The following is a 57,671-nucleotide window of genomic DNA, read 5'->3' as shown; positions in this document are numbered from 1 at the left end:
CGAAAGCGACGGTCGACGACAGCGCCAGCGCGAACGCCGTCAATCCAGCGCAAACAGTCTTTGCAGAGATCGATTTCAGGTCGAATGCCATTGCAGTTCTCCTCTCTTGGTTTGTTTTGGTTGTGACGGATCCGCGGGCTTTGGCGCCGTGGCGGACAAGCCGCGATGGCGCAGGATTTCAGCCGCTGCAGCGATGATGAAGGACACGGCCAGGATCGACGTGCCCAGCGCCATCACCGTCGGCAGCGACTTTGGAAAACGCAGCTGGCTCCAGATGTAGAGCGGCAGCGTCGGCTCGGTGCCGGCCAGGAAGAAGACGACGATGAATTCGTCGAAGGAGATCAGGAAGGCCAGCATCAAGGCCGAAACGATGGCCGGCAGGCTGAGCGGCAGCATGACCCGCCGGAACGTCGTCCAGTCGGAGGCGCCGAGATCGAGCGCCGCCTCGCGAATGGTTTTCGGGATGGCGGCGAAGCGGCTGCGCATGATCACCACGGTCGTCGGCAGCGCCACCAATATGTGACCGAGAACGATGGCGATGCGCGATGGCCCCAGACCAATGAGATTGATGAGGATCAGCAGCGATATGCCGACGATGACGCCGGGGATCAGGATTGGCAGCTGGGCGATGGCGCTGATGGTGGCGGCCAGCGGCGAGCGGCCGTAGAGGTCCATGTAGGATACGGTGATGCCGCACAGCGTCGCACCCGTGGCGGCAATGGCGCCGATGACGAGGCTGTTCAGGAGTGCACCGGTCAGCGCCGAATTGCCGAACAAAGTCGCGTACCATTGCAAGGTGAAGCCTTGCAGCGGAAACGCTGCCTGGATCGAGTTGTTGAAGGAAAACAGCGGGATCAGCAGCACCGGCAGATAGAGAAAGACCAAATAGGCGACGACGTAGACGCCGAGCCAGCGGCCGCCTCCCTGCGTGCGTGCAGCGCTCATGTGCGGCTGCCAAATCTGCGGTCGGCGAAACGCGCGACCAGCACCACGCACAGGATGACCAGCATGACGGCGACGGAGAGTGCGGCGCCAAACGGCCAGTCATTGGCCTTGCCGAATTGCGCCTGGATCAGCGTGCCGATCATGGTGCTGGCCGGGCCGCCGACGAGCGCCGGCGTGACATAGTCACCGACCGTCGGCACGAAGACGACAAGGGCTGCCGCCAGCACGCCCGGCATCGAATTGGGCAGCACGACCCGGCGGAAAGAGGTGAAGGGCCGCGCGCCGAGATCGGAAGCGGCCTCGATCAGCGATTTCGGGATGGTGTCCAGCGCCACGTAGATCGGCAGGATGGCGAAAGGCGCGTAGGCGTGCGCCAGCGTGACGACGACGGCGGCCGGCGTGTTGAGAAAGGCCAATGTCGGCTCAGACCAGATTCCGCTTTCGATCAGCGCCGAGTTCAAAACGCCATTGTAGGCGAGCACGATCTTCCAGGCGAAGACGCGCAGGAGATAGCTGGTCCAGAATGGCAGCGTCACCAGAAACAGCAGAAGGCCGCGCCGCCGGCCGGCGTGGAAGGCAAGATAGTAGGCGACGGGATAGGCAGTGACGACGGTCGCCAGCGTGACCAGAGCGGCAATGATCAGCGAACGCAGCGTCACCGTCCAGTACAGCGGATCGGACACCACAGTTGCGAAGTTCGCCAAGCTGAAACCGGCACCGAGCAGCGAACCGTCATTGTTGCGGAAGGCGAGGAAAAGCACGAGGCCGAGGGCAAACAGGATCAGCAGGAAAGTGACCAGAGCGCCCGGGAGCAGCATGGCGACCCGGAAGCCCTGAGAAGACCGGGCCTCTGGCGCTGATGTTGCAACTAGGGTCGACATCGACCTGCCTATCGGAATTTGAAATTGGCTTAGAGTTTTTCATATCCATGAAACTGTCAAGCGGAATCCCAAACGGAAACCCATTGACAGGAATTGCTTTGGTCAGCGCTCCAACGCATCGAGCAGCCGGTACCAGGCGATGGTCGCGGCGACGCCGACTTGGCGGAAGGCGTGAAACGGGATCGGTCGGATCGGCGAGACCGGGAAGGGCAAATGCCTGGCGTCGCCACTTTGGAGATAGCCGGCGATGCGCTCGCCAAGAGCGGTCATCAGGCCGACACCACGACCCTGGCAGCCGACCACGGCGAGCAGGCCCTGCTCCGGCTCGTGGATGTGCGGCAGATGGTCCGGCGTCATCGCCACGCGGCCGAACCAGCGCTTCTCGATGGCGATGCCGGACAGCATGGGATAGAGCCGCCGCAGCGCCCGCTCGAGATGCGCCCAGTCGCTGGCGCTCGTCGGCAGCGCCATGCGACCCCGCCCGCCAAGCACCAGCCGGCCGTCGGCGCTCTTGCGGTAGTAGACGAGGATGCGCCTGGAGTCCGACACCGCCTGCCCTTCCGGCAGGATCGGGGCCGCCTGACCGGACGACAGCGGTGCTGTGGCGATCTGAAAAGAATGCAGCGGCACGATCGTCTGCGCAAGGCCGGGGATCAGACCGTCCGTATGGGCGTTGGTCGCCAGAACGACCGCCTTTGCCTGCAATTCCAGGCCATTTTCGGTCGAAATACGCCAAACGCCGGCGGTCTTGGTGAGCCGCACGACCTTTTCGCGCTCGGCTACCCTCACGCCAGCCGCGGTCGCGACACGGGCGAGTTCAGATGTGTAAGCGAGCGGATCGATAACACCGGCGCGGCGATCGAGCCAGCCGCCGAGATAGCCCTGCGCACCGGTCTTGGCCGCGATCTCCGCTGCGTTCAGCAACTGGACATCCGCGCCCCGTGCGCGCCATTGCCGGTCACGGTTTCCCGCCGCCTTCAGCGCGGCCTCGGTGTGCGCCGCCTGGATCCAGCCATTGCGAACGAACGGCACCGCCAGCTTCTCGTCGCGGATCAGCTCGAACACCGCATCGGCGGTCGACGCCGCAAAATTGACAAGCGCCTCGCCGCGCTCAAGGCCAAAATGCTCCAGCAGCCATTCCGGATCGTATTTCAGGCCGGGAATGACCTGACCGCCATTCAAGCCTGATGCGCCCTGGCCGATCTCGCCCGCGTCCAGCACCTGCACCGACAGGCCAAGCCGGGCGGCATGCAAGGCGGTCGATAAGCCCATAATGCCACCGCCAACAATGGCGAGATCGACACGTTCGCCATTGGGAAGCGATTGAAACGTGGAAGCTGCCTGTGGCTTGAGCCAGATCGGATCGGAGAATGCTGTCGCCAAGGGTCACCTGAATGCGCTGCGATTGGTGAAAATCCTAGTCAGAATTTCACATTTTTGAAAGAGCACTCCGGCTTTCGTCTGTGGACTGCCGCCGAGGCGATCGGAGACCCAGAGTTCCGATCGCCTGCGACGGGATAGACCTTTGACGGGAATCCGGTGAAAGTGCCGCGCCGATCCGGCCGCCCACATTGACGATCACTTCGCCACATTGTCGATCACTCAGAGGACAGAGCGCTATGACGAACCCGACCCACCTGCCCACCGAGGGCCTTTTTGTCGGACGCGCCAGAGGTAGCGATGCCGCATACCCGCTGGTCGTCACGGTGCGCGATGGCACGGTCTTCGACATCACCTCGCGTGCGGCACCAACCATGCGAGACCTTTGCGAGATGGCTGACCCCGCTGGGCATGTCCGCTCGGCCGAGGGCAGACCGATCGGATCGCTCGATGACATCGCCGCCAACAGTTTTGAGACCGGGCGCGATCCAGCAAAACCCTACCTGCTCTCCCCGGTCGACCTGCAGGCGGTCAAGGCATCGGGCGTCACCTTCGTCGTCAGCCTGCTGGAACGGGTGATCGAGGAACAGGCGCGCGGTTCGGCTGAAAAAGCCGACGCCATCCGCGCCGACATCGCAGGACTGATCGGCCACGATCTGTCGAAGCTGAAACCCGGTTCGCCCGAAGCGATGGAGATCAAGGCCAAGCTGATTTCGCGCGGCGCCTGGTCGCAATATCTGGAAGTGGGCATCGGCCCCGACGCCGAGATCTTCACCAAGTGCCAGCCGATGGCCTCGGTGGGCTTCGGCGCCGATGTCGGGCTGCACCCGGTGTCGACCTGGAACAATCCGGAACCCGAGATCGCCATGATCGCCGCCTCCAGCGGCAGGATCGTCGGCGCCACCATCGGCAACGACGTCAATCTGCGCGACGTCGAAGGGCGTTCGGCGCTGCTGCTCGGCAAGGCCAAGGACAACAATGCCTCGGCCTCGCTCGGTCCCTTCATCCGCCTGTTCGACGACAAATTCTCCATCGATGACGTCAAGCGCGCCGTCGTGCGCCTGAAAGTCGAGGGCGAGGACGGGTTCTCGTTGGAGGGCGCAAGCTCGATGGCCGAGATCAGCCGCTCGCCGGAGGAACTGGTCGCCGCGGCCATGGGGCCGCACCACCAGTATCCGGACGGGCTGGCGCTTTATCTCGGCACCATGTTCGTTCCGTCCAAGGATCGAGGCGAGAAGGGCAAGGGGTTTACTCACAAGGTCGGCGACATCGTCACCATCTCGTCGGAGAAATTCGGTGCGCTGGTCAACCGGGTGCGGCTCTCGCCCGACTGCCCGCACTGGACCTATGGCGCCAGCCATCTGATGCGGGAGCTAGCCAGAGCCGATCTGATCTAGCAACTGGTATCGTCGACGCCCTGCCAGGGCGCTACGGACCTGGTCCCGTGGGCGTAGGATGATCGCCGGCGTGACCCTTGTCGACGCAGGCCGCGTTCGCGCGACCCGAAACAATCCCACCAATTATCCGACAGTCGGAAAATCACCTCAACTGATGCAATCTGATGGGGCAGCTGATGACGACCCGTCAGGCGCCCACTACACCTGCAAATGGAGGCTTGCCATCCGTCGAAAAAGGGGATGCTCTGACGCATTCAACCGGCGCTGGCAAAAGATGCTGAACAAGGGACGGATTTTGAACTGACCATCTACAACGGGAGGAAATCAAATGCTGACACGGCTAAGACTTGTTCTATACGGCCTGTTGGTGGCGCTGATGGTGATACCAGCAGCGGCACAGGCCAAGACGTTCTACTGGATTTCGCATGGCGGCCCGGCCGATCCGGTCTGGACCTACTTCCTGGCCGGCGCCAAGCAATGGGCCAAGGATACCGGCAACACGGTCAACACCTCGTTCCACAATGGCGATGTCGCCTCGCAGCAGGAAGCGGTTCGCGCCGCCCTCTCCGCCAAGGCCGACGGCATCGTCACCACGAGCCCTGATCCGGGCAGCCTGATCGAGATCGTCAAGGAAGCGCGGGCGGCGAAAGTGCCGATCATCAATTTCAACACGCCCGACCCCAAAGCCGACTTCAACGCCTATGTCGGCGGCGACAATGTCACCTTCGGCAAGCATTGGGCACAGTATCTGGTCGACAAAGGCCTGGTGAAGAAAGGCGACTTCGTCTGGATGCCGGTCGAGATCCCCGGCGCCACCTACGGCGTGCAGGAAGAGGAAGGCATCAAGAGCGTCTTCGAGCCGCTCGGCATCACCTATGAAATCACCGAAGCGACGCTCGACCAGGCTGAAGTGATCAACCGCATGGTCGACTACCTCACTGCCAACAAGGCCAAGGTCAAGGCGATCATCGGCCTGGGCGATCTCGTCACCGGCTCGATCAAGCGGGTGTTCGACCAGGTCGGCATCAAGCCGGGCGAAATCCCGGTTGTCGGCTGGGGCAACTCGCTCGACACCACCCAGGAAGTGCTGAACGGCTATGTCAATGCCGGCCAGTGGCAGGACCCGCAGGCGACCAGCTATGTCGCGCTCTCGCTGGCCAATATGGCCGCCGGCGGCATTCCTCCGGGCTTCAACGTCATCACCGGCGCGCTCTACGAAAAAGACACCGCGCCAATCTACGACGACATCCTGTCCGGCAAGTAACATCCAATCTCGACAGTCGCGGCCGCCCAACGGTCGCGACTGGCTCTCCATTTCGCCGAGCCCTTCGCACGCGATGTGCAACGCTCAGCCTTCCACTCATGTCGCGGATTGCCTGTGGAAAATCATTCGCTCGTCCAACGCCTGATCGCACGGCCGGAATTCGGCCCTTTCGTGCTGCTCGTCGTCGAGATCGCCGTTTTCTGGAGTTTCAACCACGACTTCCTGTCGCCGCAGAACATCTCCAACACGCTGGCCTTCACGGTCGAGCTCGGCCTGATCGCGCTGGCGATGACGCTGTTGATGACGTCGGGCGAGTTCGACCTCTCGGTCGGTTCCCTGTTCGGCTTCTCGCCGGTCTTGATGTGGACCCTGTTCAACAGCGGCCTGACCTCCCTTGAGGTCGGCTTTGTCGCCGCGCTGCTGGTCGCCGCCATCATCGGGCTGGTCAATGGCTGGTTCGTGACGCAGCTCAAGATCCCATCCTTCCTGGTGACGCTCGGCATGCTGCTTGTGGTGCGCGGCACCGCCCTTTTCGTCACCGACGGTTTTCCGCAGCGCACCTGGAGTGCGGAGGGCAGCTGGCTGGCCGAAGCGCTGGTCGGCGATTTCTTCATCGGACCGTTCCGCATCTACATGTCGCTGTTCTGGTTCATCGCCGCGGCGATCGCGCTCGGCTATGTGCTGACGCAAAGCCGCACCGGCAACTGGATCCAGGCGGCCGGCGGCAACCCGAGTGCTGCAAGGGCGCGCGGCGTCAATGTCAGCGGCGTCAAGATCGGCCTGTTCGTGCTGTCGTCGGTCATGGCTTCGCTTGCCGGCGTCATCTCGTCGCTGCGCACCTCGGCGGCCAACCCCAACAGCGGCACCGGCTATGAACTGGAAGTCATCGCCATGGTGGTGATCGGCGGTACCGCGCTGACCGGCGGGCGCGGCACGATCATCGGCACCGTGCTCGGCATCCTGATCCTGCGCGTGATGCGCAACGGCATCGTGCTGATCGGCGTGCCCGGTCTTGCCTACAACATCTTCATCGGCGCCATCATCCTTGGCATGATGGCGCTGCATTCATGGCTGGAACGCCGGCATCAGGCAGGGACTTGAACCATGGCCGAGCCACTGATCCGCATGACGAACATCCGCAAGTCCTACGGCCGCGTGCAGGCGCTGGAGGATGCCAATTTCCACGTCAATGAACGGGAGATCGTCGGCTTGCTCGGCGACAATGGCGCCGGCAAGTCGACGCTGATCAAGGTGCTCTCGGGTGCCGTTCCGCTGACCAGCGGCGACATCTTCATCCGCGGCAACAAGGTGAGCCTGCGCAGCACCAGCGACGCCATCGCCCACGGCATCGAGACCATCTACCAGGACTCGGCGCTGGTCACGCAACTGTCGATCGCCCGCAATCTGTTCCTCGGACGCGAGCCGATCAAGTCGCCGCGCTTTCTCAACCGGATGGACCAGGACGCGATGAACACGGTTGCCCGCGACTTGCTCAAGCAGGTCGGCATCTCGAAGAACATCCCGCCGACGACGCCGATCGGCTCGCTCTCCGGCGGCGAGCGCCAGGCGGTGGCGATCGCGCGCGCCATGCATTTCGACAGCGACCTGATCATTCTCGACGAGCCGACCAACAATCTCGGCGTCGCCGAAACACAGGGTGTGCTGAGCTTCGTGCGCAGCGCCCGCGATTCCGGCCATTCCTGCATTTTCATCGCCCACAACATCCACCATGTCTTCCAGGTGGTCGACCGCATCGTCGTCATGCGCCGGGGCAAGGTGGTTGCTGACGACATAGACCCCAAGAAGACCAGCGTGGCGGAGGTCGAACGGATCATTACCGGCATGTCGGACAAGGAGATCCGCGATGCCATCGCCGATGGCAAGCCATCGCACTGAGAATGGTGATGGGCGGCAATCACCCGTCACCTCAGATCGCATCGCTTGTCTGACGCGCCATCGCATGGCGAACAGGATTGCAGCATGAAAGCCACAGTCTCGGATACCGCACGCAACTGCGGGCTGTGGGTTACGGCATGAAAGCCACTGTCTCCGATATCGCTCGTAGCTGCGCGCTGTGGGTTACGGCATGAAAGCCACTGTCTCCGATATCGCTCGTAGCTGCGGGCTATCGACCGCAACGGTCGACCGGGTGCTCAACAACCGGCCGGGTGCGAGTGCGGCCAACCGCCAGCGCGTCATGGAGGCGGCCAAGCAAGTCGGCTATCTGCCGGTCGCCGATCAGGTGACGCTACCCTCGCGGCCCGCCCACCTTGAATTCCTGCTGCCGATCGGCAGCAATGCCTTCATGCGCGATCTCGCCGGGCACATCGAGGACTACGCCGCGCGCCTGCCGCTTGTTGCCTCGTGCCGGATCCATAACCTCGCCGGTATCTCGCCGAACGCGCTGCAGAGCGCTGTCGAAAACCTTTCGCTCAGGGCCAATGGCGTCGGTGTCATCGCCGTCGATCATCCGCGTACGCGCAACATCCTGCACGACATCGTCGATGCCGGCATGCGCCTGGTGACGCTGGTGTCCGATGTTCCGGCGGCACCGCGCGCGGCCTATGTCGGCATCGACAACCGGGTGGCGGGACGAACGGCGGCGCTGCTGATGGGACGCTTCCTTGGCGGCCGAATCGGTCATCTGGCGATGGTCGTCGGCTCACGTTCCTATCGCGGCCACGAGGAACGCGAAATGGGTTTCCGCTCGGTGCTCAGTGAGGAGTTTCCCAATCTGACCGTCAGCAGCGCCGTCGAGGTCAACGACGAGCCCGATGCCAGCTACACCGAGACCATGAAGGCGCTGCACGACGAGCCGGAGCTGCTCGGCATCTATTGCGTCGGAGCTGGGCATTCGGGCGTTGCAAAGGCGATCCGCGAGGCCAGGCCGAACCGCAAGCCGGTGTTCATCTGCCACGACTTGACCAAGGACACGCGTGGTCATCTCGTCGACGACCTGCTCGATGTCGTCATCGACCAGAATGCCAGGCTGATCGCGGAACAGTCGGTCATTCGCCTGCTCGGCTCGATTGCCTCCTCGGCACCCTATCTGACGCGCAAGTTCATCGAACCGCGCTTGATCTTCAGGGAAAACGTCCCCGTGCAATAATGCGAAATGGCTTGGCTAAACCGGGTTTCCGGATTTGTACGATAATTGGCACGGCAAATCTGCACAGCAGCTATGCAAGTTTCTTTGTTGCCGAATCGTTGGGCAACTCGTAGGTTCTGGTTGTCGGCCATCTACTCCTCCCAGATGCGATGCCGACGCTGAATGGGGTGCACCTCCTCCCGCGCCACATTCGAAAATCGAGCCCGCTGCCACCTCCTCCCGGCAGCGGGCTTTTTTCGTTTGGCCGGCAGGAATGGCGGTACAGCGACACCAAAGCACGCCCAGTCATCGCAGATGGAATGACGCACGTTGACAGGCCACGGGTCCCGTCAACCGGCGGCGGCGCCCCGGAAAGAAGCGATCAATCCTTCAGCCATGCGCACGAACTGCGTGCTCGGACCTTCCGAACCCACGGTCTGTACACTAACCCGCGCACCCTCGAGCAGAAGCGACAGCGTATCGGCGAGCAGTTCAGCCTGGCCGATGCCCGCGTCCCGACATAGCGTCACAAGGCGCTCGCGCTGGGCTTCTTTGAGTTCCTTGATCACCAGCCTGGCCGGATGGTCCGGCTCGGTCAGTTCAGCGGCGGCGTTGGCCATGTCGCAGCCGCGCCCGTCCGCATTGAGCATGGCAGCCGCCTTGCGAACCCAGGCATGCAGCTGGGCAAGCTTGTCACCAGGAAATTCGGCATCGAACGCATCCCACATAGCGCCGGCCTTGGCCGCATTGGCGCGCAGGCATTCGACGATCAGTTCGTCCTTGGATTCGAAGTGACGATAGAGCGTCATCTTGTTCGTGCCGGCAGCTTCGGTGATGGCGTCGACGCCGACGCCCTTGATGCCATGCTTGTGGAACATGTCGCGTGCCGTCTCCAGGATCCGATCCCGGGGACGAGAGCGCTCCACGATGCCGTCTGTCATCATGATCTCCTTTCGTTTCCAAAAAACCCTCGGCCACCTCTTGACTAGGGTGTTACCGGTCTGTAACTTCCAGAATGTTACTTACTGGTAACACCTATATCGTCCACCGTCAATAACAAGGCCGTGAACGGCCCTGCCAGACGAGAGGGGCGAGAAACTGCCAATCATGCGGCCTCGGCCGGTGAAGAGATTAAAAACGGTTCGCGAGCATGGGCTGCGAATCGACAGACAAGGAGCCGGCCAATGCCACAGCGCCGCGATCTTACCATAGATGAGGCCGTCCGGGATCCGATGATCCGGCTGGTCATGAAAGCCGATGGCGTCGACCCGCGCGCCTTCGAGACGATGCTGCGCTCGCTCGCCGATGCGCAGCGCCACGAGGTGCCGTTGCTGCGTTCGCGGGACGGCCTCGGTGACAAGCCCGGCCAAAGGCTGTCCAGGGTTGCCAGCGCCTTCGGGCGGGCAAGAGCAGCCGGGGAGGCTTGCGTCTCATGGTAAATTTCTTCATCCACCGTCCGATCTTCGCCTCTGCGATCGCCATCATCATGGTGCTCGCCGGGTCGATTTGTTATTTCCTGCTGCCCGTCTCGCAGTTTCCCGACATCACACCGCCGCAGGTCGTGGTCAGCGCCCATTATCCGGGCGCCAGCGCGCAAGTGGTGGCCGACACGGTGACGACGCCGCTGGAACAGCAGATCAACGGCGTGCAAGGCATGACCTACATGTCGTCGACGAGCTCCAATGACGGCTCCTCGACCATCACCATCACCTTCGATGTCGGCTATTCGCTGAGCACCGCCGCCGTCGACGTCCAGAACCGCGTCTCGCAGGCGGCTTCGTCGCTGCCGGCGATCGTCAACCAGGGCGGCGTGACGATCAAGAAACAGAATCCGAACTTCGTCCTCATCGTCAACCTGACCTCGCCCGACAGTTCGGTCGATCCGGTGGCGCTGAGCAACCTTGCCTATCTGCAGGTCGTCGATCCGCTGAAGCGGCTGCCAGGCGTCGGCGACGTGCAGATCTTCGGCGAACGGCGCTATTCGATGCGCGTCTGGCTCGATCCCGACAAGCTCGCCAATCTCGGCATCACCGCCGTCGATGTGCAAAATGCCATCGCCGAACAGAACGTCCAGGTGGCGGCCGGCAAGATCGGCCAGTCGCCGGCACCCGCCGGCACCGCCTTCGAAATGCAGGTCAACGCCGTCGGCCGGTTGAGCGATCCCAAGGAATTCGGCGACATCGTCGTGCGCGCCAACACCGATACCGGCTCGCTGGTCAGGCTGCGCGACGTCGCCCGCATCGAGCTTGGAGCGCTGCAATATTCGTCGTCTGCCTTCTTCGGCAAGGACCCGACCGTGGTGCTTGCCGTCTACCAGATGCCTGGATCCAACGCGCTCGATCTGCAGCAGCGCGTCAAGGACAAGATGCAGGAGCTGTCGGGCCGCTTCCCGAAGGGCGTGTCCTATGCGATGCACTACGACACCACCCGCTTCGTCTCGGCGTCGATGCATGACGTGCTGATCACGCTCGGCGAAGCGCTGGTGCTGGTCGTCGCCGTGGTGTTCCTCTTCCTGCAAAGCTGGCGCACGACGATCATCCCGACCATCGCCATTCCGGTGTCGCTGGTGGCGACGCTGGTCGTCATGGAGATGCTCGGCTTCTCGCTCAACATGCTCTCCCTGCTCGGCATGGTGCTGGCGATCGGCCTGGTCGTCGACGATGCCATCGTCGTGGTTGAAAATGTCGAACGACAGCTGGAGGCCGGGCTCAAGCCGCTTGCAGCGACCAAGGCCGCGATGCGCGAGGTCACCGGACCGATCATCGCCACCACCGCCGTGCTGATGGCGGTGTTCGTGCCGGTAGCCTTCATTCCCGGCGTCTCCGGCAAGCTCTACAACCAGTTCGCGCTGACGGTGGCGATCTCCGTCGGCATCTCGGCCTTCAACTCGCTGACGCTCAGTCCCGCGCTCAGCGCGGCCTTCCTGCGGCATCGCGGCGAGACGCAGTTCGCCCCGTTCCGCTGGTTCAACACCGGCTTCGACAGGCTCTCGCATGCCTATGCCAATGGCGTGCGCATCCTCATCCGCTTGCGCTGGATCATGCTTGGCCTGTTCGCGGCCGGACTGGTCGCCACCTACTTCGTCTGGCAGCGCCTGCCCTCGACCTTCCTTCCGGTCGAGGACCAGGGCTATTTCTTCGTCGTCATCCAGTTGCCCGACGGCGCGTCGCTGGAACGCACCGACGCGGTGGCGCAAAAGGCGCGCGACATCCTGCAGGCGACGCCCGGCGTCGAGATCGTCGGGTCGATCAGCGGCCTGAACTTCCTGACCAGTGCCGCGCAGTCGAACTCGGCGGTCGAATTCGCCATCCTCAAACCCTGGGAAGAACGCGGTCCCGACCAGAGCGCGTCGAAGCTCGTCGCCGACGTGCGCGGCAAGCTGATGCAAATCCCGGAAGCCTTTGCGCTGAGCTTCGATCCGCCGTCGATACCGGGTATCGGCACCACGGGCGGCTTCGAGTTCGTCGTCGAGGATCTCACCGGCCGCGGCAGTTCAGCCCTCAACGATGCCACGCAAGCCGTGATCGCCGAGGCGCGCAAGCAGCCGGAGATCAACCCGCAGCAGCTGTTCTCGCCGTTCTCGACCTCGACGCCGCAGTTCAACTACGACCTCGACCGCAGCAAGGCCAAACTGCTCGGCCTCAATCTGCCGGACGTGTTCAACACGCTGCAGATCTATCTCGGCTCGCTGTACGTGAACGACTTCAACCTGTTCGGCCGTACCTTCCGGGTGACCATCCAGGCCGACAAGGATGCACGTGCGGGTGCAGCCGACATTTCGCGGCTCTATGTGCGCAATGCCTCCGGCGGCATGGTGCCGCTCAGCACACTGGGCAAACTCGTGCCCTTCGTTGGCCCGGAGACCGTGCCGCACTACAACAACAATGCCTCGGCCTCGATCAATGGCGGTGCCGCACCGGGCTTTTCCTCGGGCCAGGCGGTTGCCGCGATGGAACGGGCCGCCGCCACCGCACTGCCAAGAGATTTCGGTTTCGAATGGACCGGCATCACCTTCCAGGAGCTCAAGGCAGGATCGATCGCGTCCGTCGTCTTCGGCCTCGCCATCGTCTTCGTCTTCCTGATCCTGGCGATGCAATATGAGAGCTGGGCGATGCCGTTCATGGTGCTGCTGGCGGTGCCACTGGCCCTGTTCGGCGCCTTCGTGGCCTTGTTGCTGCGTGGCATGCAGATCGACGTCTACTCGCAGATCGGCTTCGTCATGCTGATCGGCCTGGCGGCCAAGAACGCGATCCTGATCGTCGAGTTTGCAAGGCGACGGCGCGAGGAAGGCCTCAGCATCGTCGACGCGGCGATGGAGGCGGCACGGCTGAGGCTGCGGCCGATCCTGATGACGGCCTTCGCCTTCATCCTCGGCGTACTGCCGCTGATGTTTGCGACGGGTGCGGGTGCGGCAAGCCGGCAGTCGATCGGCACCACCGTATTCGGCGGCATGGTCGCGGCGACCATCCTGTCGCTGGTGTTCGTGCCGGTGTTCTACGCGGTCATCGAACAGCTGCGCGAACGCCGCGGCAATGACGAGCCCGCCTCTCAAGACAATGAACCAACGACTGAGCCCGCATTCCGTCCCCTGGCGGAAGCGGCCGAATAAGATTGGAGACTGATCATGCGTAAATGGAAAATCGCGTTGGGAACGGCTGTCGCGCTGGGAGCGATCTCGGTGGCCAGCGTCCATCTGCTCGACATGGGCAATCTCAGCCTCAATGCCGGCACGGCCGCGGCGACGCCTGCTCCGGCGGCATTCGTCATGCCGGTGCCGGTGGTCAGTGTCGTCAAGAAGACGATCCCGATCTACCTGGACTATGCCGCGCGGACGGAACCGATCCGCAGCATCACCTTGCAGGCCAGGATTCCTGGCTACCTGCAAGAGCAGACCGCTTCTGACGGCGTCGACGTCCGGCAAGGCGATCTTCTCTACAAGATCTCGCCTGACGACTTCCAGGCGGCGCTTGACCAGGTCAAGGCGCAGGTGCAGCGCGATACGGCAACGCTCGACTATGCCCGCTCCAATCTCGGCCGCGGCACCGAGCTTGCCAAGAGCGGCTACCTCGCCAAGGACGGCTTCGACCAGCGCACCAGCACCTTGCGCGAAGCACAGGCGTCGCTGGCGGTCAACCAGGCGGCGGTCCGCACGGCAGAGCTCAATCTGAGCTACGCTGAAATCCGGGCCCCGTTTGGAGGGCGCCTCGGCCGCAACCAGGCTTCGGTCGGAACGCTGGTCAGCGTTGCCGGCACGGTGCTCAACACGCTGGTGCAGCTCGACCCGATCTACGTCACCTTCAACCCGAGCGAGACGGATCTGGCCGAGATCGAGCAAGCCCGTGCCAACGGCCCGATCGAAGTGGAGGTCCTGCTCCCCGGCCAGACCGAGGCAAGCCAGAAGGGCGAGCTTACCTTCATCGACAATTCGGTCGACCGCTCGACCGGCACGATCACGGCTCGCGCGACGATCGGCAATGGCAAGTTCACGCTGCTGCCGGGCCAATATGTTCGTGTCCGGCTGCATGTGAGAGAGCAGGCCGACGCGCTGATGGTGCCGCAGACGGCACTGGGCTCGAGCCAGCTCGGCAAATATCTCTATGTCGTCGGCAAGGGCAACACGGTCGACCAGCGGCTGGTTTCGCTCGGACCGACGAGCGGCGATCAGGTCGCCATCCTCAGCGGCGTCGCCGAGGGCGACCAGGTGATCACGGGCAACCTGCAGAAGATCGGACCCGGAGCGCCTGTATCGCCGATACCGGAAAAGCCGGCCACCTGAACACCCCCGTCAGGATCCGGCTTCAGCGCGGCGCCCCGGCCTTCCCACAGGTCGCGGGCGCCGCTTTCATGAGCAGGTCCACCAGACTGGCGACATCGCTGCGGTTGGCCTTGGCCGGCGGCATGAATGCGCAATAGGGATGCCCGAGGCGCACCGAGACGGAGGAGAGCGCGATCAGTCGGCCGGCCTCCAGATCGGCGCGCGCCATGACCCGCTGGCCAAGTGCGATACCCAGACCCAGCCTTGCCGAGGCGATCGCCAGGCTGGACAGGCCGACGCGCCGCCCGTGCGACGGGTCGGGTGAGCGGCTGCCGCCGGAGGCCGCGAACCAGTCCGCCCAGGTTGGGTGCGAGGCATAGTTCGGTCCCCAATTGGTGTGGATGAACAGGCTCTCATGCAGATCCCCCAGACTGGGATCGCCATTGCCGTGCTTGCGCCAGAACTCCGGCGCGCAGACCGGCAGGACATCGTCATGGACGAGACGAACAAGTTTCAGCCCGGGATAGTGATAGTCGCCATAGCTGATGCGCAGATCGATGTTCTGGCGCATGAGGTCGACCGGATCGTCCTCGACACGGACATCGATGGCCATCTGCGGGAAGGCATCAAGGAGCGTGGCCAGCCTCGGCGCCAGCCACAGTTCGGCCAGCGAGAACGGCACGCTGACGACCAGACGCGTCCGCATCCCGCCCTCCAGCATGCGCTGGCCTATGGCGGCGATGTCTCCCAAAGCCTTCGCCGTCTGCGGATAGATGGCGTGGCCGGCGTCGGTGAGCGCGATGCGGTTGCCGCTGCGCACGAACAGCTGTTTGCCGAACCAGGTTTCGAGATTGCGTATCTGCTGGCTGACCGCCGCTGAGGACACGCCGAGTTCAGAGGCGGCCAGAGTGAAGCTGCCAGCACGCGCCGCAACCTCGAAAGCCTTGATCGCATTCAGCGGAGGCAACCGTTCCACACAAGGCTCCATAAGTTTCTCTTGCCCAATCCTAATTATTTTCTGCGTTGAGAGAAAGATTTTTTTGCCGTCTCATAGGCTCGAACCTTCGGAGCCATGACGATGAAAGACATCCTCGATCTCGACCGCTATCCGCTCGACCGCGAAGGCAGCGCCGCATGGCAGCGCCTTGTCGAACAATCCGTCGCCGCGCTCGAAGCCGACGGCATGTTCAATCTCGAAGGGTTCTTGCGCCCTGGCATGGCTGAAAAAGCCGTGCGCGAGATTCAGCCGGTGATGGCCGCGCGATCGCATGTGCACAAGCGCATGCACAACATCTACTTCAAGCCCGACATTCCCGAGCTTGCACCCGACCATCCGGCGCTATGCAAGGTGGAGACCATCAGCCACACCGTCTGTGCCGACCAGATTCCGGGCAGCGTCGTGCTCGCCATCTACGAATACGAACCGCTGCTGCGCTTCCTGGCAGCGACGATGGGCAAAACCAGGCTGCATGTCATGCAGGATCCGTTGGCGCGAACCAATGTCATGGCCTACCGCGCCGGCGAGGCGCTGAACTGGCATTTCGACCGTTCCGAATTCACGACGACGCTGCTGCTGCAGGCGGCGGAGCGTGGCGGCGACCTCGAATACCGCACCGATCTGAGGTCGGACGACAATCCCAATTATGACGGCGTCGCCAGATTGCTCGAAGGGCGCGACCCCGACGCAAGGATCCTGCGCATGAAGCCCGGCACGCTGAATGTCTTCCGCGGCAAGAACACCGCGCATCGCGTCACCACCGTCGAAGGCGAGCGCGAGCGCATGATCGCGGTGTTTTCATACTACGAGAAGCCCGGCGTGATGTTCAGCCCCGAGGAGCGCGTCGGCTTCTACGGACGCGCCACCTGAGACCGAAGAGGGCAATATGCCAGCGGCTCCAAGAATCCGAAGATGACCTCTTGTTAGATTGTCGACAATCTGCTTGTCTTGCTTTCGGTTTCCTTGGGAGTGACCGAATGGCGAAAGCGGATTTCAGTCCGATCGCGGACACGACGCGCCGCGCCGAGATCGTCGCGCTGTTGCGGCGCGCGATCCTGACCGGCCAGCTCGCACCCGGCCAGAAGCTCAACGAGCTCCGTATCTCCGAACAGATGCGCGTCAGCCGCGCGCCGCTGCGCGAGGCGATGCGCGAACTGGTGCAGGAAGGCATCCTGACCAGCATCCCCTATGCCGGCACCTTCGTCATCGAAGTCACGGCAAAGGACATCGACGATGCCTATTCGTTCAACAAGGTGATGGACGAGCTGGCCATCGAGCGGGCGTGGCCGCTGCGCGACCAGCGCTTCTTCGACGAGCTCGACCGGCGCCACGAAGCCGTGAAGCAGGCGACCCGCGCGTTGGACACGACACGCCAAATTGAAACCGCACTGCAACTGCATGGCCTGATCTACGAATGGGCCGACAATTCGGTGCTGCTGGAAACCTGGCAGCGGCTGACCAGCCGGCTGCAGATGTATTTTGCGCTCCACCAGCATGCCCGCAATGAGCCGGTGCCGGCCGAAGACGTTCACGAAACCTATGTGCGGTTGCTGAAGGGCAAGGACATGCGTGCAGCCCAGCGCCATGCCAGGGAGCACATCGATCTCGATTTCGAGGAGTTGCTTGCCTACGCGCGCGGCCTCGAACAACGCCCGTCGAGGGGCGCCTGACCCGTTCCCAACACCACAGACAGCGGACAAGACACGTGCAGATCGAAACCATCAAGGCCTACCATGTCGTGCAGCCCTTCGTGGACGGGCCATACCGCATGTCGAAGGGGCGCGAGGCCGACGCTTTCGACGCGGTGATCGTGTCCATTACATCAGACAGCGGCATCACCGGCTGGGGCGAGATGGCGCCGCTCGGCAATTTTTACTCGGCAGCCTTCCCCGCCGGCGTTCGCGCCGGCGTGGTCGAGATCGCGCCGCATCTGATCGGCCGCGATCCGCGCGGGCTGGCCAGCATCGGGCGGCTGATGGACACGGTGTTCAAGGGCCATCCCTACATCAAGTCGGCGCTCGACATGGCCTGCTGGGATCTGGCGGCGCGCGCCGCCGACGCGCCGCTGGTCACGCTGCTCGGCGGCAAGGAAAGCGACACCGCAGAACTCTATAAGGTCGTCACGCACGGCAGCGTCGACGCCATGGCCGCGCTGGCCAAGCGCATCGTCAAGGACGGCTTCCACCGGCTGCAGGTCAAGGTCGGCGGCAATGTCAACGACGACATCGAGCGTGTCACCGCGGTCGCCGCCTCGGTGCCGAAAGGCACGGTCATCTTCTGCGACGCCAATGCCGGCTGGACGCCCTATCAGGCGCGCCAGTTCGCCGATGCCACGCGCGCCATCGACTACACGTTCGAGCAGCCCTGCACGACGATCGACGAGAACATGTCGGTTCGCCGCATGCTCGACAAACCGATGGTGCTCGACGAATCCGTCACCTCGCTCGAGGCGATGCTGGAAATTCATCGCCTGGGTGCGGCCGACGGGCTGACCCTGAAGATCTCGCGCCTTGGCGGGGTGACGAAGACGCGCCAGATCCGCGACGTTGCCGTCGACCTCGGCTTCATGATCACGGTCGAGGACACGGGCGGCGCCGAGATCGACACGGCGGCGATGGCGCATCTGTCGCTGTCGACGCCGGAAGAGCGGCGGCTGCATGCGATTGCCTTCCATGAGTGGGTGACGGTGCGCACGGCGTCGAACATGCCCCCGGTCACCGGCAGCCGCATGGGCGTTCCAGATGGCCCCGGCCTTGGCATCGATGTCGTTCCCGATCTGCTGGGCAAGCCTTTCTTCGAAGTCGGCCGCTGAGATGAAAATCCGCAGCATCAAAGCCACGCCGATCAATCTGCGCCTCGAAGCACCCTATGCCTGGGTGTTCGGCGAACTCGACGGATTTTCGCCGACCATCGTCGAAGTTGAGACCGAGGATGGCTTGGTCGGCCTCGGCGAAGCGCCGACGCCGGCGGCGGCCACAATCATCAACGATGTCCTGGCGCCAAGGCTGGTCGGGCGCGATGCCTTCGACATCGCCGGCGCCGAGCATGTCTGCCTGCCCTTCTGGACCGGCGTGCAGTCGATCAACGACCGCACCCGCATCATGGCCTTCGGCGCCATCGAGATGGCGTTGTGGGACCTGCGCGGCAAGGCGTGGAACCAGCCGCTCTACCAGTTGCTTGGCGGCGCCGTGCGCAAGGACATCCCGTTCACCGACTATTTTTCGCTGCGCGGTGACGGGCCGAAGGTGAAGGGCGAGACGACGCCCGAGGAAGTCGCCGACTATTGCGTCGAATTGCACGAGACGCATGGAACGACCTTCTTCGAAGGCAAGTTCTCGACCGAAGACCCAAAAATCTCGCTCAGGATGGTCGAACTGATCCGTCGGAAACTTGGCGACGATGCGATGATCCGTATCGATTCCAACCAGGCTTATTCGCTCAGCACCGCGCGGCGGCTGGCACGCCCGCTGGAGGATCTCGGCGTGCGCAACTGGGAGGATCCGGTGGCGACCATCGAGGAGATGCGCGAATTACGGCGCCATTGCTCGATCCCGTTCTCGACCCACAACATCGACATTGCGCGTGCCATGGAAACCAAGGTTCCGGACGCCTTCGTCGGCAACCCGACGACGCATGGCGGCATCGGCCGCCTGCTGCGCTTCGTCGGCGCCTGCGAGCACGCCGGCATCGACTTCTGGTGCTACAGCGGCGACAGCGGCATCGGCAGTGCCGCCTATCTGCATCTGTGCGCGGCACTCGGCTGGATCAGGGAGCCGAACCAGTCGCTGTTTCGCATGCTGCCGATGGATGTCACCGAGGAAGGACCGTTTTCGCCGAAGAACAATGTCGTGCGCGTTCCGGAAGGTCCCGGCCTTGGCGTCACCTTGTCGCGCGAAAACCTCGCTGCCTGTCACAGAGACTTTACCGAGAAAGGACCGTGCAACAAGTATCATGACCCGGCAAAACCCGGAACCTATCGCCGTTTGCCGCTGAACTAGATGCGGCAAGCGGCCAAGACCGACGGCCAGACACGAGAAGCCAACCACCGCGACTTCGACCGGGAAGGTTGGACAAAAACGATGGAAGCAGTGCAGCCAGCAATCCGGCGCGTCCACGCCACGACTGGATACCGGGCAAAACCGCATGCTAAGTTCCGGTCGACAAGCCTTCTGGCGGCCGGGAAATGGAGCAATCCACGAGATTTCGTCAACCATAAGAAATAGGGGAAAGGGTAAAAACCCATGAGCAAGAACTACACCATTCTCGACCTGATCCGGCGCAATCGCACGCCGCTTGAAAATCACCTGATCGACGGCCTCGTCGACGGTCGTGTCAGCCGCCGCGACTTCGTCCGTCACGGCAGCCTGCTCGGTCTGTCGCTGCCGCTGCTGGGCCGTATCGGCATGGCAGCCGGCCTTGGCGGCATGCCGACGCTGGCACGCGCCCAGGGCGCACCCGGCGCCACCATCCGTGTCGCCAGCAGCGTGCCGGCAGCAACGATCGACCCAGTCACCATTGCGGACGCCGGCGGCCTGCTGGTCATGCAGCAGGTTGCGGAATTCCTGTGCGTCGACGGCCCCGACCTCGTGCTGCAGCCGGCGCTGGCCGAAAGCTGGAAGCCGAACGACAATGGCACTGTTTGGACCTTCAAGCTGCGCAAGGGCGTAAAATTCCACAGCGGCGGCGAGATGAAGGCCGACGACGTCGTGGCCAGCATCGACCGCCTTGCCGACCCGGCCAACTCGTCCAATGCGCTGTCGGTGTTCACCGGCATCCTGCAGAAGGGGGCCTCCAAGAAGGTCGACGACTACACGGTGGAATTCCACCTCGATGCGCCGAACGGCAACTTCCCCTACATGCTGTCGTCCGACAACTATAACGCCGTCATCATCCCGGCGAGCTACAAGGGCGACTATGAAAAGAGCTTCGACGGCACCGGGCCGTTCAGAATAGAGAAATACACGGCAAAGGTCGGTGCGTCCTTCGTCCGCAACGAGGACTATTGGGGGCCGAAGGCGCTGCCGGAACGCACCGAGTTCACCTTCTTCACCGACATGCAGCCGCAGATCCTGGCGCTGCAGGGCGGCCAGGTCGACATCATCAACCAGATGCCGGTGCTGGCCGGCGTCGCTCTGCTCAACGATCCGAACGTCGACATCATCAGCTTGAAGTCGTCAGCCCATCAGCAACTGCACATGCGCTGCGACGAGGGCCCGTTGAAGGATGCGCGCGTGCGCCGTGCCATTGCGCTCTGCCTCGATCGCGACAAGCTGGCCGCCGGCCTCATGAAGGGACGCTCCGCTCTGGGCAATGACAGCCCATTCGCCGCCGTCTATCCTTCGACCGATACGAGCGTGCCGCAACGCAAGCAGGATATCGCCCAGGCCAAGCAGCTCATGGAAGCAGCCGGCTTTGGCCAGGGCTTCAAGATAACCCTGACCACCGAACGCTACCTAGAAATCCCTGAATACGCCCAGCTCATCCAGAACTGGGTCAAGGAGATCGGTGTTCAACTCGACCTCAATATCCTCGACCAGAGCGGCTATTACGGAGACGCGGTGTTCGGCAAGTCGAACTGGCTGGATTCGGTGATGGGCATCACCGACTATGGTCACCGCGGCGTGCCGAATGTCTATCTCGCGGCACCGCTGAAGAGTGAAGGCACCTGGAACGCGGCACACTTCAAGAACAAGGACTATGATGCGCTGGCGACCAGCTACATCGCGGCCCTTGACCTCGAGGCGCAGAAGGCCGACGCCGGCAAGATCCAGAAGCTGCTGCTCGAGGAAACGCCTGTCATCTTCGGCTATTTCTACGACTATCTGACGGCGACGGCGAAGGGCGTGGCCGGCGTACAGCCGACCGCCATGTCGCAGCTGTTCCTCGATAAGGCATCGAAGGCCTGAGCGGAAAGGAAAAGCCAATCCTCTAACAGCCAGCTCCCGCATGGGGGCTGGCTCCACAAGGAGTCCTAGCCATTCTCTCCTTCCTTGTCCGGCGTGTCTCGCTGTCGCTCGTCACGCTGTTCCTGCTCAGCATCATGGTGTTCCTGGGCGGCCAGGTGCTGCCCGGCAATGTCGGGCGCGCAATATTGGGTCCGTTCGCAGACCAGCGCGCGGTCGACACGCTCAATCACACGCTCGGTGTCGATCGTCCGCTGCTGGCGCAGTATTGGAGCTGGATCTCCAATTTCGTCCAGGGCGACATGGGCACGTCCTACATCTTCCGCTCGCCGGTCGCGCCTTTCGTCATCGATGCGCTCGGCAATTCGATGAAGCTGGCGGCGGTCGCCTTCGTTCTGGTGGTGCCGATCGGCATCCTCGGCGGCGTCGTTGCCGCGCTCAACCTCAACCGGCCGCTCGATCGCATCATCAGCCTTGGCGGCCTGTCGGTGACGGTGCTGCCGGAATTCGTCACCGGCATCATCCTGATCCTGATCTTCGGCGTGTGGCTGCGCTGGCTGCCGATCTCGGCCGCATGGCCGCGCGATGCCGGCTTCTTCACGCAGCTCTATTACCTGATCCTGCCCTCGCTGCCGCTGTTCCTGGTGCTGTTCGGCTACATCGCCCGCATGGCACGCTCCGGCATGATCGAGGCGCTCGATTCCGACTACACGCGAACGGCCGTGCTGAAGGGCCTGCCCTGGCGCACGGTGATCTGGCGGCATGTGCTGCGCAACGCGCTGCTGCCGACCATCACCGTCATCGCGACGCAGACCGGCTATCTGATCGGCGGTCTGGTGGTGATCGAAACGCTGTTTCGCTACCAGGGCATCGGCTCGCTGATCTTCACCGCCGCCCGCGGCAAAGATTTCCCGATGCTCGAATCGGGCATTCTCACCATCGGCATCGTTTATGCAGTGGCCACCCTTGTCGCCGACTTCCTCTATTCCGTGCTCAATCCGCGCATCCGGTTGGGGTCAGATCAATGAGCGCTGTCCAAAACATCTCCCCCACCCCCGACGACACACAACGGCGCGGCCCGCTGGCGGAGGTCTTTTTCTCGCTGTTGCGCTCGCGAACATTCCTTGTCGGTTTCGCCATCGTGCTGTTCTGGGTTGCCTGTGCGCTGTTCGGCGAGCATTTCGCGCCCTACGATCCGCTCGCCGACGACATCATCAATGCGCTGGCGCCGCCCTCTTCCGAACACTGGTTCGGCACCGACCAGATCGGCCGCGACGTCTTCTCGCGCGTCATCGTCGGTTCGCGCGACATCCTGACCGTGGCACCGCTGGCAACCTTGCTGGCGACCGTGGCCGGCACGGCGCTCGGCCTCCTTACCGGCTATTTTCGCGGTCTCGTCGACGATGTCGTCAGCCGCATCCTGGAAGCCTTCATGGCGATCCCGGTGGTCATCGTCGCGCTGCTGGCCATCGTTGCGCTCGGCACCTCGAAGACGACCGTCATCGTCGTCATCGGCCTGAGCTTCGCGCCGATCATCGCGCGCACCGTGCGCTCGGCGGTGCTGGCCGAGCGCGAGCTCGACTATGTCGCCGCCGCACAGCTTCGGCATGAAAGTGCGCTGCATACGATGTTCGTCGAGATCCTGCCCAACGTCATCCCGCCGATCCTGGTCGAAACCACCGTGCGGCTCGGCTATGCCATTTTCGCCGTCGCCACGCTCTCCTTCATGGGCTTTGGCATCCAGCCGCCCTCGCCCGACTGGGGGCTGTCGATCTCCAACAATTACGGCATGATCGGCGGCGGCTTCTGGTGGACGGTGCTGTTCGATGCGCTTGCCATCGCTTCGCTGGTGATCGGCGTCAATCTGGCGGCCGACGGCGTTCACGGAGCGCTCAATGACTAACTCCGCCAAGGCCGAAAACGCACTCGAACTCACCGATCTTTCGGTTGCCTACCGCGTCGCCGGCCGCAATCGCGCCGTTCTGCGCAACCTCAGCCTCACCATCGGCCAGGGCGAAGCCTATGGGTTGGTCGGCGAATCCGGTTGCGGCAAGTCGACAGTGGCGCTCACTGTCGTGCGTTATCTTCCTAGAAACGGTTCCATCACCGGCGGCGCCATCTCCCTCGATGGCCAGAATGTGATGAAGCTGGACGCCGAGGCGCTCAGGCGGGCGCGCGCGGAAAGCGTCTCCATGGTCTATCAGGACCCGGGCAAGGCGCTGAATCCGTCGATCCGCGTCGGCCGTCAGCTGACCGAGATTTTTGAACTCGGCGGCATTTCGGGACAAGCGGCCACCGACCGGGCGATTGCGATGCTGAACCGCGTGCGCATCTCCGACCCCGTCAGCGTCATGCAGCGCTACCCGCACCAGCTTTCCGGCGGCATGCAGCAACGCGTGGCGATTGCCATGGCGCTGGCCAACGATCCGTCGATGCTGATCCTCGACGAGCCGACCACCGGCCTCGATGCGACGGTGGAGGCCGAAGTGCTCGACCTGATCGCACAGCTCAGGCAGGAACTGTCGGCCTCTATCCTGTTCATCAGCCACAACCTCGCGGTCGTTTCCAACATGTGCGACCGGGTTGGCGTGCTCTATGCCGGCATGCTGGTCGAGGAAGGGCCGACGGAGGTCGTGTTCAACGATCCGCGCCATCCCTACACGGTGGCGCTGCTGCGCTGCCTGCCGCGCGGTGGCCAGCGCAAGGATCAGGGCCGCCTCGACACCATTCCGGGGGTTCTGCCCGGCATCGGGGCCGACATCAAGGGCTGCGCCTTCGCCGACCGCTGCGCGCTCGCCGACGACCGTTGCCGCACCGAATTGCCGCCGCTCTATGATCTGAGTGACGAACGCGGGAGGCGCTTGTCACGCTGCCACTATCACGACAAGGCGCAAGCGTTGCCGCGTGCGACACCGAGCGATGTGGCGCCGGCGCCAAAGGTGGCAGCAGCACCGGTGCTGCGCGTCGCCGGGCTGAACAAGACCTATGCCAGCCACGGCCATGCACTGCGCGCCGTCAAGGACGTCTCGCTTGATCTCAGACCCGGCGAGACGCTCGGGCTGGTCGGCGAGTCCGGCAGCGGCAAGACGACCTTTGCCAGGCTGCTGCTCGGCCTGGTGCCGCCAGACGCAGGCGGCACCATCGAGCTTGAGGGCAAGGCCCTGGCGCCCAGGCTGGAGAACCGCAGCGACGACCAGATCAAGGCGATGCAGATCGTCTTCCAGAATCCGGATTCGGCGCTCAATCGTTCGCATTCGATCCGCCACCTGATCGGCCGCGCGCTGAAGCGGCTGGCGGGTTTGAGCGGCAAGGCACTAGAGGTCCGCCTCAACGACCTCGTCCGCTCGGTGCGGCTCACCGACCGGCATCTTGCCGTCAAGCCGCGCCAGCTCTCCGGCGGCCTGAAGCAGCGCGTCGCCATCGCGCGCGCCTTCGCCGGCGATCCGCGCATCGTCGTCTGCGACGAGCCGACCTCGGCGCTCGACGTGTCGGTGCAGGCGGCCATCCTCAATCTGCTCGCCGACCTGCAGTCGAAGGAAGACGTCAGCTACATCTTCATCTCGCACGACCTTGCCGTGGTTCGTTACCTCTCCGACAAGATCGCCGTGCTCTATCTCGGCCGCATCATGGAACTCGGACCGTCGGAAGACGTCTTTTCCGGGCCGCATCACCCCTATACCGAAGCGCTGCTGTCGGCCGTGCCCAAACTCGACCAGACCGAGACGGCACGCATTCGTCTCGACGGCGAAATCCCCAGCGCCACCAACCCGCCCTCGGGCTGCGTGTTCCACACGCGTTGCCCGCGCAAGATCGGCCCGATCTGCGAACAGCAGGAGCCGCCACTCAGCGAAGCCCAGCCCGGCCATTCGATCCGCTGCCACATTCCTTACGCCGAACTGGCTAGGCTGCAGAGGGCGGTCGCAACCGAGCCGGCATAGCGCTGTCGCTCGCGTGGCTTGGCCGGTCAGATCTGCCCGGCCATGCCGAGGGAACGGTCACCTTCCGAAAAGCCCTGAACTTCAGCCCAGTCCCTGGCCAGCGTGCGCAGCCCGGTGAGCGCGACATCCAGGACATCCGAAGACACGGGATTCGAGGGATAGGCGAGGTAGATTGGCCGCTGGAATACCGGTGTGTTGTCGATGCGCCGCATCTCACCGCGCTCGATATGGCCGCTGACGGCGCTGAGCGGCAGATAGGCGGCGGCTTGCTGCGACAGGACATGCTGGAGGCCGATGAAGACCAGCCCGGCCGATATGGCCGGCTTGACCATGCCGGCAAAGGCGCGGTCGTGCTCGATGCGGAATTCCAGTCCCCAGTCCATCAGGATATAGTTTTCGGTCCATGGCTTGGTCTGTGCGGCGTGCTGGACGAGCACGACCTGATCGACGGCCAGCGTCTCGTAGACAATGCCGGGATGCGGTCGCGGAAGATAGAGGATGCAGATGTCGAGCAGGCCTTCTGCCAGCTGGTCGATCGCCAGATCCGGGAAACTGCCTTCAAGCCGCAGCGCCACGTTCGGCCGCCTGGCGCGCATCCACTCGACCCAGGGCGAGGTGATGCGGTCCCAGAGATAGGCCGGCGCGGTCAGCCGCAGCAAGGTTTCGTAGCCCTCGGGAACGGCGATATCCTGCCGTGATTGCTCCCAGGTGCGGGTGATGGACGATGCGTGCGGCAGGAATTGCCGGCCGGCCGGCGTCAGCGTGACGCCATCGCGGTCGCGCACGAACAGCCGGCGTCCCAACTGATCCTCCAGTCCCCTGATCCGCGCACTGACCGTGGACTGGGCGAGGTTGAGCCGGCTGGCCGCGACGGTAAAGCTGCCATGGGTGGCGACTTCGAGAAAGCTGCGCAGATTCTCAGTGTCCATACCCACCTCTTGCATCGAAAATTTCGATGACCCCTATCAAAAAATATCGCTTTCCGGCGGCAGTCAACAATGAACTAGATGACTGAATCCCAAGACAAGCGAGGAATCCAGCCATGCCCAAGCATTTCCGGATGATCGACAACGCTCGCAGAACGCTCACTGCAATCGAAAATTCCGCTGTCGACGAATTGCTGGCCGGAAGGATGGGCCGGCGCGACTTCCTGCGCCATGGCAGCGTGCTTGGCCTCTCCCTGCCGTTCCTGGGCAGCCTTGTCGCAGCAGTTGGCTTCGGTACACAGCAGGCACGCGCCGAGGGCAAGCCGGGCGGCACGGTGCGCGCCGGCGTGGCGACGCCGGGCGGCGCCATCGATCCCGTCACCTACTATGACAGCGGCAGCTATCAGCTGGTTTTCCAGACCGCCGAGTTTCTCTGCATCACGCAGCCGGACCTCACCTTGAAGCCGGTGCTGGCGGAAAGCTGGGCGCCGAACGAGGACGGCAGCATCTGGACCTTCAAGCTGCGCAAGGGCGTGAAATTCCACAATGGCGAGGACTTCAAGGCCGACGACGTCGTCGCAACCTTCGATCGGCTGGCCGACCCCAACGGTGCCTCCAACGCGCTGTCGGTGTTCAAGGGGCTGCTGTCGAAGGGCGGCACCCGGAAGGTCGACGACCACACCGTCGCCTTCCATCTCGATGCGCCGAATGGCAGCTTTCCCTATTCGGTGTCGATCGACAACTATAACGCCGTCATCCTGCCGGCGAGCTACAAGGGCGACTACGAAAAGACGTTTGAAGGCACCGGGCCGTTCCGGCTGGAGACCTACACGCCGAAGGTCGGCGCGACCTTCATCCGCAACCCCGACTATTGGGGTGAGAAGGCGCTGCCCGACCGGCTTGAGTTCAAGTTCTACGGCGATGTGCAGCCACGCATCCTGGCGCTGCAGGCGGGCGAGGTCGACATTCTCGATGCTGTTCCGCTCGATGTCAGCCAGGTCGTGCTGAACAGTCCTGATATCACCGTGTTGCGTGTCGCTTCGACCGCGCACCGCCAGCTTCACATGCGCTGCGACACCGGCCCGTTCACCGACAAGCGCGTACGCCAGGCGCTGGCGCTGTGCATCGACCGCTCCAAGCTGGTCGACGGCTTGTGCCGCGGCATGGCGGCGACCGGGAATGACAGCCCGTTCGCGCCGGCCTTCCCTGCGACCGACAAGTCGGTGCCGCAACGCGTCCAGGAGATCGCCAAGGCCAAGCAGTTGCTCGAGGCGGCGGGTCTCGCCGAAGGCTTCGACATCACGCTGACCACGCTGCGCTATTCCGACATTCCGGGCTATGCGCAATTGTTCCAGAATTTCGCCAAGGAAATCGGTGCCCGCATCTCGCTCAACATCGAGGACCAGGACAAATATTACGGCAAGGCGGTGTTCGGCCAGTCGGACTGGCTGGACAGCCCGCTCGGCATTACCGATTACGCGCATCGCAGCGTGCCGAACGTGTTTCTCAAGAGCCCGCTGGTCAGCGACGGCCCGTGGAACGCGGCGCATTTCAAGAGCCCGGCCTATGACGGCATGGTCACCAGCTATCTCAAGGCGCTCGATGTCGGCGCGCAGCGCGCCGCCGCCTCCGACATCCAGAAACTGCTGCTCGACGAGACGCCTGTCATCTTCAGCTATTTCCCCGATCTGCTGGTGCCGGTGCGCAAGAATGTCAGCGGCCTGCCGCCGATCGCGGCCGGCCTGCTGCTCGACCGCGTGTCGTTGAGCTGATCGTGCCCCAACGCCCGATGACAAAAGAAACAAAACGGGAGACTACCATTCGCAAGCCTCATTTGCGCGGCCGTGGGCCGCATTTTCCCTTGCTGGACACCCTCGTGCAGTATGAATTCGAGCCGGGCTACATAGCCTTCACCATGCCGACGCAGAAGCGACTGCGTGTGCAGGTGGGGTCGATGACCGTGGCCGATACGACCAATGCCTTGGTGTTCTACGAATCCGATCACCTGCCGGTCTACTATTTCCCGATCGGCGACGTTCGCGAGGAATTCCTGCTGCCGAGCAAGACCACGACAGAGGATCCGTTCAAGGGCACAGCCACCCACTACTCGCTCAACACCGGCATCACGCTGGTCGAGGACGCGGCCTGGCGCTATCTCGATCCGGTCAAGGGCTGTCCGCCTATATCGGACTACATGTCGTTCACCTGGAGCAAGATGGGCCACTGGTTCGAGGAGGACGAGGAGATCTTCGTCCACGCCCGCGATCCGTTCCGCCGGATCGACTGCCTGCCGTCGTCGCGGCGCGTGCAGGTCATCCTCGACGGCGAACAGGTCGCCGATTCACGCCGCGGCGTGTTCCTGTTCGAGACCGGCCATCCGGTGCGCCACTATCTGCCGATCGCCGACACGCGGCTCGATATGTTCGCGCCCAGCCGCTACATCTCGCGTTGTCCTTACAAGGGCATCTCCAGCTATTATCACGTGACGACGAAGGCCAAACGTCACGAGAACCTCGTCTGGTATTATCCGGAACCGGTGCACGAGGCAGAGCGCATCAAGGGGCTGGTCTGCTTCCACCACGAACTGGTCGACAAGATCCTGGTCGACGGCGTCGAAATCCCGAAGGAAGCCACGGCCGCGTCGAGCGGTTATTTCTGAGCATCGACGCCGCCTGCGCGCGGGCGCTTGATCGAAACACGGCTCAGCCATACCCTCTCCGACGCAGGGGAGGGCACTCGATGGATCTTTTCAAGCTGGATGGCGATGTCGCGCTGGTCACCGGCGCCGGTAGCGGCATCGGCCAGGCAATCGCGATCGGGCTCGCCGAGGCAGGTGCCGACGTCGCCTGTTTCGGCCATACATCGAAGGGTGGGCTGGACGAGACCGCGCACCGAATCGCGGCACTCGGCCGCAAAGCGCTGGTGCTGACCGGTACAGTGACATCGCAGAGCGATCTCGCGGCTGCGATCGATCGCGTTGAGAGCGAACTCGGTGCGCTCACCGTCGCCGTCAACAATGCCGGCATTGCCGGCTCCGAACCCGCCGAGACGATGCCGCTGGAGACATGGCAGAAGGTTCACGACGTCAATGTCGCCGGCGTGTTCCTGTCCTGTCAGGCCGAAGCGCGCAAGATGTTGGTGCGAGGCAAGGGCTCGATCATCAACATCGCCTCGATGTCGGGCACCATCGTCAACCGCGGCCTGACGCAGGCGCACTACAACTCTTCGAAGGCCGCCGTCATCCACATGTCGAAGAGCTTCGCCATGGAGTGGGCCGATCGCGGCCTGCGCGTCAATGTCGTCAGTCCGGGCTACACGCTGACGCCGATGAACAAGCGGCCGGAGGTGGCGGAAGAAGTGAAGATCTTCAAGCGCGACACGCCGATGGGGCGCATGGCGGCGCCGGAGGAAATGGTCGGGCCGACGGTGTTCCTCGCCAGCCGCGCAGCGAGCTTCGTCACCGGCCTCGACCTGATTGTCGATGGCGGCTACGTCTGCTGGTAAGAGCTCAGCTTCGCCTGCAGTCTGAATTTGTACGTCTCGCGAAGCGTTAGTCGTTGCGCGACATGAACCTTGGTATATATAATTTCATCCTATGAAACGGCCTTGGCGAGATGGGGCTTACCAGGCGGGTAGCCGAGATCATAGGACCTTGATGGCTCGCACCTTGCAGGGGCGCCGCAGGACTGGCAATCGATCCGCAGATGACCGCTCCCGCAGCGATCCGTCGGCAGCCATGACGCCGACACTCCAATCCTGTCCCAACATCACCAGAATTGAGCACCATCTTGCCTGCGCTGGCCAAAGCCGGGGCAACAATTTGGCGCCGACGGCCTTGCGCAAAGACCAGCCTTTCCAACACAATCAAGAAAAGCCGCAAGAAGGGAACGAACGATAATTTTCACAGCTTGAAGGAGAACAAGCATGTCACTTCGCAGTGTGATTTCGAACTTAACAATGGGAGCCTTCGCGCTTGCCGCCGCAAGTGCGCTTACATCACCGGCTTACGCAGCCGCGCCGGAATCGAACGACCCGATCAAGATCGCGCTGTTCGACTGGACCAGCGTCAACCTGAACGCCAAGATCCTCGGCGGCATCCTGGAAAAGCTCGGCTACACCGTCGAGTATCCGACCGCCGACTACCTCTCCAGCCTGACCACAGGCCTCACCAATGGCGATCTCGATGTCGGCATGGAATTCTGGGACACGACCGCCGGCGAGGCCATGAAGGCCTCCGATGCGACAGGCCAGACCGAACGGCTGGGCAAGCTCGGCCCGAAGGCCAAGGAAGAATGGTGGTTTCCCGAATACATGAAGGAGAAGTGCCCCGGCCTACCCAATTGGGAAGCGCTGAAGGACCCGAAATGCGCCGAAGCCTTCTCGACGGCCGAGACCGCACCGAAGGGGCGCTATCTCGGCGGCCCGGTGACCTGGGAAGGCTTTGACGACGAGCGCGTCGAGGCACTGAAGCTGCCCTTTACCGTCATCCATGCCGGCACCGACGCGGCGATGTTCGCCGAACTGGACTCGGCCTATCAGCGCAAGGCGCCCATCATGCTATGGATCTATTCGCCGCACTGGGCGCCGGCCAAGTACAAGGGCGAGTGGGTGGAATTCCCCGAATACACGCCCGAGTGCTACAACGACCCGAAATGGGGCACCAATCCCGACGCCAAATATGATTGCGGCAAGCCGCATGGCGAGATCTGGAAGTACTCCTGGTCCGGCATGAAGGACAAATGGCCGGTCGCCTACAAGGTGGCCAAGGCCTACACGGTCGACACCGACGAACTCAACAAGATGAGCGGCGAGATCGATCTCGGCGGCAAGACGCCGGAAGATGTCGCCGCAGCCTGGATCGCCGCCCACGAGGCCGACTGGAAAGCCTGGGCGCAGTGATCGTTCCAACTGGAAAAATGAGACCCGGCTGCTTGATCAGCCGGGTCTCAATTCTTGATGTTCCAGAAGGACGTTTGAATGACGGGCAAGACTGAACGGGAGCCAAACGTGGTGGGCACGCCAAAGGATGCCCGTCCGATAAAGCTCGCCTGCCGCAACGTCTGGAAGCTGTTCGGATCGAACGCGGCCAACTTCATCCGCGAACGCGACGGCAAGGCCAGCATGGCAGACGTCACTGCTGCCGGCCTGGTCGGCGCGGTGCGCGCCGTCGACCTCGAAATCCGCCAGGGCGAGATTTTCATCATCATGGGCCTGTCGGGCTCCGGCAAGTCGACGCTGGTCCGCTGCATGTCGCGGCTGGTCGAGCCGACCCATGGCAAGGTCGAATTCGAAGGCAATGACCTCCTGAAAATCTCCGATGCAGCACTCATCGAATTGCGGCGGCACCGCATGGGCATGGTGTTCCAGAACTTTGCCCTGCTGCCGCATCTCAACGTGCTGGAGAACATCGCCTTCCCGCTCGGCATCCAGGGTCAGGACCGGGCGACACGCGAAGCGCGGGCGCGCGAGGTCATCGAACTTGTCGGCCTGCGTGGCCGCGAGCATTTCTATCCGCGCGAGCTGTCCGGCGGCCAGCAGCAGCGTGTCGGCATCGCCCGGAGCCTGGCGACAAAACCGGAAATCTGGTTCCTCGACGAGCCGTTCTCGGCGCTCGATCCGCTGATCCGCCGCGAAATGCAGGACGAGCTGATGCGGCTGCAGACCATGCTGCGCAAGACCATCGTCTTCATCACCCATGATTTCGACGAGGCCATCCGGCTGGCCGACCGCATCGCCATCATGAAGGATGGCGAGGTCATCCAGATCGGCACGCCGGAGGAGCTGGTGGTCAATCCGGCGACCGACTATGTCGCCGAGTTCACCCGGGACGTCGACCGCGCCAAGGTTATTTCAGCACGCAGCCTGATGCGCGCCTGCGACGGCTCGGAACATGGCGGCACCGTTGCCCCGGATGCCAAGATCGCCAGCTTCTCGGCCGGCATCGTTGCCGCCAACAAGCCGTTCGCGGTGGTCAACGGCACCGGCAAGCCGATCGGCGAGGTGACGCCGCAAGCGGTGATCGATCTGCTGGCCGGCATCGATCGCTCAAGGGTCGGCGCATGACGGTGACAGCAAGCGCCAGCGAGGCAAGGCCACGGCCGATTCAGGTATGGCTGCTGATCTGGGCGGCAGCGCTTACCGTTGTGCTTGTCGTGCTCCTGCTGCAGGATCGCCTGCCCTGGGCCGTCAATTATCCGGCCAGCGCCGTCGTGCCGGTCGCCGATTGGGTCAGCGCGCTGATGCGCTGGATCAAGTCGAACCTGTCCTGGTTGACCCGCTCGATCACCGCTGTGCTCGGCGTTCCCCTCGATTTCGCGCTCAATCTGTTGGCCAAGAATTTCAAGATCGGCCACGGCGCTGACGCCTATATCCTGCCGCGCCTGTCCTGGGTCGGCGTCTGCGCCGCCGCCTTCCTCGCCGGTCATGCCGTTGGCGGCAGAAAACTCAGCCTGCTGGTAGGCGGCTGCTTCCTCTACATCGCCCTGTTCGGCCAATGGACCAGTGCCATGCTGACGCTGGCGCTGATTTCCATCGCGGTGCCGTTCTGCATCGTCACCGGCCTGTTCGCCGGCATCTGGGCGTGGCGCAAGCCATGGGCGGAAAGGCTTGTCGTCTCCCCTGCCCTTGACCTGATGCAGACGATCCCGACTTTCGCCTATCTTATCCCGATGCTGCTGCTGTTCGGCAACAGCCCGGTGTCGGCGATGATCGCGACCGCCATCTTCGCCACGCCGCCGATGGTGCGGGCAACGATGCTCGGCCTGTCGCGGGTGCCGTCGGAGATCGACGATTTCAGCGAGATGGCAGGCTGCACGGCGCGGCAGAAACTGTGGCGAGTGCTGCTGCCCTCGGCACGGCCGACACTGATGGTCGGCGTCAACCAGGTGATCATGCTGGCGCTGAACATGGTGATCATCGCCTCGATGATCGGCGCCGGTGGACTCGGTTATGACGTGCTTCTGGCACTGCGCGCCCTGAAGGTCGGCGAGGCGATGGAAGCCGGCCTTGCCATCGTGGCACTGGCCATTGCGCTCGACCGGCTGAGCCAGGCCATCGCGCACAAGCAGGCCAAAGGCCATGCCCATCAGGAGATGAGCCCGAGCCTCTGGCAGCGCTCTCCCAATCTGACGCTGGCCATCGCCATCCTTGTGGTGACGACACTTCTCGGCCTGTTCGTGCCGGCCTTCGCGGCGGTGCCGAAGGCGATCACCTTCACCACCGCGCCCCTGTGGAAAGCGGCCGTAAACTGGGTGACGATCAATTTCTTCGACATGATCGAGGCGTTTCGCGTGACGCTCATCCTCAATCTGCTGAACCCGCTGCGCGCCTTTTGCGAGGGCTTTCCCTGGCTGGGCGCCGTCTTCCTGCTCGGCCTCGCAGGCTATCAGCTCTCCGGCCTGCGGCTGGCCGTGCTGGTGGCAGCGCTGACCGCTTTCTGCGCCATCACCGGCCTGTGGGAAAAGACCATGGCGACCGTCTATCTCTGCGGCATCTCTGCCTTCATTGCCTGCCTGATCGGCATCCCCATCGGGCTGATGGCTTCACGCAGCAACCGTTTCGAGAAGATCGTCACACCGGTCATCGATACGCTGCAGGTGCTGCCGTCCTTCTGCTTCATCATCCCGGTGGTGATGCTGTTCAGGGTCGGCGACGTCACCGCGATGATCGCAACGATAGCCTTCGCCGTGGTACCGGCGATCCGCTACACCAATCACGGCATCAGGCAGGTGCCGCCGGCGCTGATCGAGGCAGCCAAGGTTTCCGGGTGCACGCCACGCCAGACCTTCTTTCGCGTGCAACTGCCGCTGGCGCTGCCGGAGATCATGCTTGGCGTCAACCAGACGATCCTGATGGCGCTGGCGATGATCATCATTTGCGCCATGGTCGGCACGCGCGATCTCGGCCAGGAAGTGTTCATCGCGCTGTCCAAGGCCGATTCCGGTCGTGGTATCGTTGCGGGCTTGGCCATCGCCTTCATCGGCATCGTCGCCGACCGGCTGTTCGGCGCCTGGACGGCGAAGGCCAGGGCGAGGCTGGGATAGCAGGCGCCGCCCTACTCCGCCGCGACGCCCTTCATCTCGAGATAGCTCTCCATTGAATCGTCCAGCGCCTGCAGCCACGGCGTATGATGCAGCGGCGCCATGGTCCCGGTCATCAGCGAGCGGTAGGCGTGGTCGCGGAAGCCCATGATGTTCTCCGCCTTGTGATGTTCCCATTCCATGAAGGTCTGGTTGACCGCCTCGACGTCGAAGCCCGGATAGTCGGTCTGGTCCATCAATTCCTTGGTGTAGTCGCCCTGGAACCAGATCATCTGCTCGGCGTCTTCGAGCGTTTCCTCACGCGTCCTCCATTTCGCGCCGTGCTCGGCCATTGCCTTGGCCGACGGCAGCTTGATGCGGCCCATGATGACGTCGCGGGCGAACCAGGCCTGCGCGTCGAACATGTTGAAGGTGTAGAACTGGTCCTGCATGCCGATGAAGGACAATTTCGGGTTCTTCTCCCAGACGACGCCCTCATAGAGCCCGTCCGGCCACATGCGGTTGGCGGTCTTCAGCTTCAGGTCCTCGGTGAGGAACGGGAAAGAGTGCAGGTAGCCGGTGCACAGGATGATGGCGTCGACATCCCTAGTGGTGCCATCCTTGAAATGCGCGGTCTTGCCGACGACCTTCTGCAGCAGCGGCACCTCTTTCCAATTGTCGGGCCATTTGAAGCCCATCGGCTTCGAGCGGTAGCTGGAGGTGATCGATTTGGCGCCGTATTTGTAGCATTGCGAACCGATGTCCTCGGCCGAATAGGAGCGGCCGATGATCAATATATCCTTGCCCTTGAACTCCATCGCGTCGCGGAAATCGTGGCTATGCAGGATGCGGCCGTTGAAGGTGGAGAAGCCCTCGAAATAGGGCACGTTGGGCACCGAGAAATGCCCGGAAGCGACGACGACATTGTCGAACTCTTCCGAATAGGTGACGTCGTTGGTGCGGTCATGCGCGGTGACGGTGAATTTCTTCGTCTCGTCGGAAAACGTCACCATGCGCACCGGGCTGTTGAAGCGCACCCATTTGCGAAGGCCTGATTTCTCGACGCGTCCCTTGATGTAGTCCCACAGCACGGCGCGCGGCGGATAGGAGCCGATCGGCCGGCCGAAGTGCTCCTCGAAAGTATAGTCGGCGAATTCCAGGCACTCCTTCGGTCCGTTCGACCAGAGGTAGCGGTACATCGAGCCGTGCACCGGATCGCCATGCTCGTCGAGGCCGGTGCGCCAAGTGTAGTTCCACAGGCCGCCCCAGTCCGACTGCTTTTCGAAGCAGACGATCTCGGGAATGTCGGCGCCCTTGTCGGCCGCCGACTTGAAGGCCCTGAGCTGTGCCAGGCCGGACGGGCCGGCTCCGATGACGGCAACGCGACTTTTCATGGCAGGCCTCCCGATCTGGTTTCGACTTTGTCTTGACGCAATTCCCAAGGGGAAAGCGCTATGCGCCTTTCCCGGAATTGCTCTTACGAAACAAATTTCACTCACAGGACAGTAATTGGCCCTTTCGTGCTGTCAACAGCCCGATGCTGAAACAAGGTTTCGCCGATGTGGATTTCCCGCGAAAAGCCGGACGCGGCCAACATCATTATCATGCGCATGCCCGTTCACGCGACTTGCCGTCGCAGTTGCGCTCCTGTATCGGCACCTGACATGTTCACCTAGAGTGAAATAAATCCCAGGAGTGCCGGGGGCGACATGGCGAAGAAGGTTTCCGATCCCAAGGCTGGTCTAGCCGGTGCGACGGCCAAGCCGCTGCCAAAGGTTTCGGCCGACGGCAAGACCATCCGCGCGCCGCTGACGCAGAACCCGCATGCCATTCGCGACACGCGCGAAAAAGTGCTGGAGGTGGCGATCGGCCGCGAGGTGCGGGCGTTCCGCAAGAAGCTCGGCATCACCGTCGCCGATCTGGCGGTCGCCACCGACATTTCGCTCGGCATGCTGTCGAAGATCGAGAATGGTATCACCTCGCCGTCGCTGACCACCTTGCAGGCACTGTCGCGGGCGCTCGGCGTTCCGGTCACCGCCTTCTTCCGCCGCTTCGAGGAGGAGCGCAGCGCCGTCTTCGTCAAGGCCGGCCAAGGTCTCGATGTCGAACGCCGCGGCACCCGTGCCGGTCATCAGTACAATCTGCTCGGCCATATCGGCTCCAACACCAGCGGCGTCGTCGTCGAGCCCTATCTGATCACGCTGACCGAGGATTCCGATGTGTTCCCGACCTTCCAGCATGAGGGCATGGAGTTCCTCTACATGCTCGAAGGCGAGGTGGTTTACCGGCACGGCAGCAACCTTTACCCGATGAAGCCCGGCGACAGCCTGTTCTTCGATGCCGACGCACCGCACGGGCCGGAACAGTTGACGAAGCTGCCGATGCGCTATTTGTCGATCATTTGCTATCCGCAGAGCGCGGGGTGAGGTTAGCTGTCCCGCAAAACTCTCTTCCTCTCCCTCCGGAGGGGGGAGAGGTGGCGCTGCGAAGCAGCGACGGAGTGGGGGAAGGCGGTCCTCAAACGCGAACCCGCCGACAAGTGGCACGACCGAGCGGGCCTGAAATCTCGGCAGGCAGCTGAACAATCGGAAGCATCGCCTGGGCGCGAACTCACAACCGCCGAATCAGGTCGACCCCCACTCCGTCGAGCTTCGCTCGACACCTCTCCCCCAATCGACGGGGTAGAGGAAGGGAGCGAAACCGTCCCGCCGGGCTCCTTTCTTTCTCTCCCAGCAGGCTCTAATCCGGCCCAAAGCCCGAACTTGTCGCACTCCCATCATCCAGCTTCGACAGCCACTCGACCAACGCCGGACGATAGCGCGTCAGGCCCTTGTAGTTGGCGAGTTCGTCGGGCAGGTCGCGGATGACGCGGTGCAGGCGCCGTGCCCATTTGGGCTGCGTCACCAATTCGTCCATCTTGATCAGATAGCAGCGGATCGGGAAGACGATGCCGTTGGAGCGCGGCAGGCGCCAGAAACTCTGCAGTTCGACACGCAGATGCACCTTGTCGCCGACATTCTCCGGCGTCACCGTCGCCCGGTCCGGACCCCATTTGTGGTAGTTTTCCGGACTGGTGTCGAGGCGCGGATTGATGGTCATCGTCCAATTCAGGCGCCGCGCCGGCTTGCCCTGCTGGATGTTGGTGAGGAATTTCAGCGCCCTGACGAAAATCCCCTTCTCATGCGCCAGCGGCACCGGCGCATGCCATTCGAAGAAGTTCATGCCGATGTCGAAATCGAGCGACCAGTCGGCCTGGGTGGTGACCATGCCGGCATCCATCCACAGATTGCCGTCGCGCTGGTCGAGGATGCAGAAATCGCCCTGGCTCTGCCGCGTGATGTACTCCATCGGCCCGTAAGGCAGCGTCGAGGTGTCGCCGAAGGTAAAGGTGTCGTCGATGCCGAGCGGCCGGTTGATCCAGCGCCAGCGGTCGCCGTCGCGGGTCAGCGTGAAATGCTCGGGATAACCCAGCGCCTGCTGTTCCATCAAAAGCTCGAGCAGGTCCCAGCCGGCCAGCGTCATATGCGGCAGCGACTGGCAGCGCAGCGGGTCCTCGGCCAGCACCAGCGCGCGGTCCTGCATCTCGGCGACATAGTGCTCATCGACGTCGATCAGGTTTTCCAGCACGCTGCCCCTGGGTCCGACGACATGCGGCTCGATGTTGACCGCATACATGTAGGCGTCTTCGTGGAACGGGAACGGGAAGCGCCTTATGTGCTCGGGGCTGTTCTTGAAGGTGAAGTCGTCGCGGAACGTTTCCTTGCGAAAGGTAATGCCCATGATTTTCTCCTACCGTTCCAGGACCAGCGACCGGCCTTCGAAGCGCGACACGCACGGCATGATCTTCTTGCCCGAACGGTGCTCTTCCTCGCTCAGCCAGTGGTCGTTGTGGATGAACTTGCCGTCGCAAGAGATGACGTTGGTCTCGCACTGGCCGCAGACGCCGCCGCGGCAGAGGTAAGGCGGATCGACGCCGGCCGCCTCGATCGCTTCCAAAAGGCTCTGCTGTTCGTCGACGCGGATCGCCTTGCCGCTGACGGCAAGCGTCACGTCGAACGGCAGCCCGGGCTGGGGTGCCGCGAAATGCTCGAAATGCACAGTCTCCGGCGGCCAGCCCAAGGCAGCAGCCCGATCGCGCACCCAGTTGATCATGCCGGCCGGGCCGCAGACATAGAGATGCGTGCCGAGCGGCTGCGTCGACAGCAACCGGTCGAGTTCGATGCGCTCGTCGAGGTCATCATGATAGAGCCTGACCCGCCTGTTGTAGCGCTCGCGCAGCACGTCGGCATAGGTGCCGAGTGCAGCGGTGCGGCAGGTGTAGTGCAGTTCGAAATTGCCGCCTTCCGCCGCCAGTTGCGCGGTTTGCGCCATGAACGGGGTGATGCCGATGCCGCCGGCCAGCATCAAGTGCTTTTTGGCGCGCAGGTCGAGCGAGAACAGGTTGACCGGATAGCTGACCACCATCTCCAGCCCCGGCCTGACATTCCGATGCATGAACAGCGATCCGCCGCGGCCGACATCGTCGCGGCGTACCGAGATCGTGTATTCGCGCGTATCGAGCGGCGAGCCCATCAGCGAATAGGGATTGAGCCTGGCGCGTTCGCCGTCGCGCATCTCGACCACGACATGGGCGCCACCGGAAAAAGTCGGCAAAAGCTGCCCGTCGCGCCGGCGAAAATGGAAGCGGGTGACGAGGTCGTTGACCGGGACGACGTCGCTGACGACGACATCGAGTTTTGTTGTTCCGGTGCTCATCGAAAAATCTCCTCCATCGGAGGAATCTCCGAGCGATCTTCCGCATTGATGCAGACGCCCTGGAAGGCTGCGATGCGCCTGGAATAATGGTCGCGCACCAGCAGCAGCAGGCCGCAATGCGCGCAGGTCGCGGGCTGCGTCGTGACATTTTCGGTGATGCCCTTGCAGTGGACGCATTGCATGCGCCGCGCCAGCGAGCCGCGGTGCTCGGTCTGGATCGAGGTGTGGTCGATGCCGGCTTCAAGCGCCACCTGCATCGCCTGGCCGATCAGGCCCTCGGTGCCCGAGAGATAGAGGCGCAGGCCCATATGCGCGTTGGCCAGTGTCTGCCGGAGCCGTGGCAGCAGGCTGGCAAAGGACGGCGCCTGGTGGAACTGTGCCGGCTTCAACGCTTCGAGGGCAGCGACATGTTTGCCGTCGGGCCCGGGAATGAAGACGATTTCGGCGTCGTCGAAAAACCCGGGCGGCGCGCTCCCGGCCATCTCCGCTATTGCCAGCGCCCCTTCCGCATCCGCGATGAAAAGATGATGCTTGCCGGGCTGCGGAGACAAGGTTCCGTAAACCGGCCGGCTGATGATGCTTTTGGCTGCCATTTAAGTCTTCGTGCCTCGAACCCCTCGCCGTTGACTATGCCTCAACCTTTCGCCGTGCGCTTGGTCTTCTTGGGATCGTCGAATGGCAGTGGCTGCGCCGTGGCCTTGATGGCACCGTTCTTGTTGCGGATTTCGAGCTTGGTGTCCTTGACCGCGCAGTCGACATCGAGCCGGGCGATGCCCATCGATTTCTCGACCAGCGGCGAATACATGGCGCAGGTTACCACGCCGACCTTTTTGCCGTCGCGATAGACCGGCGCACCCTCATCGGCCGGCTCCTTGCCGTCGAGCAGGACGCCATAGATCTTGAAGCGTTCCTTGCCTTTCAGGCGGTAGTGCTCCTCGGCGCCGCGAAAGCCGGTCTTGCCGGGACTGACGGTGAAGTCGAGGCCGAGTTCCCACAGCGTGTCGCCTGGGCCTTCGTTCTCAAACGGATACTTTTGGGAGTTGTCGTAGGGATAAAAGAGCAGATAACTTTCGACGCGCAGCATGTCGAGCGTGGTGAAGCGGCACGGAATGATGCCGGCGCTCTTGCCCTCGCCGAGGATCCTGTCCCAGATCGTGCCGGCATCCTGGCCGCGGCAGAAGATCTCGTAGCCGCGCTCGCCGGTATAGCCGGTGCGCGAGATCATCACCGGAAGACCGAACAGCTGCGTCTGCATGTGATGGAAATAGTTGAGGTCGCGAATACCCGGCACGTGCTTGGCCAGATAGTCGACCGCTGTCGGACCCTGCAGCGACAGATCGTGCAGATTGTCGTCGAAGCGCAGCGAGACGTCGCGTCCTACCGAAGCACGCTGCAACTCCTCATGGCCGGTGCCCGAACCATGCACGACCATCCATGCATTGGGGCCGGTGCGGTAGAGGATGCAATCGTCGGTGAATTTCCCCGCCTCGTTCAGCATGCAGGCATAGGCCGACTTGCCGGGATAGATCTTTTCGACATCGCGCGTCGTCGCCAGGTCGATCAGGTGTGAGGCATGCGGCCCGGTGATATGGACTTTCTTGAGGCCGGAGACATCCATCAGACCAGCCTTGGTGCGGATGGCGATGTACTCCTCGTCGGCATCCTTGTCGTAGGTCCAGGCGGTTCCCATGCCGCTCCAGTCTTCGAGCTTCGAACCGAGCGCGCGATGGCGATCCGCCAGCGTCGAAAATCTCCAGGATGCCGTCATCCGCACGTCCTCCGTTTCAAAAAGTCTTTGCTGTTCCCTGCTCCCTGCGCAGCGGCGGGAGCTTTGGCCGAATATTGATCGCAAACCTCCGGGCGCCGCAATACCCATAAGCAATTAATTTCATTGTCAGGCAAAATCCGTTGCGCCAAGCAAACGGTTAACCCCGCGTAAATCGCGCTTGACAATTGCAGGATTCAGACAGAACTTATGAAAAAAATTTCACTCTGTTGAAAGAGGACGGCGGACGGGAGATTCGGAACCGGACGGCGGAAAAGGGGAGAAACCGATGTCAGACATGCAGCAGCGCATCGAAGCGCTGTACCGTTCCGACCTGCGCGGAGCCGCGCTCCTGATCGTCTGCCTGTGGGCGACGATCCTCTTCGTCCTCCTCATGACATGGCCCTACATCCCGCACAGCGGCATCAAGGCCGTCGTCGCGATCGCCGCCGCCGCCGTGCTGATCTTCAACACCGCGGCCATCCTGGCGATGGTCAAGCACTACAAGGAAGACAAGGAATTCATTTACGGGCTCGACATCAAGAACGCCGACGCATTCCGCAACCACAAGTCCTGAGGGGTAGAAGAGATGTCCCGCTACACGCCGCCGGAGCAAAGCAAGGCCGGGCAGGTTTTCGACATCGCCGTCGTCGTCGTCGCCATTTTCGTGGCACTGTGGCTACCGCTCAAGCTGGGCCTCGCCGGCGCGGCGAAATCCATCGACGCGCTCGACGCCAAGACCTGGGAAGCGCTAGGCCAGAACCCGACCATGGCGTCTATCTGGGAAAAGCTCGGCTATACGCCCGAGACCGCGCACGACATCATCCAGAACCGCTTCCACTATGTCATCGACTGGCCGACGCTGATCATCATGGCGGCGGTGCTGATCGGTTATTTCGTCTTCCTGTTTCGTGCATCAGACCGCGAATATCGCGACGTCATCAACGAAAAATTCGACGACAAGTAAGAGTTCTGAGGACGATCTAATCGGGGGACACGATCATGTGGGTAGCACTCTCTTACGCATGCTGGGGCATCTCGATCGTGTTCGCTTTGTGGATGCTCTACGACTGGTTCAAGGTCGACACGACCTTCTCCGAAGAGGTGCTGACCTCCTCGCGCGAAGGCGAACTGGAAGCCACTTCCGAAAAACACCGGATCTGAGTGAGGATTGAACAATGACGATCGCACTTGAACCGGCTGCCCCGGCTGCCCAAGGGGACAGAGTTTCACTCCTGCGCGTGCTCGGACCGGCCCATGTCTGGGCGCTCGGCGTCGGCATCGTCCTGGTCGGCGAATTCACCGGCTGGAATTTCTCGGCCGACAAGGGTGGCGCACTGGCCGCGCTGATCGTCTGCTGGGTCGTGGGATTGCTCTACACCTCGGTCGCCATGATCGATTCCGAGGTGACATCGACCGTGGCCGCCGCCGGCGGCCAGTATGCGCAGGCAAAGCACATCGTCGGACCGCTGATGGCGTTCAACGTCGCGCTGTTCCTGGTCTTTGCCTACACCATGCTCGAAGTGTCCGACGCCATCCTGCTCGGCGACACCATCGTCGCCAAGGCCGGCGTCGAAGGGCTCACCCACAATTCCTTCATCGCCGCGACCATCGTCGTGCTGGCGTGGCTGAACTATCGCGGCGTGCTGATGACGCTCAACGTCAACTTCGTCATCACAGCAGTCGCCTATATCTCGATCGTCATCCTGTTCTTTTCGGTCAGCCCGTGGACGCAAGGCGCCGTGCTGAAGCTGAACGAGTTGGTCACTCCCGGCAATGCGCTCCCCTATGGCTGGATCGGCGTCATCGCCGCCTTCCAGTTCGGCATCTGGTACTATCTCGGCATCGAGGGCACCACACAGGCCGCCGAGGAAGTGCGCTCGCCGGCCCGCTCGCTGCCTTACGGCACCATGGCCGGCATGATCACGCTTTTGATCGCAGCCGCCATGACCTGGTATGTCTGCGCCTCGATGATGCCATGGGAATATCTCGGCATCACCTATTATCCGCTGTGGGACGCCGGCAAACTGACTGGCAGCCCGCTGCTCGAGAACCTGTTGTTCGTCGCCACGCTGCTTGCTGCAATGGCCTCCGCCAATGGCTGCATCAACGATGCGGCGCGCGCCTGGTTCTCGCTCGGCCGCGACCGCTATCTGCCGACATGGTTCTCGGCTGTGCATCCGAGATATCGCACGCCCTATCGTTCGATCCTGTTCCTGCTGCCGATCGCGCTGGCCTTCGCCTTCATCGCCGACCTCAACCAGGCGATCACCTTCTCGATCCTGTCGGGCGTGCTGCAATATACCTTCATGAGCATCAACATCATCATGTTCCGCAAGAAGTGGCCGCTGGGCTCGATCCGGCGCGGCTACACGCACCCCTTCCACCCGATCCCGGCCATCGTGCTGTTTTGCCTGTGCGTGGTGACCTTCTTCGCCATCTTCCTCGGCTTCGGCTCGCAGCTGATCGCCATGGTCGCCTTCTACTTCCTGATCTCACTGTGGTTCCATTTCTATCGCTACAAATTCGTGCGGCGCGGCGATCAGTTCACCATGCCGTGGCCGAAGCCGCAGGGTTATTGATGGGAGAAGGCCCGTCCATAGCCTGGGCGGGCCTGGCATGAGAAAATGTCCGAGGTGACATCAGCACTGCTGGCCGGGGCCATTGTCCTGGCTGTCGTTCTCCACCTTGCCCGGCAGGCGCGTGCCAGCCGCAGCAGGGCATCGATGGCGCTCGCGGTTGAGCAAGGCCGCATCCGCACAGTCATCGCCGACGCTGCCAATGTTTCGGATGGCACCGCCGGCGTCATCACCTGGGAAGGATCCTGGAACAGCAAACGTGTCCAGGTGCGCACCATCGTCGATACGCTGGCGACGCGAAAACTGCCGGCGCGCTGGCTCAGTGTTTCGGTCACCGAAGAGGTCGCGGTGCCGGCGACGTTCGACATGATGATGCGGCCGGGATCGCCGACGACCTTCTCCAATTTCGATCATCTCGAGCACACGCTGCCGAAGAGCTCAGCATTTCCGGCTGAGGCCGTGTTGCGGACGGATCGCAGGGGCGTCCACTTCCCACTGGAGACCATCGCCGGCCACCTCGGGATTTTTTCCGAAGGACGCGCCAAGGAACTGCTGATCACCCCGAAAGGGGTACGCATCGTGTGGCTGCTGGCCGAAGCCGAACGGGCGCGCTACGGTGTGTTCCGGCAAGCCGAATTCGGCGACGCCACACTCGATCCCGCGCTGATCGAAAGACTGCTGGTGTCGGTGTCGGCGCTTCGCGACGCCATCAACAAAAGCGAACAGCAAGCCGCATGACCATTCCCCCTACGGCACCCACCAATCCCTATCTGGTTCTCGGCGCCGCAATCGTGCTGCCGGGAAGCGGGCATGTCATTCTCGGCGTGCCGGTGCGCGGCCTTCAGTTCCTTTTCTTCATGGTGATCCTGGCATGGGTGACGGCCAAGATCGCGCCGCCCGATGCCAGCTTCGTCGGCCGTCACGCCGGCGGCTTCCTGATCTATGCCTTGTCGATTCTCGACGCCTACAAGATCGCCCGCATCCGCACCGCCAAATGGGTTCACACTGCCCGGCGAGACGGCGACAGTGCGCAGAGCGGCATTGAGCCGCATAGGTAACTAGAGGAATATTTTTTTCATATGATTGAATTAGTGCAGCTCATTCGATACATCGTCTCTTAGCTACAAACGATCTCTTAGCTACAAACATCGGAGGCTGACATGTGTGGAATTGTCGGACTGTTTTTGAAGGACAAGTCGCTGGAGCCCCAGCTTGGCGCGATGCTGTCGCAGATGCTGATCTCGCTCAGCGATCGCGGTCCCGACAGCGCCGGCATTGCCATCTATGGCGCGCCTTCCAAAAATGAGGCCAAGATCACCATTCAGTCGGCCAAGCCGGACCGCGATTTCCGCGGCCTCGAGGCGGAGCTCGCCAAGGCCATCGGCACCCCGGTGACGATCGCGGTGAAATCCACCCATGCGGTCGTCAGGACCACGCCCGCCAAGATCGATGAAGCGCGCGAAACCATCCAGACGCTGCGCCCCGACATCCGCATCATGGGCGCCGGCGACGTTGTCGAGATCTACAAGGAAGTTGGCCTGCCCGAGGCGGTCGTCGATCGCTTCGATGTCCGCAAGATGACCGGCACGCATGGCATTGGCCACACCCGGATGGCGACGGAATCGGCTGTGACGACAATGGGCGCGCATCCGTTCTCGACCGGCGCCGACCAGTGCCTTGTGCACAATGGCTCGCTGTCGAACCACAACAATGTCCGCCGCGAGTTGATCCGCGAAGGCATGAAATTCGAGACCGAGAACGACACTGAAGTGGCCGCCGCCTATCTCTCGTCGCAGATGGCGCATGGCAAGAATCTCGGCGAAGCGCTGGAAGGCACGCTCTCCGACCTCGACGGCTTCTTCACCTTCGTCGTCGGCACCAAGAACGGCTTTGGCGTGGTGCGCGATCCGATCGCCTGCAAGCCCGCCGTGATGGCCGAGACCGACCAGTATGTCGCCTTCGGCTCGGAATATCGCGCGCTGACCAAACTGCCCGGCATAGACAATGCGAGGGTCTGGGAACCCGAGCCCGCAACCGTCTATTTCTGGGAGCATTGAGTTCATGCCGGCGACCACGCTTTCAAAGACCGCGGCGCACGACCCTCGAGTCTTCGATCTCGACCAGCTGTCGTTACGCGAACTCAACCAGGCGCTGCACAATCTGGCGCCCGGCTCGAACGAAACGGCATGGGAAGTGCTGAACCCGAAAGGCAGCCACTCGGTCGCCGTCGGCGTCGACCAGCCTGTTGCCATCGATGTGCGCGGCAGCGTCGGCTATTACTGCGGCGGCATGAATTCCGGCAGCACCATTACCGTGCATGGCTCGGCAGGCCCTGGCGTCGGCGAGAACATGATGTCGGGCTCGATCACCATCAAAGGCGACGCCAGCCAGTATGCCGGCGCCACCGGCAAGGGCGGCCTGCTGGTCATCGAAGGCAATGCCTCGTCGCGCTGCGGCATCTCGATGAAAGGCATCGACATCGTCGTGCACGGCAATATCGGCCACATGTCGGCTTTCATGGCGCAGTCGGGCAATCTGGTGGTGCTGGGTGATGCCGGCGACGCGCTGGGCGATTCCATCTACGAGGCGCGGCTCTTCGTGCGCGGCAAGGTCGACAGCTTGGGTGCCGACTGTATCGCCAAGGAGATGAGGGCCGAGCATCTGGAATTGCTGCAGGGCCTGCTCGACCGCGCCGGCGTGACCGGCGTCAAGCCGGCGGAGTTCAAGCGCTACGGCTCGGCGCGTACCCTCTACAATTTCAATATCGACAACGCCGACGCGTATTGAGGCAGCATGACCTATCGCAACCCGCCGACGACGCCGCGCAAATCCGCGACCTTCGACGACTATACGCTTTCCGAAATCCGCCGCGCCGCGGCGACCGGCATCTATGATATCCGTGGCGCCGGCGCCAAGCGCAAGCTGCCGCATTTCGACGACCTGTTGTTTCTCGGCGCCTCGATCTCGCGCTATCCGCTCGAAGGCTATCGGGAGCGCTGCGACACATCGGTCGTGCTGGGCTCGCGCCATGCCAAGAAGCCGATCGAGCTGAAGATCCCGATCACCATCGCCGGCATGAGCTTTGGCTCGCTGTCCGGTCCGGCCAAGGAAGCGCTCGGACGCGGCGCGACCCTGTCGGGCACCTCGACCACGACGGGCGACGGCGGCATGACCGAGGAAGAGCGCGGCCATTCCAAGCAGCTGGTCTATCAATACCTGCCGTCGCGCTATGGCATGAACCTGCGCGATCTGCGCCGTGCCGATGCGATCGAAGTCGTCGTCGGCCAGGGCGCCAAGCCGGGTGGCGGCGGCATGCTGCTTGGCCAGAAGATTTCCGACCGCGTCGCCGAAATGCGCACGCTGCCGAAGGGCATCGACCAGCGCTCGGCCTCGCGCCATCCGGACTGGACGGGTCCCGACGATCTCGAGATCAAGATCCTCGAATTGCGCGAAATCACAGACTGGGAAAAGCCGATCTACGTCAAGGTCGGCGGTGCCCGGCCCTATTACGATACCGCGCTTGCGGTGAAGGCCGGCGCCGATGTCGTCGTCGTCGACGGCATGCAGGGCGGCACCGCAGCCACCCAGGAAGTGTTCATCGAAAATGTCGGCATGCCGACGCTTGCCTGCATCAGGCCGGCGGTGCAGGCGCTGCAGGATCTCGGCATGCACCGCAAGGTGCAGCTGATCGTCTCCGGCGGCATCCGCAACGGCGCCGATGTCGCCAAGGCGCTGGCGCTCGGCGTCGACGCGGTCTCGATCGGCACGGCGGCACTCGTCGCGCTCGGCGACAATGACCCGCGCTGGGAGGCGGAGTACAACGAGCTCGGCACCACGGCCGGCGCCTATGACGACTGGCACGAGGGGCGCGACCCCGCAGGCATCACCACGCAGGACCCCGAACTGATGAAGCGGGTCGACCCGGTGGCCGCCGGACGCCGGCTGGCGAACTACCTCAAGGTGATGACGCTGGAAGCGCAGACCATCGCCCGCGCCTGCGGCAAGAACAGCCTGCACAATCTCGAACCCGAGGACCTCGTCGCCCTGACGATCGAGGCCGCCGCCATGGCCGGCGTGCCGCTGGCCGGCACCAACTGGATACCGGGGAAGAACGGCTTCTAATCAATGAAGGGCCGAAGCCCGCATACTCTGGGGCCAACAATCGACAAAAATGGGGAACTAGCGTGGCAACTGATCTTGCAGAATTCGCAAGGGCGAAAAACGTCAAATATTTCATGATTTCCTACACTGACCTGTTCAGTGGCCAGCGTGCCAAGCTGGTGCCGGCGCAGGCGATATCAGACATGCAGAAGGACGGCGCCGGCTTTGCCGGGTTCGCCACCTGGCTGGACCTGACGCCGGCGCATCCCGACATGCTGGCGGTTCCGGATCCGGATTCGGTGATCCAGCTGCCGTGGAAGCCTGAGGTCGCCTGGGTCGCGGCCAACTGCATCATGGACGACAAGGAGGTCGACCAGGCGCCGCGCAACACGCTGAAGCGGCTGATCGCGGAAGCCGCCAGCGACGGCATGCACGTCAAGACCGGCGTCGAGGCCGAGTTCTTCCTGATCTCGCCGGACGGCAAAACGATTTCCGACGAATACGACACGGCCTCGAAGCCCTGCTACGACCAGCAAGCGGTGATGCGCCGCTATGACGTCATTGCCGAGATCTGCGACCACATGCTGGCGCTCGGCTGGGGCGCCTACCAGAACGACCACGAGGACGCCAACGGCCAGTTCGAGATGAACTGGGCCTTCGACGACGCGCTGGCGACCGCCGACAAGCACTCGTTCTTCAAATTCATGGTCAAGTCGATCGCCGAGAAGCATGGCCTGCGCGCGACCTTCATGCCCAAACCCTTCCAGGGCCTTACCGGCAATGGCTGCCATGCCCATATCTCGGTCTGGGACAAGGCCGGCAAGACCAACGTCTTCGCCGACAATGCGATGGAGCTTGGCCTGTCGGCCAAGGGCAGGAATTTCCTCGGCGGCATCATGAAGCACGCCTCCGCGCTGGCCGCCATCACCAACCCGACGGTCAATTCCTACAAGCGCATCAATGCGCCGCGCACCATTTCGGGCGCCACCTGGGCGCCGAACACGGTCACCTGGACCGGCAACAACCGGACCCACATGGTGCGCGTGCCCGGCCCCGGCCGCTTCGAGCTGCGGCTGCCGGATGGTGCTGCCAACCCTTATCTGCTGCAGGCGGTTATCATCGCCGCCGGCCTCGACGGCATCCGCTCGAAGGCAGATCCCGGCAAGCGCTATGACATCGACATGTACCAGAACGGACACACGGTGAAGGGCGCGCCGAAGCTGCCACTCAACCTCCTCGACGCCTTGCGCGAATTCGACAAGGACAAATCGCTCAAGGCGGCGCTGGGTGAGGAATTCTCGTCGGCCTACCTAAAGCTGAAGCACCAGGAATGGAATTCCTATGCTTCGCACTTCACGCAATGGGAGCGCGACCACACGCTGGATATCTGACCACCAGCGCGGTGCGAGCGACCTCGGAATGAACTTATGAAATATTCTATCTTCTCGCTCGCCCGCGCCGCCCTGTCCGGCCACAAGAACTGGCAGCGCACCTGGCGCGACGCCACGCCGAAGGATCGCTACGACGTGGTGATCATCGGCGGCGGCGGCCACGGACTTGCCACCGCCTGGTTCCTCGCCAGCGAGTACGGCATCAAGAATGTCGCCGTACTCGAAAAAGGCTGGATCGGCTCCGGCAATGCCGGCCGCAACACCACCATCATCCGCTCCAATTACGGCCTGCCCGGCAACACCGGCTTCTACGAATTGTCGATGAAGCTGTGGGAGCGGATGGAGCAGGACCTCAACTACAATGCAATGGTCAGCCAGCGCGGCGTCATCAACCTCTACCACTCCGACGCACAGCGCGACGCTTATGCGCGGCGCGGCAACACCATGCGCATCAACGGCATCGACGCCGAACTGCTCGACCTCGCTGCCGTCAAGAAGATGATACCGTTCCTGAACTTCGACAATGCACGCTTTCCCGTGCAAGGCGGACTGTTGCAGCGGCGCGGCGGCACGGCGCGGCACGACGCCGTGGTCTGGGGCTATGCGCACGCGGCAAGCGCGCTCGGTGTCGACATCATCCAGAACTGCGAAGTCACCGGGTTCACCCGCGACACCAACGGCAAGGTGACCGGCGTCGAGACCTCGCGCGGCAGGATCGGCGCCGGCAAGGTCGGCATGGCGGTTGCCGGCAGTTCCTCGCGCGTCGCGGCAATGGCCGGCCTGCGCCTGCCCATCGAAAGCCATGTGCTGCAGGCCTTCGTCTCCGAGGCAATCAAGCCGCTCATCCCTGGTGTCATGACCTTCGGCGCCGGCCATTTCTATGTCAGCCAATCCGACAAGGGCGGCCTGGTCTTCGGCGGCGACATAGACGGCTACAATTCCTACGCCCAGCGCGGCAACATGCCAGTGATGGAGGACGTCTGCGAGGGCGGTATGGCGCTGATGCCGATGATCGGCCGCGTGCGCCTGCTGCGCCAGTGGGGCGGCATCATGGACATGTCGATGGACGGCTCGCCGATCATCGACAAGACGCCGGTCGACGGGCTCTATCTCAACGCCGGCTGGTGCTATGGCGGCTTCAAGGCGACGCCGGGCTCCGGCTTTGTCTTTGCCCACCTTCTGGCCCGCGATGAATCGCACGAAGAGGCCGCACGGTTCCGCCTCGACCGGTTTCGGACCGGCGCCATGATCGACGAAAAGGGCCAGGGCGCCCAACCGAACCTGCATTGAAGGCGGTTTAGAAGAAAATGCGCATTGTCTGTCCCTTCTGCGGCGAACGCGAACTCGGCGAGTTCACCTATCTCGGCGACGCCAAGCCTGTGCGGCCCGAAGCCGGCGCCTCGGAAGACGAGGTCTTCGACTATGTCTATCTGCGCGACAATGTCGCCGGACAGACCAGCGAACACTGGTACCATGGCGGCGGCTGCCGGGCCTGGCTGAAAGTCACCCGCAACTCGCTGACGCACGAGATTTCGTCGGTCGAACCGGCGGCGGGTGCCGGCGCCGCGAAAGTCGGTGCGTGATGGCCGGCGCGCAGACACACCGGCTCGGCAATCGCGGTCTCATCGACCGCTCGGCGCCGCTGAACTTCCGTTTCGACGGCAAGGCTTTCTCCGGCTTCCAGGGCGATACGCTCGCCTCGGCGCTGATCGCCAATGGCGTCAAGCTGGTCGGCCGCTCGTTCAAATACCATCGCCCGCGCGGCATTCTCACCGCCGGTTCGGAAGAACCCAACGCGCTGGTCGAGCTGCGCACCGGCGCACGGCGCGAGCCGAACACCAAGGCGACGACAGCCGAACTCTATGAAGGGCTGGAAGCCGCCAGCCAGAACCGCTGGCCATCGCTGCGCCACGATGTGATGTCGGTGAACCAGCTGTTCGCGCCGATCTTCGTTGCCGGCTTCTACTACAAGACCTTCATGTGGCCGGCGAAATTCTGGGAAGCGATCTACGAGCCGGCGATCCGTCGCGCCGCCGGCCTTGGCCGCGCCGCAGGCGTCGCCGATCCGGACCACTACGACAAGGCATGGGCGCATTGCGATGTGCTGATCGCCGGCTCCGGCCCGGCCGGTCTGGCCGCGGCATTGGCAGCCGGCCGCGCTGGTGCCCGCGTCATCCTGTGCGAAGAGGATTTTGTCCCCGGCGGCCGCCTGCTGTCGGATGGCGGCACGATCGATGGTGTGCCGGCAGCCGAATGGCTGTCGCGGACGCTGACTGAACTGGCTGATATGCCGGACGTCCGCATCATGACCCGCACGGCACTATTCGGCGTCTACGATGGCGGTACCTATGGCGCGATCGAGCGGGTCAACGACCACCTGCCCTCGCCGCCTCAGCATCAGGTGCGCCAGCGGCTGTGGCGGATCGTGGCCAAGCGTTGCGTTGTCGCGGCCGGCGCCATCGAACGGCCGATCGTGTTTGCCGGCAACGACACGCCCGGTGTGATGATGGCGTCCGCCATGCGCACCTATGTCGCGCGCTATGCGGCGACACCGGCCAAACGCATCGCGCTGTTCACCAACAATGAGGATGGCTGGCGCACGGTCGAGACTGCACTCGGTGCCGGCCTACAGATCGCGGCGGTCATCGATGCACGGTCCGAAGTGTCGCCGGCGCATCGTTCGCTGGCCTCCAAGGGCGGCTTCCCGGTGCTGCATGGTTCCGTCAGTGGCGTCGATGGCGGCAAGGATGGCGTCAGGAAAATCGCGGTGTCGCTCACCGGCGGCGCGCGCGCCGAGGTCGAAGCGGACGGGCTCGCCGTTTCCGGCGGCTGGAACCCGGCGGTCGGGCTGACCTCCTTCCATCGCGGTCGGCCAGCGTGGCGTGACGACATCTCCGCCTTCGTGCCCGACGGCGCGCCTCCCGGCATGGTCGCCGCCGGCGCCGCCAATGGCGATTTCGGCCTCGGCGCCTGCCTGAGCCAGGGATTTGCCGCCGGCGCGGCAGCGGCGCGTGACACGGGACATGGCGGCACAGTGGGTACCGCGCCTTCCGCCGACGACGAGGCATTCTCGCTGACGCCGCTCTGGCACGTCGCCGGCAAGGGCAAGGCTTTTGTCGATTACCAGCACGACGTCACCGCCTCTGACATCGAACTGGCGCAACGCGAAGGCTTTGAATCCGTCGAACACCTGAAGCGCTACACGACGCTCGGCATGGCCACCGACCAGGGCAAGACCTCGAATGTCGCCGGCCTTGCCATCATGGCCGCGGTCAGCGGCCGTTCGATCCCCGAGACCGGCACGACGATCTACCGGCCGCCTTACGTGCCGGTCGCCATCGGCGCCTTCGCCGGCCATCACCGCGACGAGACGTTCCATGCGACGCGGCTGACGCCGTCGCACCACTGGGCCGTGGAACAAGGTGCTGTCTTCGTCGACACCGGCCTGTGGAAACGCGCGCAATGGTACCCGCGCGCCGGCGAGAAGGACTGGCTGGAATCGGTGACCCGCGAGGTCAAGGCGGTGCGCGGTGGCGTCGGCTTCTGCGATGTCTCGACGCTCGGCAAGATCGATGTGCACGGCCCCGATGCCGGCGCCTTCCTGGATCGCGTCTACATCAACACCTTCTCCAGCCTCGCAGTTGGCAAGGCGCGCTATGGGCTGATGCTGCGCGAGGACGGCATCGTCTATGACGATGGCACGACATCGCGGCTGGCCGAGGACCATTATTTCCTGACCACCACCACGGCCAAGGCCGGGCTGGTGATGCAGCATCTCGAATTCTGCCGCCAGGTGCTGTTCCCGGAGCTCGACGTGCAGCTCACTTCCGTCTCCGACCAGTGGGCGCAATTCTCGATCGCCGGGCCGAAGACACGCGACCTGCTGAGGGAAATCGTCGATCCGACCGAGGACCTTTCCAACGAAGGCTTTCCATTCATGGGCGCGCGCGAAGTAGCACTTCGCGGGGGCCTGAGGGCAAGGCTGTTCCGCATCTCGTTCTCAGGCGAGATGGCTTTCGAGATTTCGGTGCCGGCGCGCTTTGGCGATGCCATGGCGCGCAATTTGATGCTGGCCGGAGCGCCATTCGGCGTGACGCCTTACGGCACCGAGGCGCTCGGTGTCATGCGCGTTGAAAAGGGTCACGTCGCCGGACCGGAACTGAGCGGCACGACGACAGCCGCCGATCTTGGCCTCGGCAAAATGATGTCGACCAAGAAGGATTTCATCGGCCGCGTGATGGCCGGACGCGAGGCACTGATCGCCCCGGATCGCCAGGTCGTGGTCGGCATCAAGCCGACCGACAAGGGCCGCCGCTTGCGCTCTGGCGCGCACATCATCCCGAAGGGTCAGACGCCCGGCCCCGGCAACGACCAGGGCTATGTCACCTCGGTCTGCTTCTCGCCGACGTTGGATCAGTGGATCGGGCTCGCGCTTGTCGAACGCGGCCGCGAGCGCATCGGCGAGATCGTCCACGCGCATGATCCATTGCGCGGCGAAGACTACGATGTCGAACTCTGCAATCCCGTCTTCTACGATCCGGATGGAGGGCGTCAGCGTGGTTGATTTTTCCTGGACTCCCCGCAGTCCGCTTGAAAAAGCGCTTGTCACCGGTGCGCATGGTGCACGCGGTATCGAGGCTGGCGTCTCGCTGACCGAGGTTCGCAATTTTGATCCGATCCAGGTGATGGCGCGGCGCGGCAAAGGAGCCGAACTGGCAAAGGCGACTAGGACCCGCTTCGGCATCGCGGCACCGGATGCGCCGAAGGCGGTACAAACTCCGGATGCCACGCTGATCTGGTCGGGGCCGGATCAGTTCTTGATCCTGTCGAAAAGTGGCAAGCACACGATGTGGACGCTGGCGCCGGCATTCACCGGTCCCGCTTCGCTATCGGACCAGTCGCATGCACGCGCGTTGATCAGCGTTTCCGGAATCCAGGCGCGCGCCATGCTCGCCAAGCTGTCGTCGATCGACCTGCATGCCGCCTCGTTTCCGATTGGTGCCGCTGCTGCGACGTCGATGGACCACACCAGCGTCACGCTCTGGCGCGGGAATGATCGGCCGGATGGCCTGGCGGTGTTCAACCTCCTGGTGTTCGCGACCTTTGCCGAAAGCCTTTGGCATACGATGCTCGACTCGGCTGCGGAGTACGGCGTTACGGTCAGCCATTCCGAGGATTTCGAATAGCGTTTGCGCGCGCCCCACCTTCTCCCTTGGGGGAGAAGGGAAGAAGTGCGCTTCGCCTTGCCAAACGCACGCGCACTGCTATTCTTACCGCTAAAATAATTTCACACACAGGCAAACTTGTTTCTCGAACCGCAAGGCTGAAATGAGCCAGTCGCCCTACCCCGCAATTGCTGCCGGACCGCCCCGGCCAAGCCTCATCCTGAGGCCCGGCCAGATCGCGCTGCCGCCGGGCATGGAGCGTTATACGATCCAGGGCAATGGCGCGGTGCTGATCGACATCGAGGCCGGCGACACGGTCACCGTGCGCAATGTCGAAGGCGGCCAGGCCTGCGAGTTGCTGGCCTGGGACAGGACCGGCGCGACCGATTCCGGCATTTTTGGTGAAACATCGAACAGCAATGCCGCCGGCATCAAGGCACTGCTCATGGAGGGTGACGACAGTCTCGCCTCGCTGCGGGGCGGGCTCGCGCGCCGGCAGGTGCAGCTTGACCATGCCAAGGCGGTGCGGGTATTCGGCGCCACTACGCCTGCCGGTACAGAACAAACATTCACGGTCACGCGTGACGGCTCAATGCTGATTGCGGCCCCCGGCGGGCCGATGCTGGTCGACGGTCACGACACGGCGACGCCGCTGACCGCCATCGTTCGCCGCGCCACGATCCGCCCGGCGGCGAAATCGCAGTTGGCGGACCCGCTGGCCGACCCGGTGCTCGATTTGCGTGTCCATTCGGCGACGGCGGAGGCCTATTTCGTCAAGGCCGGTGACTATCTGCAGATCATCGATGTCGACGGCCGCCAGTGCACCGACTTCCAGTGCTTTTCGGCGCGCAAGCTGGACAGGGGACTGGATCATCCGCTCGACGTGACGACAACGCGCACGCTGATGGGTGCGAGCTACCCGATGCCCGGCCTGCATTCCAAATACTATGACCAGGACATGGAGCCGCTGGTCGAGGTGGTGCAGGACACATGCGGTCGGCACGACGCCTTCGCGCTCGCCTGCGCCGCCAAATATTACGACGACATCGGCTATCCCGGCCACACCAACTGCTCTGAGAACTTTAATCGCGCGTTGTTGGACAAAGGCGTCACGCCCCGCGCCGGCTGGATGGCGATCAACTTCTTCTTCAACACCGCGATCGACGCGCATGGCGTCATGGTGTCCGACGAGCCGTGGTCGCGGGCAGGCGACTACGTGCTGCTGCGGGCGCTCACCGACATCGTCTGCGTTTCCTCCGCCTGCCCCGACGACACGACGCCGGCCAATGGCTGGAACCCGACCGACATCCATGTGCGGACCTATTCCGGCCAGCACAAATTCTCGCGAGCGATCGCCAGACGCATGACGCCCGATTCGGAACCGAAAATGACCCGCGAGACAGCTTTTCATTCGAGCTTTGCCAAGCACACCCGCAACTTCGGCGAGTACAGGGGCTATTGGCTGGCCAATTCCTTCGCCAAGGACGGGCCGATCGCCGAATACTGGGCCTGCCGGCAGGACGCGGTGATCATGGACCTGTCGCCGCTGCGCAAGTTCGAGGTTACCGGTCCGGATTCCGAAGCGCTGCTGCAATACACGCTGACCCGCGACGTCAAGAAGCTGGGCGTCGGCCAGGTGGTCTACTCGGCCATGTGCTACGAGCATGGCGGCATGGTCGACGACGGCACCCTGCTGCGGCTCGGCAAGGACAATTTCCGCTGGGTCGGCGGCGACGATCTGTCCGGCGAATGGCTGCGCGAGACGGCCGCCAAGCTGGGTCTCAACGTGCTGGTGCGCTCGTCGACCGACCAGATGCACAATGTCGCCGTGCAGGGTCCGAAGAGCCGCGACATCCTGCGAGAAGTGATCTGGACTTCGCCATTGCAGCCATCGATCGACGAACTCGAATGGTTCCGCTTCGCCGTCGCCCGCATTGGTGGCGGCAACGGCATTCCGGTCGTGGTCTCGCGCACCGGCTATACCGGCGAGCTCGGCTACGAGATCTGGTGCCATCCGCGCGACGCCGAAAAAGTGTTCGACGCCATCTGGGAAGCCGGCCAGCCGCATGGGCTGAAGCCGATGGGGCTGCAGGCTCTCGACATGGTGCGCATCGAGGCCGGGCTGATCTTCGCCGGCTACGAATTTTCCGACCAGACCGATCCGTTCGAGGCGGGTATCGGCTTCACCGTGCCGCTGAAGAGCAAGACCGACGATTTCATCGGCCGCGAGGCGCTGATCCGCCGCAAGGAGCACCCGCAGACGAAGCTGGTCGGCCTCGACATCGAGGCCAATGTCGACGTCGGCCATGGCGATTGCGTGCATGTCGGCCGCGCCCAGATCGGCGTGGTCACGTCGGGCATGCGTTCTCCGATGCTGAACAAGACCATCGCGCTGGCCAGGCTCGACGTCACCCATTCGGCTGTCGGTACCGAGGTCGAGATCGGCAAGCTCGACGGCCATGCCAAGCGGCTGCCGGCGCGCGTCGTCGCCTTCGCCCACTACGATCCGCAAAAGACCAAACCACGCTCCTGACGCCCTTCCTCCCAAGACAGTGAGGCCGTGCTGGCAGTTCGTGATAGGAATTTTTTCTTGACCTGCTGAGGGCAGCTATGCTACATATTCGTCCATGGTGCTGATTCGCGCCGCGACCCGCCTCCGGCGGGTTTTTCATTTCCAGCCCCCTCGTCCTTTTCCGAAAAATCCGCCCGCGGCAGTGTCAAGCTGACATGTTTCGCAAGCGTGATGTGCACGGCGCGACAATTCGCTTGACCTGAAAGCGCGCCGGATCAATCTTCACTGTTAAGAAAAAAATACGACTGAGTGGAAACACCGGCAGTCGAACAATGCATGCGTCGGTGAAGCCTCGCGAAGCCGCGGCGGTCACGAACGGGGAACATCAAAATGGGGAACAAAGACATATGAGCACGATAGTGACTGTCCTGGAGCCGCTTGCCGAAGGCAAGTTGCACCGAAATATCGACTGGCGCGGCGCCTTCTGGGTGGCGAGCGGTGTGCCTGCCCTCGTCCTGTTCTCGATCGGCGGCATTGCCGGCACGACCGGCACGCTGGCCTTCGCGATCTGGATCTTCTCCATGATCATGGGCTTCCTGCAATCCTTCACCTATGCCGAAATCGCCGGCCTGTTTCCGAACAAGTCGGGCGGCGCGTCGATCTACGGCGCCACCGCATGGCTGCGCTATTCCAAGTTCATCGCGCCGCTGTCGGTGTGGTGCAACTGGTTCGCCTGGTCGCCGGTGCTATCGCTCGGCTGCTCGATCGCCGCCGCCTATATCCTCAACGCGTTGGCGCCGGTGCCGCTGTTCACCGATGCCTCGCCCGAAGTCGTCGCCTATATCGCCGCGCATGCCGGGACGAGTGCCGCCGACGCCATCACGGCGGTGACCGCCGCGGCAACGCCGGTG

The 57,671-nt window shown here is 63.2% G+C and carries 51 protein-coding genes (2 of these 51 cut by a window edge); 39 read left to right on the top strand and 12 right to left on the bottom strand.

The window, feature by feature from the left end; translation table 11 throughout:
- The 4 genes from EOA19_RS01230 to EOA19_RS01215 all read right to left on the bottom strand — a co-directional run.
- Positions 1-91 carry the start of an ABC transporter substrate-binding protein gene (locus EOA19_RS01230; RefSeq protein ID WP_128302456.1) on the bottom strand. It extends 980 nt beyond the left edge of the window, so only the first 91 of its 1,071 coding nucleotides appear in the window; the start codon lies at positions 89-91; its stop codon lies off the left edge, out of view.
- Complete coding sequence (locus EOA19_RS01225; protein ID WP_128302455.1) at positions 76-945, bottom strand: ABC transporter permease; 870 nt, start codon at positions 943-945, stop codon at positions 76-78. Before EOA19_RS01225 ends, EOA19_RS01230 begins: the two co-directional genes overlap by 16 nt.
- A complete protein-coding gene (locus EOA19_RS01220; RefSeq protein ID WP_023808700.1) occupies positions 942-1,826 on the bottom strand; it encodes an ABC transporter permease in 885 nt (294 codons plus the stop codon). Before EOA19_RS01220 ends, EOA19_RS01225 begins: the two co-directional genes overlap by 4 nt.
- Positions 1,827-1,928: 102 nt before the next feature.
- Complete coding sequence (locus tag EOA19_RS01215) at positions 1,929-3,209, bottom strand: FAD-dependent oxidoreductase (RefSeq protein ID WP_023808701.1); 1,281 nt, start codon at positions 3,207-3,209, stop codon at positions 1,929-1,931.
- A 236-nt stretch (positions 3,210-3,445) separates the two neighbouring features.
- On the opposite strand from EOA19_RS01215, the gene EOA19_RS01210 reads away from it, so the two are divergent.
- The 5 genes from EOA19_RS01210 (at position 3,446) to EOA19_RS01190 (ending at position 8,976) form a co-directional block, all read left to right on the top strand.
- Positions 3,446-4,603, top strand: coding sequence for a fumarylacetoacetate hydrolase family protein (locus tag EOA19_RS01210; protein WP_023808702.1), 1,158 nt, complete (start codon positions 3,446-3,448; stop codon positions 4,601-4,603).
- A gap of 328 nt (positions 4,604-4,931) precedes the next feature.
- Positions 4,932-5,867, top strand: coding sequence for a substrate-binding domain-containing protein (locus EOA19_RS01205; protein ID WP_128302454.1), 936 nt, complete (start codon positions 4,932-4,934; stop codon positions 5,865-5,867).
- Positions 5,868-5,981: 114 nt separating this feature from the next.
- Complete coding sequence (locus tag EOA19_RS01200; RefSeq protein WP_128302453.1) at positions 5,982-6,968, top strand: ABC transporter permease; 987 nt, start codon at positions 5,982-5,984, stop codon at positions 6,966-6,968.
- Between the two features lie 3 nt (positions 6,969-6,971).
- Positions 6,972-7,763 carry an ATP-binding cassette domain-containing protein gene (locus EOA19_RS01195; protein ID WP_023808705.1) on the top strand — a complete coding sequence of 264 codons (792 nt, stop codon included), beginning with the start codon at positions 6,972-6,974 and terminating at the stop codon, positions 7,761-7,763.
- Positions 7,764-7,953: 190 nt separating this feature from the next.
- Positions 7,954-8,976, top strand: coding sequence for a LacI family DNA-binding transcriptional regulator (locus EOA19_RS01190; RefSeq protein WP_128302452.1), 1,023 nt, complete (start codon positions 7,954-7,956; stop codon positions 8,974-8,976).
- A 329-nt stretch (positions 8,977-9,305) separates the two neighbouring features.
- Here the strand turns inward: EOA19_RS01190 and EOA19_RS01180 are convergent, their stop codons facing one another.
- Entirely contained in the window at positions 9,306-9,896 is a 591-nt protein-coding gene (locus EOA19_RS01180) for a TetR/AcrR family transcriptional regulator (protein WP_023808707.1), read from the bottom strand.
- Positions 9,897-10,139: 243 nt separating this feature from the next.
- Between EOA19_RS01180 and EOA19_RS01175 the strand changes: the two genes are divergently transcribed.
- The 3 genes from EOA19_RS01175 to EOA19_RS01165 are packed head-to-tail and all read left to right on the top strand — an operon-like array spanning position 10,140 to position 14,731.
- A complete protein-coding gene (locus tag EOA19_RS01175) occupies positions 10,140-10,394 on the top strand; it encodes a hypothetical protein (RefSeq protein WP_127412251.1) in 255 nt (84 codons plus the stop codon).
- Positions 10,388-13,564 carry a multidrug efflux RND transporter permease subunit gene (locus tag EOA19_RS01170; protein ID WP_128302451.1) on the top strand — a complete coding sequence of 1,059 codons (3,177 nt, stop codon included), beginning with the start codon at positions 10,388-10,390 and terminating at the stop codon, positions 13,562-13,564. The genes EOA19_RS01175 and EOA19_RS01170 overlap by 7 nt, the downstream gene beginning before the upstream one ends.
- A gap of 15 nt (positions 13,565-13,579) precedes the next feature.
- Positions 13,580-14,731: an efflux RND transporter periplasmic adaptor subunit gene (locus EOA19_RS01165; RefSeq protein ID WP_128302450.1), complete on the top strand. Its 1,152-nt coding sequence runs from the start codon at positions 13,580-13,582 to the stop codon at positions 14,729-14,731.
- Between the two features lie 22 nt (positions 14,732-14,753).
- Here EOA19_RS01165 and EOA19_RS01160 read toward each other — a convergent pair whose 3' ends face one another.
- Positions 14,754-15,686, bottom strand: coding sequence for a LysR substrate-binding domain-containing protein (locus tag EOA19_RS01160; RefSeq protein ID WP_128302449.1), 933 nt, complete (start codon positions 15,684-15,686; stop codon positions 14,754-14,756).
- A gap of 102 nt (positions 15,687-15,788) precedes the next feature.
- Between EOA19_RS01160 and EOA19_RS01155 the strand changes: the two genes are divergently transcribed.
- From EOA19_RS01155 to EOA19_RS01120, 8 genes are all read left to right on the top strand, one after another.
- Positions 15,789-16,577, top strand: coding sequence for a 2OG-Fe(II) oxygenase (locus EOA19_RS01155; protein ID WP_128302448.1), 789 nt, complete (start codon positions 15,789-15,791; stop codon positions 16,575-16,577).
- Positions 16,578-16,684: 107 nt separating this feature from the next.
- Positions 16,685-17,377 (top strand): GntR family transcriptional regulator, encoded by a 693-nt coding sequence (locus tag EOA19_RS01150; protein ID WP_023808713.1) that lies wholly within the window; start codon positions 16,685-16,687, stop codon positions 17,375-17,377.
- Positions 17,378-17,412: 35 nt separating this feature from the next.
- Positions 17,413-18,519, top strand: a complete 1,107-nt coding sequence (locus EOA19_RS01145; protein WP_128302447.1) for a mandelate racemase/muconate lactonizing enzyme family protein — start codon at positions 17,413-17,415, stop codon at positions 18,517-18,519.
- Between the two features lies 1 nt (position 18,520).
- Positions 18,521-19,705 (top strand): mandelate racemase/muconate lactonizing enzyme family protein, encoded by a 1,185-nt coding sequence (locus tag EOA19_RS01140; protein ID WP_128302446.1) that lies wholly within the window; start codon positions 18,521-18,523, stop codon positions 19,703-19,705.
- 243 nt (positions 19,706-19,948) lie between these two features.
- Complete coding sequence (locus EOA19_RS01135) at positions 19,949-21,613, top strand: ABC transporter substrate-binding protein (protein ID WP_128302445.1); 1,665 nt, start codon at positions 19,949-19,951, stop codon at positions 21,611-21,613.
- A 71-nt stretch (positions 21,614-21,684) separates the two neighbouring features.
- Entirely contained in the window at positions 21,685-22,638 is a 954-nt protein-coding gene (locus tag EOA19_RS01130) for an ABC transporter permease (protein ID WP_128302444.1), read from the top strand.
- Positions 22,635-23,513: an ABC transporter permease gene (locus tag EOA19_RS01125; protein WP_128302443.1), complete on the top strand. Its 879-nt coding sequence runs from the start codon at positions 22,635-22,637 to the stop codon at positions 23,511-23,513. The genes EOA19_RS01130 and EOA19_RS01125 overlap by 4 nt, the downstream gene beginning before the upstream one ends.
- Positions 23,506-25,548, top strand: coding sequence for an ABC transporter ATP-binding protein (locus EOA19_RS01120; protein ID WP_128302442.1), 2,043 nt, complete (start codon positions 23,506-23,508; stop codon positions 25,546-25,548). Before EOA19_RS01125 ends, EOA19_RS01120 begins: the two co-directional genes overlap by 8 nt.
- 26 nt (positions 25,549-25,574) lie before the next feature.
- On the opposite strand, the gene EOA19_RS01115 is transcribed toward EOA19_RS01120, so the two are convergent.
- Positions 25,575-26,477, bottom strand: coding sequence for a LysR family transcriptional regulator (locus EOA19_RS01115; protein WP_128302441.1), 903 nt, complete (start codon positions 26,475-26,477; stop codon positions 25,575-25,577).
- A gap of 113 nt (positions 26,478-26,590) precedes the next feature.
- Here EOA19_RS01115 and EOA19_RS01110 point away from each other — a divergent pair, with 113 nt between their 5' ends.
- The 6 genes from EOA19_RS01110 to EOA19_RS01085 all read left to right on the top strand — a co-directional run bounded on the left by EOA19_RS01110 (position 26,591) and on the right by EOA19_RS01085 (position 34,516).
- The gene (locus EOA19_RS01110) at positions 26,591-28,246 is read left to right on the top strand and encodes an ABC transporter substrate-binding protein (RefSeq protein WP_023808721.1); all 1,656 of its coding nucleotides are present in this window, start codon (positions 26,591-26,593) and stop codon (positions 28,244-28,246) included.
- The gene (locus EOA19_RS01105; RefSeq protein WP_164892819.1) at positions 28,243-29,133 is read left to right on the top strand and encodes a DUF427 domain-containing protein; all 891 of its coding nucleotides are present in this window, start codon (positions 28,243-28,245) and stop codon (positions 29,131-29,133) included. The genes EOA19_RS01110 and EOA19_RS01105 overlap by 4 nt, the downstream gene beginning before the upstream one ends.
- Positions 29,134-29,213: 80 nt before the next feature.
- On the top strand, positions 29,214-29,978 hold the full coding sequence (locus tag EOA19_RS01100) for an SDR family oxidoreductase (RefSeq protein ID WP_127291028.1): 765 nt from the start codon (positions 29,214-29,216) through the stop codon (positions 29,976-29,978).
- A 420-nt stretch (positions 29,979-30,398) separates the two neighbouring features.
- Positions 30,399-31,373, top strand: a complete 975-nt coding sequence (locus EOA19_RS01095) for an ABC transporter substrate-binding protein (protein ID WP_127291030.1) — start codon at positions 30,399-30,401, stop codon at positions 31,371-31,373.
- 78 nt (positions 31,374-31,451) lie between these two features.
- Positions 31,452-32,537, top strand: coding sequence for a glycine betaine/L-proline ABC transporter ATP-binding protein (locus tag EOA19_RS01090; RefSeq protein WP_128302440.1), 1,086 nt, complete (start codon positions 31,452-31,454; stop codon positions 32,535-32,537).
- Entirely contained in the window at positions 32,534-34,516 is a 1,983-nt protein-coding gene (locus EOA19_RS01085) for an ABC transporter permease subunit (RefSeq protein WP_128302439.1), read from the top strand. The genes EOA19_RS01090 and EOA19_RS01085 overlap by 4 nt, the downstream gene beginning before the upstream one ends.
- Positions 34,517-34,527: 11 nt before the next feature.
- On the opposite strand, the gene EOA19_RS01080 is transcribed toward EOA19_RS01085, so the two are convergent.
- Positions 34,528-35,886, bottom strand: a complete 1,359-nt coding sequence (locus EOA19_RS01080; RefSeq protein WP_128302438.1) for an NAD(P)/FAD-dependent oxidoreductase — start codon at positions 35,884-35,886, stop codon at positions 34,528-34,530.
- Positions 35,887-36,201: 315 nt separating this feature from the next.
- Here EOA19_RS01080 and EOA19_RS01075 point away from each other — a divergent pair, with 315 nt between their 5' ends.
- On the top strand, positions 36,202-36,918 hold the full coding sequence (locus EOA19_RS01075) for an XRE family transcriptional regulator (RefSeq protein WP_127270283.1): 717 nt from the start codon (positions 36,202-36,204) through the stop codon (positions 36,916-36,918).
- Between the two features lie 313 nt (positions 36,919-37,231).
- Here EOA19_RS01075 and EOA19_RS01060 read toward each other — a convergent pair whose 3' ends face one another.
- From EOA19_RS01060 to EOA19_RS01045, 4 genes are read right to left on the bottom strand one after another with little or no spacing between them, the layout of a single operon-like run.
- A complete protein-coding gene (locus EOA19_RS01060) occupies positions 37,232-38,272 on the bottom strand; it encodes a DUF3445 domain-containing protein (protein ID WP_023808729.1) in 1,041 nt (346 codons plus the stop codon).
- Positions 38,273-38,281: 9 nt separating this feature from the next.
- Entirely contained in the window at positions 38,282-39,247 is a 966-nt protein-coding gene (locus EOA19_RS01055; protein ID WP_128302437.1) for a PDR/VanB family oxidoreductase, read from the bottom strand.
- Positions 39,244-39,840: a dimethylamine monooxygenase subunit DmmA family protein gene (locus EOA19_RS01050; protein WP_128302436.1), complete on the bottom strand. Its 597-nt coding sequence runs from the start codon at positions 39,838-39,840 to the stop codon at positions 39,244-39,246. The genes EOA19_RS01055 and EOA19_RS01050 overlap by 4 nt, the downstream gene beginning before the upstream one ends.
- Positions 39,841-39,881: 41 nt before the next feature.
- Positions 39,882-41,015 carry an aminomethyltransferase family protein gene (locus EOA19_RS01045; protein ID WP_128302435.1) on the bottom strand — a complete coding sequence of 378 codons (1,134 nt, stop codon included), beginning with the start codon at positions 41,013-41,015 and terminating at the stop codon, positions 39,882-39,884.
- A 286-nt stretch (positions 41,016-41,301) separates the two neighbouring features.
- On the opposite strand from EOA19_RS01045, the gene EOA19_RS01040 reads away from it, so the two are divergent.
- The 16 genes from EOA19_RS01040 to EOA19_RS00965 form a co-directional block, all read left to right on the top strand.
- Positions 41,302-41,589, top strand: a complete 288-nt coding sequence (locus EOA19_RS01040; protein WP_128302434.1) for a hypothetical protein — start codon at positions 41,302-41,304, stop codon at positions 41,587-41,589.
- 12 nt (positions 41,590-41,601) lie between these two features.
- Positions 41,602-41,979: a hypothetical protein gene (locus EOA19_RS01035; RefSeq protein WP_013532899.1), complete on the top strand. Its 378-nt coding sequence runs from the start codon at positions 41,602-41,604 to the stop codon at positions 41,977-41,979.
- A 35-nt stretch (positions 41,980-42,014) separates the two neighbouring features.
- Positions 42,015-42,176: a hypothetical protein gene (locus EOA19_RS01030; protein WP_128302433.1), complete on the top strand. Its 162-nt coding sequence runs from the start codon at positions 42,015-42,017 to the stop codon at positions 42,174-42,176.
- A 14-nt stretch (positions 42,177-42,190) separates the two neighbouring features.
- Positions 42,191-43,594, top strand: coding sequence for an amino acid permease (locus EOA19_RS01025; RefSeq protein ID WP_023808735.1), 1,404 nt, complete (start codon positions 42,191-42,193; stop codon positions 43,592-43,594).
- Positions 43,595-43,639: 45 nt separating this feature from the next.
- Entirely contained in the window at positions 43,640-44,329 is a 690-nt protein-coding gene (locus EOA19_RS01020) for a hypothetical protein (protein ID WP_164892809.1), read from the top strand.
- On the top strand, positions 44,326-44,649 hold the full coding sequence (locus EOA19_RS01015) for a hypothetical protein (protein WP_128302432.1): 324 nt from the start codon (positions 44,326-44,328) through the stop codon (positions 44,647-44,649). The genes EOA19_RS01020 and EOA19_RS01015 overlap by 4 nt, the downstream gene beginning before the upstream one ends.
- Positions 44,650-44,751: 102 nt before the next feature.
- Positions 44,752-45,648, top strand: a complete 897-nt coding sequence (locus EOA19_RS01010) for a glutamine amidotransferase family protein (RefSeq protein ID WP_023808738.1) — start codon at positions 44,752-44,754, stop codon at positions 45,646-45,648.
- Between the two features lie 4 nt (positions 45,649-45,652).
- Positions 45,653-46,378 carry a GXGXG domain-containing protein gene (locus EOA19_RS01005; protein WP_128302431.1) on the top strand — a complete coding sequence of 242 codons (726 nt, stop codon included), beginning with the start codon at positions 45,653-45,655 and terminating at the stop codon, positions 46,376-46,378.
- Positions 46,379-46,384: 6 nt separating this feature from the next.
- A complete protein-coding gene (locus EOA19_RS01000; protein WP_023808740.1) occupies positions 46,385-47,713 on the top strand; it encodes an FMN-binding glutamate synthase family protein in 1,329 nt (442 codons plus the stop codon).
- Between the two features lie 62 nt (positions 47,714-47,775).
- A complete protein-coding gene (gene glnT / locus EOA19_RS00995; RefSeq protein WP_128302430.1) occupies positions 47,776-49,083 on the top strand; it encodes a type III glutamate--ammonia ligase in 1,308 nt (435 codons plus the stop codon).
- Between the two features lie 36 nt (positions 49,084-49,119).
- Positions 49,120-50,373, top strand: coding sequence for a sarcosine oxidase subunit beta family protein (locus EOA19_RS00990; RefSeq protein WP_128302429.1), 1,254 nt, complete (start codon positions 49,120-49,122; stop codon positions 50,371-50,373).
- Positions 50,374-50,390: 17 nt separating this feature from the next.
- On the top strand, positions 50,391-50,666 hold the full coding sequence (locus EOA19_RS00985; protein WP_128302428.1) for a sarcosine oxidase subunit delta: 276 nt from the start codon (positions 50,391-50,393) through the stop codon (positions 50,664-50,666).
- Entirely contained in the window at positions 50,666-53,647 is a 2,982-nt protein-coding gene (locus EOA19_RS00980; RefSeq protein WP_128302427.1) for a sarcosine oxidase subunit alpha, read from the top strand. The genes EOA19_RS00985 and EOA19_RS00980 overlap by 1 nt, the downstream gene beginning before the upstream one ends.
- Positions 53,640-54,269: a sarcosine oxidase subunit gamma family protein gene (locus tag EOA19_RS00975; RefSeq protein WP_023808744.1), complete on the top strand. Its 630-nt coding sequence runs from the start codon at positions 53,640-53,642 to the stop codon at positions 54,267-54,269. Before EOA19_RS00980 ends, EOA19_RS00975 begins: the two co-directional genes overlap by 8 nt.
- 142 nt (positions 54,270-54,411) lie before the next feature.
- The gene (locus tag EOA19_RS00970; protein ID WP_128302426.1) at positions 54,412-56,781 is read left to right on the top strand and encodes an aminomethyltransferase family protein; all 2,370 of its coding nucleotides are present in this window, start codon (positions 54,412-54,414) and stop codon (positions 56,779-56,781) included.
- A 386-nt stretch (positions 56,782-57,167) separates the two neighbouring features.
- Positions 57,168-57,671 carry the 5' end (the start) of an APC family permease gene (locus EOA19_RS00965; RefSeq protein ID WP_128302425.1) on the top strand. It continues 1,206 nt past the right edge of the window, so the window shows 504 of its 1,710 coding nt (coding positions 1-504); the start codon lies at positions 57,168-57,170; its stop codon lies off the right edge, out of view.

This window comes from Mesorhizobium sp. M7A.F.Ca.US.010.02.1.1 (assembly GCF_004023085.1).
GTDB lineage: Bacteria > Pseudomonadota > Alphaproteobacteria > Rhizobiales > Rhizobiaceae > Mesorhizobium.
The sequence above is the reverse complement of the archived record's forward strand: the minus strand, read 5'-3'. Positions and strand labels throughout refer to the sequence as shown.

What these genes read in the sequence shown, in the direction of transcription:
- EOA19_RS01225 (WP_128302455.1), bottom strand. Translation starts at nt 945, where the DNA reads ATGAGCGCTGCACGCACGCAGGGAGGCGGCCGCTGGCTCGGCGTCTAC.
- EOA19_RS01220 (WP_023808700.1), bottom strand. Translation starts at nt 1,826, where the DNA reads ATGTCGACCCTAGTTGCAACATCAGCGCCAGAGGCCCGGTCTTCTCAG.
- EOA19_RS01210 (WP_023808702.1), top strand. Translation starts at nt 3,446, where the DNA reads ATGACGAACCCGACCCACCTGCCCACCGAGGGCCTTTTTGTCGGACGC.
- EOA19_RS01205 (WP_128302454.1), top strand. Translation starts at nt 4,932, where the DNA reads ATGCTGACACGGCTAAGACTTGTTCTATACGGCCTGTTGGTGGCGCTG.
- EOA19_RS01195 (WP_023808705.1), top strand. Translation starts at nt 6,972, where the DNA reads ATGGCCGAGCCACTGATCCGCATGACGAACATCCGCAAGTCCTACGGC.
- EOA19_RS01190 (WP_128302452.1), top strand. Translation starts at nt 7,954, where the DNA reads ATGAAAGCCACTGTCTCCGATATCGCTCGTAGCTGCGGGCTATCGACC.
- EOA19_RS01180 (WP_023808707.1), bottom strand. Translation starts at nt 9,896, where the DNA reads ATGACAGACGGCATCGTGGAGCGCTCTCGTCCCCGGGATCGGATCCTG.
- EOA19_RS01175 (WP_127412251.1), top strand. Translation starts at nt 10,140, where the DNA reads ATGCCACAGCGCCGCGATCTTACCATAGATGAGGCCGTCCGGGATCCG.
- EOA19_RS01170 (WP_128302451.1), top strand. Translation starts at nt 10,388, where the DNA reads ATGGTAAATTTCTTCATCCACCGTCCGATCTTCGCCTCTGCGATCGCC.
- EOA19_RS01165 (WP_128302450.1), top strand. Translation starts at nt 13,580, where the DNA reads ATGCGTAAATGGAAAATCGCGTTGGGAACGGCTGTCGCGCTGGGAGCG.
- EOA19_RS01155 (WP_128302448.1), top strand. Translation starts at nt 15,789, where the DNA reads ATGAAAGACATCCTCGATCTCGACCGCTATCCGCTCGACCGCGAAGGC.
- EOA19_RS01150 (WP_023808713.1), top strand. Translation starts at nt 16,685, where the DNA reads ATGGCGAAAGCGGATTTCAGTCCGATCGCGGACACGACGCGCCGCGCC.
- EOA19_RS01140 (WP_128302446.1), top strand. Translation starts at nt 18,521, where the DNA reads ATGAAAATCCGCAGCATCAAAGCCACGCCGATCAATCTGCGCCTCGAA.
- EOA19_RS01135 (WP_128302445.1), top strand. Translation starts at nt 19,949, where the DNA reads ATGAGCAAGAACTACACCATTCTCGACCTGATCCGGCGCAATCGCACG.
- EOA19_RS01125 (WP_128302443.1), top strand. Translation starts at nt 22,635, where the DNA reads ATGAGCGCTGTCCAAAACATCTCCCCCACCCCCGACGACACACAACGG.
- EOA19_RS01120 (WP_128302442.1), top strand. Translation starts at nt 23,506, where the DNA reads ATGACTAACTCCGCCAAGGCCGAAAACGCACTCGAACTCACCGATCTT.
- EOA19_RS01115 (WP_128302441.1), bottom strand. Translation starts at nt 26,477, where the DNA reads ATGGACACTGAGAATCTGCGCAGCTTTCTCGAAGTCGCCACCCATGGC.
- EOA19_RS01110 (WP_023808721.1), top strand. Translation starts at nt 26,591, where the DNA reads ATGCCCAAGCATTTCCGGATGATCGACAACGCTCGCAGAACGCTCACT.
- EOA19_RS01100 (WP_127291028.1), top strand. Translation starts at nt 29,214, where the DNA reads ATGGATCTTTTCAAGCTGGATGGCGATGTCGCGCTGGTCACCGGCGCC.
- EOA19_RS01095 (WP_127291030.1), top strand. Translation starts at nt 30,399, where the DNA reads ATGTCACTTCGCAGTGTGATTTCGAACTTAACAATGGGAGCCTTCGCG.
- EOA19_RS01090 (WP_128302440.1), top strand. Translation starts at nt 31,452, where the DNA reads ATGACGGGCAAGACTGAACGGGAGCCAAACGTGGTGGGCACGCCAAAG.
- EOA19_RS01085 (WP_128302439.1), top strand. Translation starts at nt 32,534, where the DNA reads ATGACGGTGACAGCAAGCGCCAGCGAGGCAAGGCCACGGCCGATTCAG.
- EOA19_RS01080 (WP_128302438.1), bottom strand. Translation starts at nt 35,886, where the DNA reads ATGAAAAGTCGCGTTGCCGTCATCGGAGCCGGCCCGTCCGGCCTGGCA.
- EOA19_RS01075 (WP_127270283.1), top strand. Translation starts at nt 36,202, where the DNA reads ATGGCGAAGAAGGTTTCCGATCCCAAGGCTGGTCTAGCCGGTGCGACG.
- EOA19_RS01060 (WP_023808729.1), bottom strand. Translation starts at nt 38,272, where the DNA reads ATGGGCATTACCTTTCGCAAGGAAACGTTCCGCGACGACTTCACCTTC.
- EOA19_RS01055 (WP_128302437.1), bottom strand. Translation starts at nt 39,247, where the DNA reads ATGAGCACCGGAACAACAAAACTCGATGTCGTCGTCAGCGACGTCGTC.
- EOA19_RS01050 (WP_128302436.1), bottom strand. Translation starts at nt 39,840, where the DNA reads ATGGCAGCCAAAAGCATCATCAGCCGGCCGGTTTACGGAACCTTGTCT.
- EOA19_RS01045 (WP_128302435.1), bottom strand. Translation starts at nt 41,015, where the DNA reads ATGACGGCATCCTGGAGATTTTCGACGCTGGCGGATCGCCATCGCGCG.
- EOA19_RS01040 (WP_128302434.1), top strand. Translation starts at nt 41,302, where the DNA reads ATGTCAGACATGCAGCAGCGCATCGAAGCGCTGTACCGTTCCGACCTG.
- EOA19_RS01035 (WP_013532899.1), top strand. Translation starts at nt 41,602, where the DNA reads ATGTCCCGCTACACGCCGCCGGAGCAAAGCAAGGCCGGGCAGGTTTTC.
- EOA19_RS01030 (WP_128302433.1), top strand. Translation starts at nt 42,015, where the DNA reads ATGTGGGTAGCACTCTCTTACGCATGCTGGGGCATCTCGATCGTGTTC.
- EOA19_RS01025 (WP_023808735.1), top strand. Translation starts at nt 42,191, where the DNA reads ATGACGATCGCACTTGAACCGGCTGCCCCGGCTGCCCAAGGGGACAGA.
- EOA19_RS01020 (WP_164892809.1), top strand. Translation starts at nt 43,640, where the DNA reads ATGTCCGAGGTGACATCAGCACTGCTGGCCGGGGCCATTGTCCTGGCT.
- EOA19_RS01015 (WP_128302432.1), top strand. Translation starts at nt 44,326, where the DNA reads ATGACCATTCCCCCTACGGCACCCACCAATCCCTATCTGGTTCTCGGC.
- EOA19_RS01010 (WP_023808738.1), top strand. Translation starts at nt 44,752, where the DNA reads ATGTGTGGAATTGTCGGACTGTTTTTGAAGGACAAGTCGCTGGAGCCC.
- EOA19_RS01005 (WP_128302431.1), top strand. Translation starts at nt 45,653, where the DNA reads ATGCCGGCGACCACGCTTTCAAAGACCGCGGCGCACGACCCTCGAGTC.
- EOA19_RS01000 (WP_023808740.1), top strand. Translation starts at nt 46,385, where the DNA reads ATGACCTATCGCAACCCGCCGACGACGCCGCGCAAATCCGCGACCTTC.
- EOA19_RS00990 (WP_128302429.1), top strand. Translation starts at nt 49,120, where the DNA reads ATGAAATATTCTATCTTCTCGCTCGCCCGCGCCGCCCTGTCCGGCCAC.
- EOA19_RS00985 (WP_128302428.1), top strand. Translation starts at nt 50,391, where the DNA reads ATGCGCATTGTCTGTCCCTTCTGCGGCGAACGCGAACTCGGCGAGTTC.
- EOA19_RS00980 (WP_128302427.1), top strand. Translation starts at nt 50,666, where the DNA reads ATGGCCGGCGCGCAGACACACCGGCTCGGCAATCGCGGTCTCATCGAC.
- EOA19_RS00970 (WP_128302426.1), top strand. Translation starts at nt 54,412, where the DNA reads ATGAGCCAGTCGCCCTACCCCGCAATTGCTGCCGGACCGCCCCGGCCA.